This is a genomic window from Treponema sp. OMZ 790, assembly GCF_024181285.1.
Taxonomy (GTDB): Bacteria; Spirochaetota; Spirochaetia; order Treponematales; family Treponemataceae; genus Treponema_B.
Genome location: NZ_CP051201.1, coordinates 2,995,916 through 3,053,586 on the forward strand (window position 1 = coordinate 2,995,916; position 57,671 = coordinate 3,053,586).

Sequence of the window (57,671 nt, forward strand, 5' to 3'; positions counted from 1 at the left end):
ATCGAAATTTTTTGTTGCGGCTTTATAAGCACTCAAAATATTTTTTAATTCTTCCAAATCTTCCGTTTCTACATTCAGGTCAATATCTTCATCCTTATACTTTATTGCACCTTCGAACCAGTTATATTCTTTATTCAGAACAAAATAAAAATCCTCATCTTCATAGATAACTTCGGTATTATATTCTTTTAGAATTTTGTCAAATCTTTTATCTTTCACGTCCTCTTCTAAGACTTCCACGAGCATAAAAAGATGTTTATGTTTCGAAGAAGAGTTCGGTTTTTGCGGACGCACCTTCACTCGGAAGGCCGTTTGCGGCTTAAAATAATATTTCCAATCCCTATCTTTTACAAGCCACTCTAAGCGAATGGACTCGGAATAAAGTGAATTATCCGCAAGGTCGATAAAAGCGAGCGGGCGATTAGACGGTACCCACATATCGCCAAATTTAAATGCCCCGCCGGTTTTAGTTTCGATAAGCACTAAGATTTCTTTTTCTTCTTCAAGAAATTTTGATTCAAACTGTTCTTTTGTACTTATATTTTCTATCATGGTTCCTCCATAGATAAAATTTTTCACACTCTTGTTTTTAAGTATACAAGCTTTTATGCTTTTTGTAAACTCAGGTTTGTGGGCAGGTTTTTATATAATATAACTTGACAAGAGTATATACATTGAATAGTTCCGGTTAATAAACCGATTTGTACAATCTTTTCAATATGTTTTCAAGTTTTTTGCCGTAGTTTGGGTCTGCCGCCCAAGTTCCGGCAAGCCCGTAAATTGTAGGAGCCTTTCCCTTAGGATTAACATATTTATACCGCGGATCGGCTAGAGGGCGGACAAGAGGCTTGGATGCAGCATAGGCCTTTAGGTGCTGAACATGGGCTAAAACTCCCGTCTTCTCGGTTGGAAAACTTTCTCCTTTTTTCCCTTCTCCGATTGAACCAAGGCCGCAAAAATTATTCATCTCCACGCTTACCAAACCTCCGAAGCGTAAAAAACCTGTTTCCAAGCACATTTGCGAAAAAGCAATATCCGAATTTATTCCTTCAGCCTCAGACTCTTCTATATAAAATTGAGCAAGCCGCATTACCTTAGCCCTATCGGCCTTGGGATTTTGACTCATAAAAAAGGCGGTTAAATCTTCAGCCGAACATCTGCCTCGGCTTTCGATTAAATGAGGAGGACTTATAAACAAACTCAAACATGAAAAAAACAAAAAAGATAAACCAAAAATTAAAATATAAAAAATCCGCTTTTTCATAACTAGAGTTTCGGAAAAAATAAATCAGACTTGAATTTTCTATTGAACAAGTTTTTTCAAAATGATATAATACCGCCCCAATAAAAATTTTTATGGAAAAAAGAATGATTAGGGTCAAAAATATTTGCAAAACATACAAGGTCTCAAAAAGAAATAAGGGCTTAAAAGAAGCAGCAAAGGCTCTTTTTAAGAGAGACTATGATTATATAAAAGCCTTAAACGATATTTCTTTTACGATTAATGAAGGAGAAACCGTAGGTTACATCGGCCCGAACGGAGCCGGAAAGAGCTCTACCATAAAAGTTCTTTGCGGTATTCTTACACCGGACTCCGGTACTTGCGAAATTGCAGGTCTTGTTCCATGGAAAAAACGAGTGGAATATGTAAAAAATATCGGCGTAGTTTTCGGACAAAGAACTCAACTGTGGTGGGATATTCCCGTTATAGATTCCTTTGAGCTTTTAAAGGATATTTATTCCGTGCCTCAAAATCTTTTTCAAAATAATTTGGAAGAATTGATAAGTCTTTTAGATTTAAAAGAAATTATAAAAACTCCTGCCCGCCAACTTTCCCTAGGCCAAAGGATGAAGTGCGAAATTGCGGCCTCTCTTTTGCACAGCCCAAAAATTCTTTTTTTGGATGAGCCGACGATCGGGCTTGATGCTCTTTCAAAATTGACGGTAAGAAAATTTATTTCGGAACTGAATAAAAAAAATAAAACAACAATTATTTTAACCACCCACGATATGCAGGATATTGAAGCAATTACCGAGCGCATAATCTTAATAGACAAGGGAAAAATTCTTTTGGACGGAACTTTAAAAGACATCAAAAAAGAAAACCTCTCTTTGGATGAAAGCCTCGCCGAGTTTTATAAAAAAAATTGCTAAGGACTCTGCAGCTTATGAAAAAATATCTTTCTTTTTTTAAAATAAGATTTATCGCAAACTTACAGTATAGGGCTGCCGCCCTTGCAGGTATTTCGACTCAATTTGCATGGGGAACCTTAACTATTATCTTATTCAAAGCCTTTTATGAATCCTCTCCGCAAAACTTTCCTATGGGCTTTTACGCCTTTGTTTCTTATATTTGGATGCAGCAAGCCTTCTTAGCATTTTTTGCAATGTGGACCTTCGAGGGCGATATAACGGACTCTATTGTTTCAGGCTCCATTGTTTACCAAATGTCCAAACCGATCGAAATATACACTCTCTGGTTTACCCGCTCAGCAGCATTTAGACTTGCAAGAGGACTTTTAAGATGCTTCCCCGTTTTAATAATTGCCGCAATTTTACCTATGCCCTACCGTCTCGTAATGCCTGACCCTATTACTTTTTTAATATTTATAGGCTCCATGATTTTAGGCCTTTGTACGGCAGCTGCCTTTACCTGCCTGATATATGTGCTTTGTTTTTTTACGGTTTCTCCAAGAGGGCTTCAAATAGTATTTTTATCGGCTTCGGAAATGCTTATGGGGCAGGTAATTCCCATTCCTTTTTTCCCCGAAACAATAAGAAAGATTTTGGAATTGTCTCCCTTCACGGGGATTCAAAATATTCCTTTAAGAATTTTTTCTTACGATATTTCTACTGCCGATGCAGGTAAAAAAATACTCCTTCAAATATTTTGGCTCATTGTTTTATTTATATCGGGGAAACTTATTGCAAAGGCGGCAGAAAAAAAATTGGTGGTGCAAGGAGGTTAAATTAAAATTTTTAAGATAGGTATGAACGGTTTAAAACTTTATTTTAGATATATAGGTATTCTTTTAAAAAGCACAATGCAATATAAGCTTTCGTTTTTTTTGTCGTGCTTGGGGCAGTTTCTTTTAACCTGCAACAGCATCTTTGCTCTTTACTTTTTATTTGCGCGCTTTCAGTCCATAAAAGGATTTTCCTTTGCCGAAGTTATTTTTTGTTATTCAATAATGCAGTTGAGCTTTGCCCTTACCGAAAGCTATGCAAGAGGCTTTGATTCATTTTCTTCTCTGATTATAAACGGAGATTTTGACAGACTTCTTTTACGCCCTCGAAGACTCACCCTTCAAGTTCTGGGAAGCAAATTCGAATTTTCAAGGATAGGAAGACTTATTATAGCCGTCATTTTATTTTTTTACGGTTTAAAATTCGGAAATATAGATTGGTCGTTTTTAAAGGCTCTGACCATTTTCTTTATGCTCTTAGGAGGCATGGCAGTATTTTCAGGACTCTTTTTAATCTATGCAGCTATTTCTTTTTTTACAATACAGAGTCTTGAATTTATGAATATTTTTACACATGGAGCCGGAACCTTTGCCTCATATCCCGTTTCAATATACGGAAACAAAATTTTACGCTTTTGCACATTTATAATTCCTTATGCTCTTTTTCAATACTATCCTCTTTGGTTTTTATTCGATAAATATGAAAACCCGGCCCTCGCCTTTTTACCCCTTCTTTCATTTTTCTTTTTAATTCCTGCCTATCTTTTTTGGCGATTCGGCGTATCAAAATATAAGTCGACGGGGTCGTAAAAATATAAGACTTATTTATTTCTATTTTATAAATTTTCTCCATTATAATATTTTCCATGTATCTATTGCATAAATGCCTAGTAAAAATAAAAAAATTAGTTTATAATCAAGTAGTTCAACTCTTAATGTGCATTCAATAAAAATCAATTATAAATAGTTCTTAAAATAGCATTTTGAAGGAGCCGCATATGTTAGGTGGAAAAATTCATCAAAAAGAAAGAAGACGGTTTTCTATTTTAGGAAAGTTGATTTTCTTTTTTGGTTTGTTAATCCTGATTGGAGGATTTACAATGGGAGCCTCTGCTTTGTTTGTAGCGAAAAATGCCTTAACAGGAAAAATTGAAGGTGCGCTAATAATGAAGGCAAAGGATACGGCTGAAATTGTTGATGGCAGAGTTAATTCTTTTTTACAGCTTATGGAAGGGCTTGCACGTATTCCTGCACTTCGGGATTATAAACTCGATTTTTCAGAGAAAGCAGTAGCATTACAAAAAGATGCCAAGCGGAATAAAATGATAGAATACTTTGGAATTTCCGATAGAAATGGGATGAGATATTCTGCTGACGGTACTTCTTTTTTCGTTGGAGATAGAGAATGGTATAATGAAGCTATAGAAGGCCGGAACTTTATTTCCGAACCTATGGCAAACCGTAAAACAGGCAGATTACAGATTATACTTTCCGTACCTATTTATGATGATGAACAAAATATTTTGGGTGTGTTCAGCGCCGGTATTAACGGATTAGTTCTTAACGACCTAATCGATGACATTATAATAGGCGAAACAGGCGGCTGCTATATTATCGGTGCCACAGGAACAACAATTGCAGATAAAGACAGGCAATTAGTCGAAGACCAAGAGAACAGTATTAAAAAAGCTGAGTCCGAGCCGGACCTTAAAAGCATAGCCGATTTTGAACAAAAAGTATTAGCATCGTCTGAAGCCGGTTTAGATAGGTTTGTATACGAAGGTGAAGAAGAAATCGCCGCCTATTCTCCTATGAGAACCACAAACTGGAAAGTAATAGTCAGTGCTCCTGTTAATGAACTTATGCGTAGTCTTCAGCTCTTAAAAATTACAATGAGGCTTATCGGTATAACCATATTGATTGTATCTATCATTCTTACGGCTGTTATAGCCCTTACAATCGTAAGACCGATTACATCAGCAGTTAAAGCTCTTAAAAATATTGCAGATGGAGACGGCGATCTAACGGTACGCTTGCCCATCAAACGAAATGATGAAATAACCGATCTATCAAAATACTTTAACAGAACGATTGAAAAAATAGGAAACTCAATAAAGACAGTCGGTTCAGGAACTCAGGAAATGGAGCAGATAGGAAATGAACTTGCGAGTAACATGACTGAAACGGCAAGTGCAATACATCAAATAAGTACAAACATAGAAGGGGTGAAACAACAAGCCTTTACGCAGGCGGCAAGCGTCACCGAGACATCAGCAACTATAGAACAGATTATTAAAACCATCACACAATTAAATGGAATGATAGAATCTCAGGCTGTTAGTGTGGCTGAATCTTCATCAGCAATAGAACAAATGGTCGGCAACATAAGCTCAATAACTCAGACTCTTATAAAAACGGATGAAGCCATCAAAAATCTTGCAGAAGCTACAGCCGAAGGAAAAGAAACTCTTTCAGCATCAAATACGGTAACGCAAAAAATTTCGGAAGAATCGGGCGGCCTTTTAGAAGCTTCAAGCGTAATCCAGCATATTGCAAGTCAGACAAATCTGCTTGCGATGAATGCGGCAATTGAAGCAGCTCATGCCGGGGAAGCGGGAAAAGGTTTTGCAGTTGTTGCAGACGAAATTAGAAAACTTGCAGAAGAATCCAGCTCACAAGGAAAAACGATAACTTCAACCTTAAAAATTTTAAGTAAAGAGATTGAAAACCTTTCCACATCTTCAAAATTAGCTGAAGAAAAATTTGACAGTATCTTTGCCCTATCAGAACAAGTAAAACAGATGAGTGAAACTCTGATGCTTGCAATGAAAGAGCAAGAAAATGGCGGCCGTGAAGTTTTAACGGCAATTCATGATATCAATTTAATCACATCGCGTGTAAATGACGGTTCTGCCGAAATGTTGGAGGGAGGAAAAAATATCGCTGTTGAAATGCAAAAACTTGACGATCTTACCAGAGTCATTACCGCAAGTATGAATGAAATGGCAGCAGGAGCATTTCAAATAAATGAAGCGACCCAAGAAGTCAATAGCATCTCTCAAAAAAATAAAGAAAATATAAGCAGCCTTGTCACAGAGGTTGAAAAATTTAAAGTCTAAAAAGCGAGAGGAATAAAATTCTAATTTTATTCCTCTTTTTTTATTACCTCTTCTCCTTAAAATATTTTAAAAGTTTTAGATGTAAGTTATTTCTTCTTTGCCTGATGTTCGGGAAGGCCGATAAAATACGGCTCTTGTTTTTTTCGGCAATAAGTTTAAACTGCTCCTGTATTTTTTCATAAGCGGAATATCTATCCTGCTTTAATTTTTCTCGAAGAAGATTAAAACTTTCTGCAATATTGCTTTCGCTTATCCTTTCATGTATATCAAGAGTTTCAAGATGTGCATAAAAATTTTCCGTCAGACTCTTAATATGTAAGAGCGCATCATGAAGTCCGATAAGAGCTTTAAGCGTAAAAATAAAGTCGGCAGTAAAAATAAAAAGCAAGACTTTTGAAATAATCAGAATAAACAAATCGGGTATTTGATTTATATATTTTGAAATAAAAGGATTTATAATATACATTAAAGCAAGCCCCAATATTCCAAAAAGGGTTGAATTAATTGCGCAGACTCGTCCGTTAATATTAAGCTTATACTTTGAATAATCCCACCACAGGGTATCGAATAAATATTCCAAAATAAAACTTGCAGCGTATTCAAGAGAGCTTGTTAAAACCACGGCGGCAAAAAATAAAACTATGGGATGCGGGATTAAATTTTTCAACAAAAAAATTAAAATCAAAGCTCCAAAACCGTATATTGGACATACAGGTCCGTAAAGCATTCCGCGGTTTAACACAAGTTTCTTTTGTAAAAGAGAGCAATAAATTACTTCGCAAAACCACCCGATAAAACTGTAAATAGCAAAATATAAAATCAAACGATCCAATGACATAGTAGTATTTTATCATAGATAAAGGGAAATAACCATTGAAAGTTTAAAATATATTGACAAATAACCAACATCATAATCATAAGGTTTCGGTTGCATTTTGTAAATAGCTCAAAAATTGCCCATTATATTGCACAATATTAGGTATATTGATAGCATTTGCGAGAAGTTCCTAACTTTTTGCAAATGATTCCATAGTATACGAAAAGGCTACCTCTTGACAAATCTTGCCGGTTTTTGTTATATGGGGTATTAATCAATTTTACAGAAAGCGAGTAAAACTTTTTTCTAACTGGTCGAAGTTAAAGAAAAAACATCAAAAGTTTATCAAATTCGAGTATTTTTCTTTGGATAAATAATAAATTTGTACGGGGAGATTTTTATGAAAAAACTGGCTTTTATATTGGCATTGGCGGGAATGCTTGTTGGGTGCAGTAAAAACACTGAGGTAAGCACGAACCAAAGCATTACAAGGGAAACAGAAACTGAAATGCAAAACGAATCAAGCACTATTGCACAGGATGCCGCGAGTGTGGAAAGTGTTAGTGAAACTAAAACAGAAGAGCCATGGATCGCCCTTATTGAAAAGGATATAGGAGCAATTTTCTTTCAAAATGAAAAATATAAGATACTTCCAGCCGGTAAAAATGACTGCCTCGAATTTAACTTTGAAATAGAAAAAGGCATTAAGGTTGATGTAGCACTGAGATCCAAATATTTTGAAGATGATACAATGAGGTTCACGCTACCAGAATGGTTTCAAGAATATGCAAAAGTTGTTTTATCATCTTCAACGCTGCCCCATGATTTACAAAAAGAAAGGGGTGTTTTTGAAATAAACGGTCATAAATTTGCACGAACCATTAAGGTTACTGAATTTGCTCCTGATATTGTTTTCTTTCGATTGAGTTATTATACGACAACACCCTTGTATACGCTAGAGTGTATTTTTTCGAGAGGCGCAGAGGAATTCAAAGAAGAAGCACCACAGTACTTTGAAGAAAATGGAGACTGGAAAGGAGAAATGCCTTCAAGCGAAGCCGGATATATTGAATTTGTAAAAAAGATAATTGACGGTACAATTGAAAGTGAAACCGCACGGGAATTGTATAAAATAAGTGAAGACTTTATGAAGACTATTGAAATAATAACACTGGAGTAATTATTAGTTTCTTTCAGAATAATTAACGTCTTCATTTGACTGTAAGGCGTTATCTCCAAAGAAAAGCATTTTTTCAAATAGAAAGACAGGTGAGCTTATTTCAAGAATGTATGACAGTGCGGCAATTAGAGACCTCGTTTCATCTACGGCGTTGTCTGTGGCAATGGATGCTGTATTCAATAACCCAATATGTATCTATTAAACTATCTTAAAATTTAAAAGCCTCATTTTTTTTCTACCCTCAAAATTAGGTTGTCTTGCCTTAGCGCCTTCCGCGATGCAGGGCAGCCGCTTGCGGATACTGAAATTTTAAGAGGTTTTTCTATTTTTATGTTTTTAAAAATTTCCAATTCTTTTTTGTTTGCGGGAAAACAAAATTCTTTTCCGTTTATTTCCAAAACCTCATCTTGGGACATGGGCTTTTTTCTGATAAGGCTGATCGTCCACAAGTTTGTTTTGTTTAAGCCTTTTGAAATTTTTAAGCTTAGTTCAAGTTCCGTACAAATAAAATGCGAAGAATAATAATCCTTTCCCGTAAAGCGGTATAGTTTTTTTGTAAAAGGAATTTCGTTTATTTTTTCTTTTAATTCCGTAATAGAATCCTGAGGGATATCTAAATTTAATTCTTTACAAAGTCTTTGTGCGCACTTTTGAGAAGGCGCCTTTGATTTAAAAAAACTCCCGATTTTTTTTAAAACCTCGGCTTCAAAAGCAACTACCGAACCGTCTCCCTTAGGGCCGATGTTTAAAAGATAATTGCCGCCCATAGCTCTTACCCTTATAAGGCTTTCAATGAGCTCTTGGGCTTTTTTGTTTTTATCGCCCCGCCTTTGCCATGAACGGTAGCCCCATGTTTCATGATAAATCGAAGCCGGAGTTTGCCAAGGAACATTTAAACTTTTATCGGGAAGTCTATTATCCCCCATGGTACAAAAATCTCCGCAGTCATTCCATATTCTTCCGTTGATCATCATATCGGGTTGAAGTTTCTGGGCAAGGGCTCTAACCTCTTCGCTTTGCTTTTTTGTCGGGAACCCCATATCCATCCAAAGCTCACAAAGAGGGCCGTAATTTGTAAACAACTCGGTCAGCTGCTCCAAATTAAATCTTTGATGCTTAGGCGGAATTTTATCGCTGTTATGATCGCTTATCGGAAGAGCGAATTCACAATCCCAATCTATCCAAGAAAAATAAAGCCCGAACTTTAAACCGTTTTTTTTGCAAGCTTGCGAAAGCTCTGCAATAAGATCCTTTTTTGCAGGGGCTTTTACCGAATTATAATCGGTAGTCTTTGTGTCAAAAAGACAAAAGCCGTCATGGTGCTTTGCCGTGATAATAATGTATTTCATTCCTGCGGCTTTTGCAAGAGCGCATATTTTTTCTGCATCAAAATTCTTGCAGGTAAATTTATTTTGCAAGGCCTTATATTCTTCTTTGGGGATTTTACCGTGACTTAAAATCTGCTCACTGTAACCGCGCTTTACCGGTTCTCCCTTCCAAACGCCTCCGCATAAAGAATAAAGCCCGTAATGAATGAACATCCCAAATCCTAATTTTTGCCACTGTATGATTTTATCCGGTTTCATAAGATTGAGTATATAGGATAGAATAAGAGATTTCAAGTGAGCAAAAATAGACAAGCCCATAAAATTCATCAATACTTGAATCCATGTAAATTATAATATATAATAGATAAAGGGAATAAGCACTTAACGATTGATTGGGGAGGCAAAAATGATGGATTTTTCACGGAAGATACCTATAGGCGTACAAAGTTTTGAAGATTTACGCAAAAAGAATTTTTTATATGCAGATAAAACGGAATATGTTTTCCGGCTTGCCAATTTCGGTAAGGTTTATTTTTTAAGCCGCCCCCGCCGTTTCGGAAAAAGCCTTTTTCTTTCTACCCTCGAAGCCTACTTTTTAGGAAAAAAAGAATTGTTTAAGGGGCTGTACATTGAAGAGGCCGAAGAAAACAGGGCTAAAAACGAAGGGACTGAAGCATGGACTCAATATCCCGTTCTTTACTTGGATTTTAATACGGGGCGGTATGATTTGCCCGAGTCTTTAAATGAAAGCCTTGAATTCTTTTTAAGGGCAGAAGAGGCGCGTTTCGGTATACAGGGGAACGATTTATCTTTTGGTAAACGCTTTGCTTTTTTAATACAAACAGCTTATGAAAAAACCGGCAAACAGGTAGTTATCCTTGTAGACGAATATGATAAGCCCCTCTTACAAACAATGTATGTAAATGAAACCCTAAACGAAGAATTCCGCATCACACTCAAAGCTTTTTATTCCGTTATAAAAACTTGCGACAAATATATCCGCTTTGCATTTTTAACGGGAGTAACAAAATTCAGTAAGGTAAGTATTTTCAGTGACCTAAATAACTTACAAGACATAAGCCTTCACGAAGATTGCTCTGCTCTTTGCGGTATAACCCAAGAAGAATTAACGGTCGTATTTTCTCCCGAAATTCAGGTCTTGGCAGACAAAGAAAAGATAAGCTATGAAGAATGTTTAAGCCTTCTTAAAAGACGCTATGACGGATATCTTTTTGCAAAAGAAGGAAAAAGTGTTTATAATCCTTTCAGCCTTCTAAATGCTTTTTCGGCAAAAGATGTGGGAAGCTATTGGTTTGCTACTGGAACTCCGACCTTTTTGGTAAACTACCTCAAAGAAGCTGAGTATAATATTCCCGACTTAGACGGAAATGTTGAGCTTGATGAGGCAGGTCTTGCCGATTACCGAGCCGACACAAAAAATCCTCTGCCGATTTTATTTCAAGCAGGATATTTAACAATAAAAAGTTATGATTCAAAATACAAGCTTTATTCTTTGGGTTTTCCTAATGATGAGGTTCGTTACGGTTTTTTAAGCAATCTTTTGCCTGTCTATTCAGATATTAAAAATACTGAAACGGCTCATTCCGTCGCCCAATTTTCTAAAGATATTGAAAGAGGAAATGTAGATAATTTTATGGAAAGAATGCAGTCCATAATTGCCGGCATTCCTTACGATAATCTTCCCAAAGAAAAGTTAAAACTTAGAGAGCAAAATTATCAGACGGCTGTTTATTTGATTTTTAAACTTATGGGACAGTTTGTCGAAACAGAGATACACTGTGCTGCCGGAAGAGCAGACTGCATAGTTCACACGACAGATAAGGTTTATATCTTTGAGTTTAAACTTGACGGAAACGGAAGCTCGGAAGATGCGATAGCACAGATAAAAGAAAAAGGCTATGCAGCTCCCTTTAAATCAAGCGGTAAAAAAATTGTCTTAATCGGTTCCTCCTTTGATGAAAAAGAACGTACCATAAAAGACTGGAAAACCGAAAAAATTTAACATCCGCGTAACATCCGTTACCGACTTCTATTCATCAAATGCTTATAATTTACTCAAACCTTTGAAAAATAGGAGAATACTATGAACGCTATGTTTTGTTTTCAATGTCAAGAGACATTTAAAAATTCAGGCTGCATAAGGGTCGGCGTATGCGGAAAAAATCCCTTAGTTGCAGGATTACAGGATTTTCTCATCTGGGTAACAAAAAAACTTTCCAAGATAACGTCTTATATGAGGGAAAACGGGATTAAGGTTGAAAAAGAAATTAACCACATCGTAAGCACAAACCTTTTTGTTACAATAACCAATGCAAATTTTGATGAAAAAGCAATTAACAACAGAATAAATATTACTCTTAAAGCAATCCATGATTTGCATAGTTCTTTAAACCGCCCCTTTGATCCGGAGATTGAAGTGTATATTGACTCGGATATACCGAAAAGACTGGGCAAAGCCATTACAATAGGCGTTTTGCAGACAAAAGATCCCGATAAGCGTTCCTTAAAAGAACTTATTATCTATGGTCTAAAGGGGCTATGTGCCTATGTAAAACATGCTAACGCCTTAGGCTATGAAGATGAAGAAGTTGATGCCTTTATTCAAAAAACGCTTTCAATGCTCATAGATGAAAATTTGAGTGTTGATGAACTTATTTCTCTTACCTTAAAGACAGGAGAAGCCGGAGTTAAGGGAATGGCTCTGTTGGATAGCGCCAACACAGGCAGCTACGGTCACCCCGAAATAACCGAAGTTTCGATAGGTGTAAGAAATAATCCGGGCATCCTTGTATCTGGACATGATCTAAAAGATATTGAAATGCTTCTTGAGCAAACCGAAGGTACAGGTGTTGATGTTTATACTCATTCCGAAATGCTTCCCGCAAATTATTATCCAAAATTAAAAAAATATAAGCATCTTGCAGGTAATTACGGTAATTCGTGGGCCAAACAGGTTTCCGAATTTGAAAGTTTTAACGGCCCAATCCTTATGACAACCAACTGTATAATTCCTTCAAAGGCTTCTTACGTATCAAGAATGTATACGACAAATGCAGCAGGTCATCCCGGCTGTGTTCATATCGAAGCCGATGAAAACGGACATAAGGACTTTTCCGAAATTATAAAAAAAGCAAAGTCATGTCCTCCCCCCAAAGAAATTGAAAGCGGGAAGATTATAGGAGGCTTTGCTCACGCCCAAGTTTTTGCTCTTGCCGACAAAATTGTCGAAAGCGTAAAAAACGGAGATATTAGAAAATTCATAGTAATGGGCGGCTGCGACGGCAGACACACAACAAGATCTTATTATACGGGTTTTGCGGAAGCTCTTCCGAAAAATACCGTCATCCTGACGGCAGGCTGTGCAAAATACAGGTATAATAAACTAAATCTTGGAGATATAAACGGAATTCCAAGGGTATTGGATGCAGGACAATGCAATGATTCTTATTCCCTTGCCCTTATAGCTCTTAAGTTGAAGGAAATATTTAACCTAAGCGATATTAATGATTTACCTATAATTTTTAATATAGCATGGTACGAACAAAAAGCCGTTATAGTACTCTTGGCCCTATTGTTCTTAGGCGTAAAAAACATACACCTTGGGCCTACTATTCCCGGCTTCCTTTCCCCCAATGTAAAGGATGTTTTAATAAGCAAATTCGGATTATCGGGAATCTCTTCAATAGAAGATGATATAAAACATTTTTTCGGTTAGAAACATAATCGGGAGGACAGGCTAAGGGCTTTTATTGATAAGCCCTTAGCTAAAGTCTTCGAGTTTATCAAGATTGACAATGATGGTATCTTTTTCGATTTTTAAAAGCCCATCTTTTTGCATGCTCATAAGCTCGCGGGATAAAGAGGGCCGGGGAACGGCTAAATATTCGGCCATTGCTTCCCTGTTTAGGTTTAGCTCGACCTTTGAGCTTCCTTCCGCCTCTTGTAATAAATATAGGGCTATTTTTTGCCGAAGACTGAATGAAGAAAAGATAAGAAGCTTTTGGTTTAAAAAATAAGCCTTATGAGCTAAAATATTTAATAGGTTCTTTAGAACCTTAAAATGAGTTTCGGAGTACGCTCCGGCACCAAAGACCCCTTCTATGGGGAGACGGAGAATTTCGGCATCGCTAATTACACGGCATGAGTAATCGTAGATAGCCGAATCCAAAAGAGCATAGACTTCGGCAAAAACCGTACCGGGGTTTTCAAAGCGGTTTACAATAAGCCGCTTTCCATCGGCAGTGTTTTTTTCGATTTGAACAATGCCCGATTTTAAAACAAAAATAAAAGCGGGAGTATCGCCCTCAAAAAAGATAAAGGCATCTTTTTTATAGTTAAGGGTTTTGGCCTTGGTATTTTTTAAATATTTTTCTGCTTCTTGGGCGGATATATTTTTAAAAATAGGATTCATACTTTTAATTTCGGGTTATTTTGATTTTAACTTGATTATAGATCGGAGGATTATAATGAATAAATATTTTAATATGGATGAAAGTGTTTTTGATATTACCGAACGCTTTCCTGAAACGATAAGATACTTGACAGAAAAAGGCTTTACCCCTCTTACCAATCCCCTTATGCGCAAAATAATGGGGAAAAAGATTAGTCTTGAAAAAGCCCTTTTAACCAAGAATCTTGATATCGGCTTGTGCGAAAAAGAGCTTATTGAAGTTATCGAACAAAATAAAAATATCGGTTTTGCCGAAATAGATTCAAGCTTAGAAAAGAAAAACGCACAAAACACCGGTTATGATGACGGCAAAAAAAATATAAGAATTGAGGGAGTTCTTCCATGTCCTATAAGAATCCCCTTGCTTGAAGCCTTTAAAGAATTTCATTCCAAGTATATTGAAGAAAATAAAGATGAGCTTGAAAAACAAAACTATAAAATCAGCTATGATCTTCGTTCCGCAAACCTCGGAATCGACTGGATAATAAAAGAAGCTCAAACAGGAAAAAAGGAAAACCTCCCCGATATTCTCCTTTCTGCAGGGTTTGAGCTTTTTTTCGACAAAAAACTAATGGGCTCCTTTATCGAAAACAAAGATTTTCACTGTTCAATCGAAAAAATGAATAAGGACTTTTGCAACGATTATATAGACCTTAGAGACGGCAAAAAAAACTATGCAATTATCGGGGTAGTTCCCGCAGTAATGATTGTAAATACCGCAATGCTAAAGGGAAGAAAAATCCCTGAAACTTGGGAAGATCTCCTTGCGCCCGAATTTGAAAACTCGGCAGCAATACCTTTCAGCGATTTAGACCTCTTTAATTCGGTCATCCTAAATATCTACAGCCGTTTTGGAGATGAAGGCATAAAAAAATTAGGCAGGGCATGCAGCACTTCCCTTCATCCGGCACAAATGGTAAAGACACGCTCAGGGACAGGACGGACATCTCCTCTATTAAAAGAAACTAAACCTACAGCCAATGAACAGCCGGCCGTAAATATAAGCCCCTATTTTTTTTCTAAGATGATAAAAGAAGGCTCGGCATTAAAAACAGTCTGGCCTAAAGACGGAGCCATAGCTGCCCCTATTTTTATGCTTGTCAAAAAAGAAAACGAAGCTCTAACCAAGGCCTTTGCAGACTTCTTTCTTTCGGAAAAAACCGGAAAGGTGTTTTCGGAAAGCGGTTTTTTCCCGTCGACAAATCCCGATGTGGATAACCGCTTAAGTGAAGATAAAAAATTTTCTTGGGTAGACTGGGATTTTATTTACCAAAACGATATAGGTTCTCTTTTAGAAAAAATAAAAAAAGATTTTGAAATAGCTGCAGGAAAAATTTAATGAACTTAATAATATTTTCAGGCCCGCCCTCATCGGGCAAAACGAGCGTAATCTTAAAAACAATCGAAGCTCTAAAAAAACAAAATATAAAAACGGGGGCAGTAAAATTCGACTGTCTTTATACTGATGATGATCTTCTATATCAAAAAGCAGGCATCCCCGTGCAAAAAGGAATTTCAGGATCCCTCTGTCCCGACCACTTCTTTGTGTCAAACATTGAGGAGGTTGTGCAGTGGGGAATAAAGGAAAACCTCGACCTTTTGGTAAGCGAGTCAGCCGGTCTTTGCAACCGCTGTTCTCCCTATATAAAAAACATCTTAGGCATCTGCGTTATCGACAACTTATCGGGAATAAACACCCCTAAAAAAATAGGCCCGCTTTTAAAGTCAGCCGACATTGTGGTTATCACAAAGGGCGACATCGTTTCGCAGGCAGAGAGGGAAGTTTTTGCAGCCCGTGTAAATACCGTAAACCCTCGGGCAATCATCATGCATGTAAACGGTCTTACGGGACAAGGAGCCTTTGAGCTTAGCACCCTGCTAACCGATAAGGCAGAATCTATTTTCACAGTACAAGGAATGGAACTCCGCTTTCCAATGCCGGCTGCCCTCTGCTCCTATTGTTTGGGTGAAACAAGAATAGGAGAAAATTTTCAGATGGGAAATATCCGCAAGATGAAGATTGCAGAAGCACAAGAACTGGGAGAAAACAGCTAATATGGAAGAAACTATGAAAAATAATTTTAGTTTAAATGATGAAAATACAGAGGTTAAAAAACTTTCAGAAAAATCGATTCAAGAGCTTTTAAAAGAATATCCTTTTATCGAGGATTTTATTACCGAAAACCGTTTAATTGAAATCGGCATCTTAAATAACAAGGAGCTCACTTTAAAAGAATTTTTACAATCTCTTTCAGACGAGCTTTGTGAAGAAGAAGCCGTAAACAAAGAAGAACTGTATGATGCTTTTTTTGAATACATAATTCAAATGAAGGCTTTTTTAAATTTGGAAAATGCAAATGAGGTTAAAAGTCTTACAATCCTCCCTGGAACAAATAAGTCGGGAGAGGCGGAAACCTTTGATGAGCTTACCCTCTATACTTCTCAAATTATTTCGATTGTAGGACCGACGGGTTCAGGGAAGTCAAGACTCCTAGCCGATATCGAATGGACAGCTCAAGGGGACACACCCACAAGCCGCAGCATCTTGATTAACGGAAAAACTCCCGATAAGACAATCCGCTTTTCGGTAAACAATAAACTTGTAGCCCAGCTTTCGCAAAACATGAACTTTGTAATGGATTTGTCTGTAAAAGAATTTATAGAACTTCATGCCGAAAGCCGTTTAATAAAAAACAAGGAAGAGGCGGTAAAAAACATTATAGAGGCGGCAAACAATCTTGCAGGCGAAAAATTTAATTTGGATACCCCCATAACAGCTTTGAGCGGAGGACAGTCCCGTGCTCTTATGATTGCGGATACGGCTATTTTAAGCTCCTCTCCCATCGTCCTCATAGACGAAATAGAAAATGCAGGTATCGACCGCAAAAAAGCCTTGGAACTCTTGGTTTCAAAGGAAAAAATTGTTTTAATGGCCACACACGATCCGGCTCTGGCCCTCTATGCGGATAAGCGGATAGTTATCAAAAACGGAGGAATAGCATCCGTTATAGAAACTTCAAAAAAAGAAAAAGAAATCCTTGCCGAGCTTGAAATTATGGATGCAAAAATTCAAAATATGAGAACAAGGCTAAGGGCAGGAGAAGAACTTGGACTTACAAGCTAGAGGAGAATGATAAAAATCTTTTTATAATTTACTATTTTTTTCAAATATTTTCTATAAATATAATGGGGAGGTATGATAAACACTTCGGCAGGAATTCAGCCTCACTGTTTATCCGCCGAGTTTGCCTTTCGGCAAACATCGCATTATTATATGTGCTTTTTCACTTCGTTGCAAAAGCACGGAAAAAACTTTTTCGTAAATTGATATTTGCTGCAAAAAGTTTTTATAGGGAAAATGTGAAAAAATTAGGAGAAAAAAATGGTAAAAAGGTTTGAAGATTTAACATTGCAAGATGACTTTATGTTTTGTAAGGTCATGCAAAATACGGATTTGTGTAAAAGGCTTATTGAAATGCAGGTAAGCAACGAGAAAAACATACCTAAAAGAATGAGGTTCTACCAAGCAGCTATTGATATTTCGTTCTTGGATAAAGGGAATTTCTATAACGAGTTAAATGACAGCTTTATAATTTTTATTTGCACTTTTGATGCTATTGGTAAAAATAGACCTGTTTATACTTTTGAAAACATCTGTCTTGAAGATAAAAACATATCTTTACACGATGGAACAAAAAAGGTTATAATAAATGCAGAGGCCTTTAAAAACACTAAAGACAAAGAATTAAAAGAATTTTTAGAATACCTTAAAACAGGTAAGGCGAAGAGCGAATTTACAAGGAGGATAGAAGAAATGATACAAACAGTAAAACAAAATGAACAGGCAAGGCAAGAATATAGATTAATGTCTACTTTTGAGATGGACGCTAGATATAAGGGTTTTTCTGAAGGCCTAAAGCAAAAATCAATAGAAACGGCTAAACTTATGAAAAACAGAGGTTATCCGATTTCTGAAATTTTATTAATGACCGGTCTTCCCGAAGCTGAGATTGAGGAACTGTAGATTAGGGGCTCCGCCCCTAAGAACCCCTCGTCTTTACAAAGGCGAGGATAATTTAACCGCAAGGGGCAAATGTAAAATCGGCAGTTTCGAGCCTGTAAATAATCATTTCTTATTATCATCACATCTTCATTATGAGTATTATTACATTCTTTACAAAGTGGAACTATGTATATGGTTTTACTTTTCAATTTACCATCTTTATCACATTTGTACACATGTGATCCGCATTTATTATCATCATCAAGCTTATTATCGCAATTAGCATTTGAACAATATGTAGGACAGTTTTTTCCTGTATATTGTTCCCATTTTTCAATCATAGATTCTTTCTGTGCTTTACGATTCCAATTTTTAACATAAGTCGTTTTAATTTTTCTCCTTTAATCATTTTCTTCTAAACCGCCCTATGGACGGTTTAAAAAGTTAAATAGTTAATGCAGCACCGCCACGGACGGCGGTGGTTCTATTCTTGCGAGTTTTTTGCGAAGCAAAAATACTCGAAGCTTAAAAATGTACACGGATGTACATTTTTAAGCGGCTCAAGGGCCGGCAAGCCAAGCGGATGCCAAGATTGTTGTTCCTGTTGTCAGGACTGTTGTTGTTCCGGTAGCCTACAGTGCAGTTGTTCGCGTTGTTGTTCCAGCTGCCGCCGCGTTTAACACGGTTAGAGCCTGATGCGGCACCTTATAAGGTCCATACCGTTTTTTAGCCAAAAAAATTTAGAACCGCTAAAGCGGCTTACACAGTGCAGGTCAATCTTATTTTCAAAAATTTACTGCAACCACACCACACATTTTGCCTGTTCGGTTTCACCGCTTCGGGCGGCTTACGCTGCGCCCTCAGCTGCTCAACCTCTCCGGCAAAATGTGTGAACTTAGGGCCGGCAAGCCAAGCGGATGCCAAGAAAGTTGCGCCCGATGCCAGGACTGTTGCCGCCCCGGGAGCCCACAGTGCAGTAGTTCGCGCCGTTGGATCAGCTGCCGCCGCGAAAAACACGGGAAGAGCCTGAAGCAGGACCTGCATAGTCCGCTCCAAGCGAAGCCGGTATAGTGCCATACCAATCCCAGCACCATTCCCACACATTTCCCGACATGTCATATAAACCGTAACCGTTAGGAGACTTCTTCTTTACCTCATGGGTTTTATTTCCGCTGTTTGGATCGTACCAAGCATAGTTTTTAAGTTCAGTCTCGGTATTTGTTCCGGCCCATTTATAATCCTTTCCTCCCTTAGCAGCCCATTCCCATTCCGCCTCCGTTGGAAGCCTGAAACCGTTCCTACTCATATCGAGTTCGGCCTTATCCCAATCAGCATTATCGGTTGTGGGAATTTCATCAAAGGTAAGAATACCAAAATCAACAGGACTTCCTCCAACTTTTACCGTATAGCAGGGGGCACGATTAAGCTTTAGGCTGAGTTTATTACAAAAGGCTATTGCTTGATACCAGTTTACATTTTCTACAGGACGCTTTCCCTGTGTTTCGCCTACATCAGGGTCTTTGCCGAAACTTCCATTAAAATAGCTCGGGTTATTGCCCATCACCTCCTGCCATAGCTCCTGCGTTACCTCAGTATCTCCTATAAGATAGGCACTTAAACTTACGGTATGAGGCTTGTTATTATAGTAATCATTATGTCCCAACCAGGCATCCACAGCAGCTATTCCTTTCATGGTAAATCCGACTGCACCTACAGTATATGTCTTATCAATAGGAGCAGTATCTTTTTTCTTAAATGTAACCTTTACTGTCGTATTTGCTGTAATCTTTACCTTTACGCTTGCACTTCCTTCTTCGCCGCCTGAAACTACTTGTCCGCCCGTAACTTCCCACTTGTCAACTTCATGGGTCGAAGCATTTGCAGGGCTTGCTGTAAAGGTAATCACACTGTCCTTTAAGGCCTTGCCGTCTTGGATTGTAGGATTTGCAGTAAGGCTTCCGCCTTCATGTACAAGCGTTACAGTGTAGTATACAGGATTCGGCTCTTCCTTTACTTTTTGCGGGCAGCCTGTAAATAAGAGGCCCGCAACCAACAACAATGCAGTAATAGATACTGCCCGATTTAAGACATTAGTCTTAAGTTTAAAGTTAGTTTTTTTCATAGCTAATTTTCTCCTTTCAAGTAAGTTAATTTATATAATTGAGAAAAAATTTTATTTATAAGCTTTGCGCAGCTCAAGCAAGAGCTTGAGCGTCTTTGCGTCCTTTGCGGTTTATTTTCAAAAAAGAGCTGCCGTTTTATAATATTCAAGGTCGTGATCTTCGTTGTTAATTTTCTTTTTCCGAGCCATAGTTGTTATTTCATGCAGACGTGGATTTAGACACCAATCGCGTACGGTATCTCGAGAAAGCCCGTATGTTCTGGCGAGTCTTTTGTAGCCGCATGTTCCTCGTTCATATTTTCCTACAACTTCTAGTTTGAAGTCAATACTGTACTTCTCTATTTTTCCCATCTGTACACCCCCAAAAGGTGTCCTAATTTATGGGGTCAGTTCACGGCACATCACCGGCACACAAAAAACTAAAATGAGAAAAACCGAATTTTAAGCCTAAGTAAGATTTTACTCTCATACCTATTATTATACTCCAAAATATATAAAAAATCAACTAATTTTCCTAAAATTACTTTTTATGCGTTTTTTAATTTTTCCCAAAGCTCTGAAATTTTTTCGATTATTATTTCTTTTTCTACCTTGCCCGAAATATAGGCATCGGAAAGTTTTTTTAACTCAGGTAAGTCTTCTCTAAAAATTTCAAACTTCGATAGGGGCAGGGCCTTTGCATCGTACTCAATACAAAGGCTTCCTGTCCTCTCATTCCTTTCAATTTTGCGCACAGCCTTATGAGAAGATACAGCCCTTTCAAAAGCTTCAAAAATATCCTTATCTTTTATCATCTCGCCCCTGAGCCTTATATGCCCGGGAAAAAAACTTGAAACAGTCATTATAATATTTTTCCTCTGTTAAACACTTTTATCAAGCGGTTCTTCATAGCTTCTCATTGCCGATATCCCTATGGCCACGGTCGATCCGTTATGGACTAAGGCCGCCGCAGCCGGAGGAATTGAGCCCGCAAGTTCCCCTGCGATGAGAGTAGAGTTAATACCGATAATCGCCCTATTGTTTCCATTGATTCTTTTGATCAAGCCCCTTGCTATACGCCTTAAAATAGGTAAGGCCCTTAGCCCGTCATCCGGAAGGAGAATATCTGCAGTTTCTCCGGCTATGGAAGAAGCCTGCCCCATTGCAATTCCTACATCGGCTTCCGAAAGGGCAGGCGAATCGTTTATACCGTCGCCGACCATGACAACGGTTTTACCTTCTCTTTTTAGCTTCTTTATAAAATCGGCCTTTGTGTCGGGCAGAGCCTGCGCATGGTAGCGGTCAATACCGGTTTTTTTGGCTATGCTGCGGGCAGTCTGAGGCCCGTCCCCCGTAAGCATAATTATATTTTTTATACCCAGCCTATGAAGTTCCGAAACAACCTCCTTGGCTTCAGGGCGTAAGGGATCTTCTATTGCAATAATCCCTGCAAGCTCCTTTCCTACCGATAAATAAAGCTGGGAGCAGCCTGTCTTTGCCAAATCCTCAATAGCCATTTCGGCCTCTTCGGTTTTAGGAATACCCTCATCATCGAATATAAAATGAGCGCTTCCTATGCGCAGCTCCTCTCCGTTTAAGGTTGAGGCAAGACCGTGAGCCAAAATATAAGAAACCTTTGTATGTTCTTCCCTGTGTTCGATTCCTCTATTTTCGGCTTCACGTACAACCGCCCTTGCAAGAGAGTGAGGAAAATGCTCTTCAAGACAGGCGGCTATTTTAAGTACAGATTTCTCCGTTCTGCCGCCGAAAGTAACTATCTTTTTAACTGAAGGTTGGGATTCCGTAAGAGTGCCGGTCTTATCAAAGACAATCGTATCGGCACGGGCGAAGTCCTCTAAAAACTTCCCGCCCTTTACGGTAATGCCGTGTTCGGCACAGTTTTTCATGGCTGAAAGCACACAAACAGGGGCCGATAGCTTCATCGCACAAGAATAATCGACAAGAAGGGTCGAGGCAGCCTTTGCAAAGTTACGGGTAAAGGCATAGGTCAAACCTGCAAGCAGGAAGTTATAAAAAACGAGCCTGTCAGCTGTTCTTTCAGCCCTTATTTGTGAAGCAGCCTTTAAAGATTGAGAGCGGTCAATCATATCGGCAATCTTGCTGACTCTGGTTTCCCTGCCGCAAGCTTTTACACAAACATGAATCTCCCCCTCCTCAACTACGGTAGAAGCAAAAACCGTATCTCCCGGAATCTTGTGCACAGGCAAGCCCTCACCCGTCATCGAAGCCTGATTAACCGAAGCTTCCCCGGCTACGACCGTTCCGTCGGCAGGAATAACGGAGCCTATCCTAAGAACAACCGTGTCCCCGGCTTGAAGAAGATTGGCCGATATTTCCGTTTCATTTCCGTCCCGTAAGACATGTACTATTTCCTTTGTGTTCAAAAAACTTTGAGCTAAATTCTCATAGGACTTGCGCCTTGTATAATCTTCCAAGATTTCGCCCATCTCCAGCATCATGGCAATGGTGCTCGCAGTATTTAAACTGCCGCCTGCATAGGAAAGAGAAAGAGCCGCCGCATCTAAGGTATCGGCACAAAAAGGTTTCCCTTTCTTCAATGCTTTTAGTCCCGTCTTTACGCGGGGCATAATCGACTTAAGGGCTAAGATTTTCCTGATAGGAAAGGGTAAAAGTCTGCGGATAAAAAATTCTGCAAGCAGTCCCACCAAAGAGACGGCTAAACTTTCCGTTACAACAGGCTCTTCAACACTTGCCAAGAGTTCTTCATTTTCAAGGTACGAAGCATTTAGAGCTTTTATGTATGAAAGGGCTTCATCTTCACTTATACCGGAATATTCAATTAAAATACTTGCCGATACGGGATTTACACTTATAGACCTTATGCCTTTTTGCAAAGATACAAGAACCTCAATAAGAGCAGTCTGCTTTCGGCTTAAACCTTTTCGTTTATACCTCAAACGCAGACGCCCGGGAAGGCGGTGAGCAATATAAAAATTCATAATTTATCTTTAAGAAAATCAGGCTACTTTGCCGTAGAAGCGGATTCGTTATTATAAGCGGCTTCTGCCATTATATCTTGAGCGTCTTCTTTTACGGTTTCTACAAAGGCAGCTGCCTCATCTTTTAATTTTAAGCCTGCTCCGATTACCTTGGCACAAGCCTTTTTAAAGCCCGCATTTCGAGCCAAAAGAACAGCAGCTCCGCCTGCAGCAACACCGAGTGCAAAAGCTCCCCATCTAGTCATATAAACCTCCCATATAAAATAAGCATCCGTATGGAATTAACATATCATTTTTCTATTATATTTACAAGCCGACAGAAGCGGTTTCTACATTTTCCGTTTCTTCTTTATCAAAAAGCTGAGGCGTCTTTTCTTCTGCGATTATCGCATCAAACTCTTCGTTTTCTATGGTTTCTTTTTCTAAAAGAGTTGTTGCTATCTTCTCTAAAAGATGCTTTTTGTCGTTCAGCATTTTTAGAACAACCTCATAGCGGGTATTGATTATCTTTGCGATTTCTTCGTCAATGTACTGCTGGGTTGTTTCGGCATATTCCCGGACTAACTGCGGTTCATTGTCTCCGAGATAGCCGGCGCCCCTCTTGCTTAAAGCGACATTTTTAAACTTGGAGCTCATACCGTAGTCGGTAATAATACTTCGGGCAATGTCGGTTGCACGGGTTAAATCGTTTGCCGCTCCGGTAGAAACCATATTGAATTTTACCTGCTCGGCAGCCCGTCCTCCTAAAAGAACATCTATTTCGGCCAAAAGCTGCTTTTCGGTGACAATGTGCTTATCGTCTTCAGGAATATGGAAGGTATAGCCCAAGGTTGAAGTTCCCCGCGGAACAATCGTAACCTTATGAACCTTGTCTGCACCCTCGGTAAAGCTGCCCACAATGGCATGGCCTGTTTCGTGATAGGCGATTACCTTTCTTTCTTCTTCGCGGATTACTCGGGATTTTTTCTGTAAGCCTATCATAGCCTTTTCTACAGCCTCATCCAAGTCGGTCATTATGACTGTTTTTCTTTTGCCTCTAACAGCCAAAAGAGCGGCTTCGTTTATGATATTTGCAAGGTCTGCACCAGAACAGCCTGCCGTAATGCGGGCTATCGAAGCAAGGTCAGCCGAAGCATCCAGCTTTACATTTTCTGCATGGAGTTTAAGAATCTGCTCCCTTCCCTTAACATCGGGGCGGTCAACTACAACCTGCCTGTCAAAGCGGCCGGGACGCAAAAGAGCCGGATCCAAAACATCGGGGCGGTTGGTGGCGGCTAAAAGAATCAAGCCGGTCTTATTGTCAAAGCCGTCCATCTCAACCAAGAGTTGATTGAGGGTCTGCTCTCTCTCGTCGTTTGAACTGTAAGAATTATGGCGCGACTTTCCGATTGCATCCAATTCGTCTATAAAGATAATACAGGGAGCCTTTTCGCGGGCCTGCCTAAAAAGATCGCGCACACGGGAAGCTCCTACGCCGACAAACATTTCAACAAAGTCGGAACCGCTTATTCTAAAAAAGGGAACTCCGGCTTCCCCTGCGACTGCCCGTGCAAGAAGGGTCTTTCCCGTTCCGGGAGGGCCTACCAAAAGAACGCCCCGCGGAATCTTTCCGCCTATTTCGGTATATTTTTGCGGATATTTTAAGAAGTCTACAACTTCCATTAATTCTTCTTTGGCCTCATCTACACCTGCAACATCCTTAAAGCGGGTTTCGACCTTTCCCTCGTCTATAGCGGCACTTCGAGCCTGCCCGGGAGAAAAAATACTTCCGCCCAAACCTCCCATGCCCTTGGTCATCCGCCTCATAATGGCGCGCCAAACAAGGAATATTAAAAGGAAAGGAATTACCCATTGCAAAAGGAGCTCGATAAGATAGCTTCTTTCCTTTGGTTTTACATGGTAAACTACATGGTGATCATCTAAAAGTTGTAGAAATTCCGAGGTGTAAATACCGACCGTCGTGTACTCATCGGTATTTTTTTGAATCGATAAAAATGAAAAAAGGGAAGTATTTGAGGGCTCTTCATCCTGAATGCTGGTATAGCCTGTAAAGTAAATGGGGCCTAAAACGACTTTTTTTATCTGTCCTGAAGTGATTCTATCTTTAAATTCCGAAAAGGGAATCAGAGCCGAACTATTTAGGATCATCAACTGATTAATTAAGATAAAAATGACAACTATAAGGGGCGCTAAAAGCCATAAAGAAAAAAAAGGCTTTTTGGGAGACTTTTTATCATCTCCGTCGGAATCCGGCCCGAAGTTAAAAAAATTAAAGGGATCGTTTTGGTTTTTATCGTCGTTATTTTTACTCATACATTCTCCAATAAAAAGTTTTTGCAGGAAATATCAATTTCCGAAAAAAGTTTTTTCAAGCGGTTTATTTATAAACCGCATAAAATAATTACGATGTTTTGTGCTTTGCACAAAACTCGAAGATAAACAGTGAGGCTGTATTCCTGCCGAACTGTTTATCGATTCTCCATTTATATCTTACTATAATACACAAAAAATAAGAAAAAGTCGATAGGAAAGCAAATTTATATTCTCTACAATTAAGATAAACTTTTGAATATTATCTGATATGTTGATTCACCCGTAAAAACGTTTGTTTCTTCTTCATCATTTTCGATTTCGGTAAAGCCCAATGATTTAAAAACTTTTTTTGATGCAAAATTGTCATTATATATGCCGGCGTAGAGCGAGGATTTATTGGTTTTTCGAAATAAGTTTATTGCTTTTTTTAAAGCTTTTTTTGCATAGCCTCTGTTTCTAAATTCTTTAAATATCCAAATTGCGATATCCGGTTTATCTTTGTTTGAAATAGTTATGTGCCCGGCATATTTTTTTGAATCGTTATCGAGAATCAGGCAATTTAACAAATAGTCTTTGACTTTAAATATTTCGATATATTCATCTATCGAATTCCATGCCGGAATAAAGTTAAAGCCTTTTTGTGTTTCAATATCTTGCCAATTTATATAACAGGGCTCCCACCCCTCAGTGTTAAATTCAACTAGTTCAATATTTATCATATTCGTTCGGTAACATATCTATTTGTCATTTCTTTTTTCATTAGTTTTATCATTAACCTTTGTATAATAATAACATTTGATTAAAAATTTTTCAATATTTAATAATGCTTACAGAAGTTCCAAGCCTGCGATGGTCTCAGGCGGAATGTCTAAAACACATTCCAGAAAATCTTTAAAAGGATGAAGGACATTTGAACTTGTCTAGCTTTTTTCACTGTTCAGTTTTGCTCCTCAAACTTGGTCCGGAAAGGAAATTCACTCTTGCTTGACAAAAAGAGGATGCAATTATATAATTAAATGAGCGATAATCGGGAGTGCCTTTATGAAAAAAGAAACAAAGCATATATTTTCAACAAAAAACTTTTATAAACATCCCATAACAATGCTTATAACGATTCTTGCAATCACTTTATTTTTCGGACTTCAGATAATAAGGCTTAATTTTGATAATAATAACTTCCGCTTTATCCCTAAAAATGATCCATCCCGCATAAGTGCAAAAAAGATTGCGGATATTTTTGGGGAAGATGTTCCAATTTTAATAGGAATTGAACGTCATTTTTCTACCATTGTCGATAAAGAATTTTTAGATGAGATCAGAAAGCTCGATAAAAGTTTAAAAGAAATTGATTTGGTAAAAAACACGGTCTTGATAACCGACACAACTCACATAGATATAGGCGAGGAAGGGATTGTAAGTGAACCGATTATACCTGCCGATTTTTCGGGTACGGAAGAAGAAATAAAAGCGGTCGAACGCAAACTGCGAAGTTGGGATATGTATGACAGGAGCCTTGTTTCTGAAGACTTACATGCAACCCAAATCCTTGTTTTTCTTAATATAACAAATGAAGAAAGCGGTTCTCCCGAAACTATTGCGGCCTGCCGCAAAATTATGAAACTAACTCAGAACTGGAATTTTCCCGATTCCAAAATTTATCTAACCGGCGCTCCTATTTTTAACGAAATAGTAAATGAGGCAACCGCTCATGATTTGAGCTTTTTGGTTCCTCTGGTTATCATTGTGGTTGTTGGAGTCCTCTTCCTGTCTTTTAAAAGATTTACGGGAGTATTTTTACCTCTTTTGACGGTTATAACTTCGGTAATATGGGCTCTCGGAGCCATGGCTCTTTTTAATGTTCCATTATCGATTCTTTCTACAATTTTACCGATTATTTTAATCGCTGTCGGTTCAGCCTACGGTATACATGTTATCAATCACTATTATGATGAGGTAGTGCAAGATAATTCCATCTCAAAGGAAGAACATAAAGGTCAGGTTATCAAGGCCTTAAGCGAGGTTATAAGACCGGTCTTTTTAGCTTCTCTTACAACCTTTGCAGGCTTTGTTTCTTTTTGTTTTACCTCCGTTATACCTATTTTCGAATTCGGTATCTTTGCCAGCTTCGGTGTGGCGGCCGCCTTTTTGATATCCATAACGCTGATTCCAAGCATATTGATACTAAGAGGGCCCAAAAAGCCGTCAATGCGTTGGGCCGACAAAAAAGACAATACCAACAGACTGGATCGAGGTATAGCAACCACCTTTATACTCATCGCGGAACATTACCGCTCGGTAATTCTTTTTACCTGCCTTATAGTTGTTCTTTCGATTCTTGGCGTAAAACAGCTTGTTATAGACAACGTTTTAATGGAATACTTTGATGAAGATGTGGCAGTAATTCAATCCGATGTTTTTATGCGTAAACAATTCGGCGGATCAAAGCTGCTGGAAATGGTGATTAAGACCGAGGACGGCTCAAGCGTTTTACGTCCCGATATTTTAAAATCGATTGATAATCTGTCTCTTTTTTTGGAGGAAGAGGTTGATGATGTCGGAAAAGTAACTTCCATTGTTCCTTTAATTAAGCGCTTAAATCAGGTTTATAATGCTGATGAATCTCCTGAAGGAATAAGACCTTCTGAAGCTGGAGCGGAAGAAGATGCCGTAGACGATTTTGGGAGTTTTGACGACTTTGGAAATTTTGAAATGGAATTAGGCGAAGGCGGGAGTCTTCCTGCGGCAACGGATTTTGCAAAGAAAAAGCAATATACTCAAGAAGAAATTATGGAAATGCTGAATGAAGCGGCCGGAGAAAGAACAAAAAAACATATTTCTGCCGAAAGCCTTGTTTACGAATTCGGAAAGAGGGTAAATTACAAAGGCCTGGCTTACTATGAGATTCCTTCCGATCCAAAAAAATACGGAAAAAATACTCAAGAAGACTTATCTGCCTTAATGGGAAACTACCTAATACTTTTAGGGAAAAACACTGAAGGCTTTTTGGATAATAATACCGATCCCAAGACACTAAAAGTGAACATTCAGCTCCGCACTGTCGGACAGCAAGACACAGACAGAGTATTGGAAGAAATTAACGAATTTGTGAGCCTTAAATTCCCCAAGGATGTAATCGCCGAAACCGGAGGCTTTGTTTTGGTCGAAAAAACCTTAAACAAACTGGTAGTTGAATCTCAACTTATTTCTGTAGGAGTTTCCCTTCTCATAGTATTTTTAATTCTTTCAATCTATTATAGATCAGCCTTTGCAGGACTTTTCGGAATTATTCCTCTAGCCCTTTCCATTTTGATTAACTTCGGAATAATGGGCCGGCTGGGAATAAAACTCAACATAGGAACAGCAATGGTTGCAAGTTTCGCAATCGGAATAGGTGTAGATTATACAATCCATCTTTTAGCCGCCTATCATAAGTGCTTTCTTAAAACAAAGGGCAGCGGACAGTTTTTATATTTAACCTTTTTGGGTTCGGGAAAAGCCATCTTGTTTAATGCCGTTTCGGTCGGTGCCGGATTTGCAGTCTTAATGTTGTCAAAATTTAATATGCTTGCAGAACTGGGTTTTTTAATTGCCCTTATAATGATAACCAGCTCCCTCGGCAGCTTGACTATTCTGCCCGTTTTATTAAATTTAGTGAAACCAAAGTTTATAAGAAAACTTTTACCTGTAGATGTAAAGGAATTAAAAAGCGAATATCCTTTTAATGACGAAAAAGAAAATACGGAGGTATAAGGTATGAAAAAATTTACATTGAGTTTGATTTTTATTTTTGGAGTTTGCGGATTAATTTTTTCGCAAAGTGCCGAAGAAATCGCAGCTAAAACAAAAACAAAAAATACGGCATCATCGCTTGGCTCGGAATCAAGTTTGGATATGCAGTCGGGCGGAAAAACCCTTTCAACATTGGAAATTCGGCAATATTCTTCTTTGGACAAAAAAGGTTTACAAAGGATGCTTGTCGAGATAAAAAATCCGCCTTCATATAAGGGCTCCAGATTTTTAATGTTGGAAAGAGCTGACGGTTCAACTGACCAGAGGATGTATTTGGCCCAAACAAAGAAGGTACAAAAGATATCGGCCCAAGGAAGTGCCGATGAACCTTTTATGGGATCAGACTTTTCAAATAACGATATTTCTTTTATGGAAAGGGATACAAAGCTTGATAACTTTAAAATTTTGAGTGAAGAAGAATATGACGGCAAACCCGTTTATCTTATCGAATCTACACCGAAAGATAAAAACTATTCTTATTCTAAAACTATAATGCGGATTACGAAGGATAAAAATCTTCTACTCAAGGCCGAATTTTACCAAGGTTCTCAGCTTGTAAAGGTTCTTGAATTTTATGATTATAAAGAAATAAACGGAATAATGACAGCCCATAAGACAAAACTTTCCACCGTAAAAGCAAATACTTCTACCATTATTAGCATAAAAAGAATAGAATACGGTATGAAAATACCCGATTATATTTTTACGCAAAAGTACTTGGAGACAGGTAAAAAATAAGTAAAATGAAAAAATTTTTTTTTACGTTAATTTTTATCCTTTCCGCAAGTGTATTTATTTTTGGTGAAGACAGTGATTTAGGAGATTTCGGCTTTGACGATGAAGAAGACGGAGCCGAATCAGGCGTATTCAGCATAGATTTCGGAGGGGCCTTTTATGCCGGAACGGAAGTTTTTTTTGAGACTCTCAAAAAACCTGAAAGCTATAAGTTTCCCTTTCCGCTTTGGGGCCGTCTTCATTTAGAAGCAAGGTCTCCCCTTGCAGAAGCCTATGCCTCTGTAAACCTAAACGGTAAAACCCTCTCTGTGGGGATGGGTGAACCGGCCGAATTCTTTCCCAAACCTCTTTTTCCCCGGTGGATTGATGAGGCCTATGTGCAGGCTCTTACAGGGCCTGTAGTTTTCGGCGGCGGAATCAAAAAAATAAATTGGGGAAAAGCTCATTTTTTTAGTGTGTTGGATACAGTGAATCCCAAAGACTTCAGTCTCCCTTATGAGTTTTATCCCGAAAAGATAAAAAAATCGGCGCCTGTGTTTTTTCTTTCGGCCTATCTTCCTAAAGATATGAAGCTTGAGTTTGTATATCTTCCGGTTTTTGAAGCCGATGAATTTGCTCTTAACGGAAGATGGCAAAAAAATACTTTCGCAAATCTTATACAAGACCTTCCGGCTTCAGTGCAGAATGCGGCAATGCATAAAGCAAAAAAAACTGATACAATTGATTATGCTCAAGGAGGCTTGCGCTATACGTTCAACATCGGCGGTAAACATGACCTAGGTTTTCAGTATTTTACCGGTTTTTTACATAAGCCTAATTTTAAATCGGATCATACGCCTTCAGATTTCACCGAAGCCGAGTTTAAACAAGTCTTTGAAAGCGCAGAGCTTATATACAACCGATATCATCAAATAGGTCTCGATTATGAAGCAATGTTCGGGCAGTTTACGGTACAAGCAGAATTTGCCGCAAATATAAGCAACGATTTAAAAGGAAACAATCCCGATATATATAATCCGTATATTGCATGGAATTTGGGGCTTTTATATGCTCTTCCTAAAAATATAAACTTGAGACTTCAAGCAGCCGAAACTATAAGGCTTTTAAATTCGGGAATAAATCAGAACAAGCTCAGCCTTGACACGGAAAACGGAAGGTCTGTCACAGATACCCGGCTGCTTTTCTCTCTTTCCCAAACCTTGGTACGAGGCTCCCTCGAATGGAAACTCAATGCTCTTGTCGGAATAGAAGATGCCGATTTTTTTATAAATCCCGAACTTTCATGGCTGATAGGCACAATCGACTTTGACCTTGGTTTAGGCTTTTTCGGCGGCAAAAAAACCGGTAAATTAGGCCGATACCAAAATAATCATTTTATTAAGATAAGCATCGGGTACGAGTTTTAACTATGCTTGCTTTCTCTCTATATTTTTTGTATATTTTGTAAAGTATTTATAAAATAGCGGAGGTCATTATGTTGGTCAAAGAAGAAATTGAAAAAGGCATAGACTTGGTCAGACCTTATTTACAGGCTGACGGCGGAGATATAGAGCTTGATTCTGTTGATGAAAACGGAAAGGTTTATGTTAAGTTAAAGGGAGCCTGCGGCTCATGTCCTATGGCTATTTACACGCTCAAGATGGGCGTTGAAGAACAGCTTAAGGACATGTTCCCCGAAGTTACCGAGGTAGTCGCAGTTTAAAGTTTTAGAGCGGTTAAGCTATTATTGCCTCCAGGGCAATTTCCATCATGGTTTTAAAGGTAGTTTGCCGCTCCTCGGCACTTGTCTGCTCGTGCGTTACAACATTATCCGAAATAGTAAGAACTGCAAGAGCTTGTCTTTTGTACTTAGCCGCAAGGGTATAAAGCTCAGCAGCTTCCATCTCCACAGCTAAAGCTCCGTAAGCAGCCCACATTTTCCATGTTTCAAGATCATCATAAAAAACATCTGAGCTTGCAATCGAACCTATCAGCGGATTTATGCCCATCTTTTGGGCATGGTCATAGGCGTTTTTCAGCAAAGACCAATCGGCAGTGGGGGCATAGTAGCAGCCTCTAAAGCGGTGCGTATTGATTCCGGAATCGGTAGAGGCCGACATAGCCAAAACTACGTCCCTCAAGCCTATGTCCTTTTGTAAGGCTCCGGCTGTCCCGATGCGGATAGCTCTTTGTACCCCGTACTCGCTGAACAGCTCATTTACATATATTGAAAGCGAGGGCTGTCCCATTCCCGTACCTTGAACTGATACCTTTACGCCCTTGTAGGTTCCCGTAAAGCCCAACATTCCCCTTACCTTGTTATAGCATTGAGGATTTTCCAAAAAATTGTTTGCAACAAATTCGGCTCGAAGAGGATCGCCCGGTAAAAGAATCTTATCGGCAATTTCTCCCTTTTTTGCAGCTATATGAATACTCATGTTTCCCTCCGTAATGATACAAGTATATCTTATATAGGCACAATATTCAAGATAAATGAGTTTTTTCAGATTTAATACGGTGTTTTTGGTATAATATGTTAATAAACCGCATAATATGCAAAAAAATATCAAAAAAAACATATATTTTTTCTTAATAAGTATTGACATTTATTTTAAATTCGAGTATATTACTTTCACACACAGAAGATACACACTATTATTCTATTCACAGGCAGCCCTTTCTCCTCCTTTTCGGGCTGCTTTCTTTTTATCAGGTAAGGAGATCGATTATGCAAAAAATAAGAGCTTTTTTTCATCAGCAAAACCTAAGACGCAGAGCCGCAAGATTGGCGGGACGAGTTGAAATTGTTCTGTCCTTTGCAATGCTTATCGGAATTTTAATTCTTTCTATTGAAATCTTTTTTGATTTAAAAGAAATGGTTTATGCATTTATTTACAGTAAGAAAATTCCTTCATTTTCGGAATTCTTGTCTTTAATATTTTCTCTTGTAATCGGTCTTGAATTTGTAAACATGCTTATAAAGCATACACCGGGCAGTGCTCTTGAAGTTGTTCTTTATACCATTGCACGAAAAATTATTGCCGACCACGGCAGTATGTTCGATGCCTTATTGGGGGTTGTTGCTATCGCAGTCTTGTTTGCCGTAAAAAAATACCTAAATGAAGGCGGAGAATACGGTGCAGGAAACGAGTGCGACTATATAGTAAACGGCGGCACTAGTATTCACGAAATAAATCACAGGCTGGACTCGGACTTTGATGAAGCATACGGAAACACCGTTGCCGGTTATTTGTTTAACTATCTTAAACAGCAGGGGCGCTCGCCTCATCTGGGGCTTGAAGCCGACATAGGGGAGTATAAATTCGTTATCCATGAAATGGATAATGACTTGATAAGATATATTAAAATACTTCCTCTTAAAGAAGCAAAAAATTGAGTTTTTAGCGGTAATTGACACAAATCATAAAAAGTAGTAGATTTAGGTGAGTATGAAAAACAAAATACAGCCTTCGCAAAAAACAATCTTTAATAAGGTCGCTTTTAAAATATTTGCCCCCTTACTATGTATAGCTCTTTTTATGCTTATCACCATAATTGTCATTTTAAATCTGTCCAAAAAGTCTTACAATAGTTTTTTTGAAACAGTTGAAACAAGACTATTATATGACAAGTTTAAAAAGGAGATGAAGTCCGCTACGGAAGTAGCTGTCTCGCTTATAGAAAATATTTATGCCAGAACGGATATTGGGGAAGAAGAAAAACTTGCCTTGTCTGCAAAGATAGTTCGAAATCTGCGCTTTGGAGAAGACGGCTATTATTATGCCTATCAAAATGGAACAGGACTCTGCAGAATTCACGGTTCCAACAAGAATCTGGAAGGTACCAGCCTATGGGATTTACAAAACCCGCAAAAGACACAGTACATCGTTAGAGAATTGGATGCCATTGCCGAGAATAATACGGTGTTTTTAGAATTTTATTGGTCAAAACCGGATGCTCCGGCCGGTCAGGTTTTTCCGAAACTCGGTACTGCTATGAGAATAAAAAATACCGATATGTGGATAGGTACGGGATGTTACATAGATACAATAGACAAAGATAAGCAGCTTTTTGCGGTACAATTTGAAAATGAAACTCAAAAAGTATTTGTTATATCTTTATGGGTATTTAGCCTTTGTCTTCTGATACTGCTTATAACCACACTGATTCTTGTAAGCCGAATAAGTAAACCTTTGGAAAGAACATCAAAAGCTTTAAGGAATATAGCTGACGGTGACGGAGATTTACGGGCGTCTTTACCTGTTAGCGGAAAAGATGAAATAAGCGATATAGCGATGTATTTTAATCAGACAATCGAAAAACTGGCCTTGTCTTTGAAATCGGTTTCATCCAACACTCAGGAAATGCAATCCATAGGTGAAGAACTTGCGACAAGTATGGCTCAAACCGCCAGCTCAATAAATGAAATAAGCGCCAATATCGAAAGTGTAAAACAACAAGCCCTGACTCAAGCCTCAAGTGTAAAGAAAACGTCAGGAACGGTAAACAACATAATAATGTCTATTCAACGCTTAAACGAAAACATCGAAAATCAGGCAACGAATATTGCTCAATCATCTTCTGCTATTGAAGAAATGACGGCGAACATTACTTCGGTTGCATCGACCTTAGGAAAAAATAACGATCTTATAAAAACCGTATACGAACAAACAAAAAAAGGAAAGGAAGGTGCTGCAGAAGCAAATTCCGTAGTAGCACAGATTTCGGAACAGTCGGCTTCTCTTCTTGAAGCAAGCCAAATTATTCAAAACATAGCAAGCCAGACAAACCTTTTAGCCATGAATGCGGCTATTGAAGCAGCACATGCCGGGGAAAGCGGAAAAGGCTTTGCTGTTGTTGCCGATGAAATACGCAAACTTGCAGAAGAATCAAATATGCAGGGTAAACAAATAGGCGAGGTTATAAAAGAATCAACCCGAATAATTGAAAACTTAACCGTAGCAGGTGCCGGAGCCGAAAAAATGTTTGTGGAGGTATATGATCTTGTAAAAGAAATTGCACAGCAAGAAGAGTTAATTGTAGCGGCAATGCAGGAGCAAGAAGCCGGAAGCAATGAAGTATTGGCCGCGATAAAGAACATAAACGACATAACTGAAGCCGTAAAAGGAAGTTCTGAAGATATGTTCACAGGCGGCGAACAAGTTGCAGAAGAGATGAATAGATTGGATAGTTTAACCCGAATAATAACGGACAGTATGAATGAAATGGTTATGGGTTCAATTCAAATAAACAATGCGGTTCAGGAAGTAAACGAGATAACCAAACAAAATAAATACAGAATTGATGCCTTGTCTGAAGAAGTCAAGAAATTTAAGATATAAGATTAATTATTCGGACTTAAATAAATTGCTTCAGATTCGTTAAGGTGAGGGAAGGAAACCAGCTTGCGGTCATTTGTGTGACCGTTAAATAAGATGGTAATACTGTCATTGGATGTTACAAAAACGACATGGGATTCTTTTATAAGACAGATAAAGCCTCCCTCGCTTATGGATGAGTAGTTTGTTGAATAAAACAAATTCTTTTTTTGCATATAAGTAGTTATGCCGCTGCTGGCGTAACGGGGGCTTCCTGTTCTAATCCAGATGAGGCTGTCAGGATACCAAGAGCCCGATAACCGAATACCGCCGGCATAAATACACTGAGAAACATAATTTGCGCAATCGTTTTCATAGGTGTTGTAGTCATCATTCCATACGGATATATCACTAGACATATTCAAAGGGTTTGATGAGTATTTATTTGCATAGTTTACAGCAGCTGAATTATTGTAATCGATTTTTTTTGAATTTGTTTTAATGTGTCTTTTTATAAAATCAAAACCGTATTGCATCATTACATCGGGTTCGGGCGGCTTTAGCGAAAAAGCATCTATTTTTGTGTGATAGGTCGCTATCTCAATTTTTATATTTTCAAAATTATCATTTTCGGTAAATGTTATTTTGAAAATATTGTTTTCAATTTGTTTCTTTCCTATGTATTTTTTTAACTCGGTTGTTCTTTTATTGTATTGATTTAAAGCCTTTTTGTTGTTTTTAAAATTCTCAACAGCTTTTTTCATTCCGGCAACGAATGGAAGCTGATAAACCGAATTAAACTTTAATCTTTTTTCGATCGCCACAAAATAGAATTTTTCATTTGAACCGCAATCTTCATCTTCAGGAATATAATCATAGACGGAAACGTTTAGAATGTCATAATATTCCGAATATAAACTTTCGGCATATTTTTTAAAAAAAATCTCTTCTTTTGTGTTTTCTTTTTTTGGTTTTGCCTTTACGCTTACATCATGTTTGTTTGTACTGCCGTGCACTCCTTTAAGGTCTTTGATTATCGGATATAATTTTAATATTGCAATTATCCAAAGACTTATTATAAAGAGAACAAAAACAAGTTTAGCCTTATTTATTTTTTTTCCCATGATGTAAAACTAAATTATTCTTCTTCCTTTTTATTGAAAATTTGAAATGTTTTCATAGAAGCATCAAGCATTTCGACAATTTCTGCATTCGTATCATCGGGGAGGGTTGCGGCGCATATGTAAAGTATATTATTGTGTCTAAATAGATAAAAGTATTGTTTTAGAATATTTTTTTCATCAGAAACTTCCATAATCAATTTTCGGGATTCTATATTATAATTATTTTCAAATTTACCGTGTGATATTATTTTAGAGCCGGATATAAGGCCGGCAGTATCTTCTTTACCGGTTATGTACTCTTCAACAACCTCATCTATTGAAGCCGAAATCTCTTCTGAAATAAAAATCATATTTTGGTTATAGCCTTTTACCGAGTCGCCGCATATTATCTTATATTTCAGCCCGGGATAATTTGTTGTCTCCCAGCCGTCAGGCATCTCAAAGGTAAAATCCTTAAAATCGTCCGTATAATAATCTTGAGCGGATAGATAAGTCATGAATATAAATGCAAAAAAAAGTATCGATAAAAATCTTTTCATAAAAAGCTCCTAAAATAAAAGCATCCAAAAAACTATACAAAAGATGTAAAAAAATGTCAACCTAAGAAGATGGGGTGAATTTGAGGTTATAAAATGTAAGAGGTATTGCCCCCTTTAAATTATCACCGGTTTGCGATATAATTGAGCCTGTCCTAAAAGATTTATGGAGGTTTTTGTGGATATTTTAGATAAACTGAGGGGCGGCGTCATTATGGACGTAACCAACCCCGAACAAGCAAAGATTGCAGAAAATGCGGGGGCTGTTGCAGTCATGGCCCTCGAAAGAATTCCGGCCGATATAAGGGCGGCAGGCGGAGTCTCAAGAATGAGCGATCCTAAGATGATTAAAGAAATCATAAAGGCTGTAAAAATTCCCGTTATGGCAAAGGTGAGAATCGGTCACTTTGTAGAAGCTTCAATTTTGGAAGCGATCGGTATAGATTTTATTGATGAGTCCGAAGTACTGTCCCCGGCAGACGAGGTTTATCATGTCGATAAAAATAAATTTAAGGTACCTTTTGTCTGCGGTGCCCGCAATTTGGGAGAAGCCTTGCGAAGAATTCAAGAAGGTGCAAAGATGATCCGCACAAAGGGTGAGGCCGGAACAGGCGATGTTATTCAGGCCGTAAAACACATGCGCCAAATTCAAAGCGAGATGAGACAGCTGACAACTTTAAGAGAAGATGAACTCTATGTTGCGGCTAAGAATTTCCAAGTTCCTTATGCTCTTGTAGAATACGTGCATAAGCACGGTAAGCTTCCTGTTCCTAACTTTTCGGCAGGCGGAGTTGCAACTCCTGCAGATGCGGCCTTGATGGTTCACCTCGGTGCTGACGGCGTTTTTGTCGGAAGCGGAATTTTTAAATCGGGCGATCCTGCAAAAAGAGCTGCTGCCATTGTAAAGGCCGTAAAGAATTACGACAATCCTGCTGTTTTGGCAGAAGTATCCGAAAACTTAGGCTCAGCCATGGTCGGAATCAACGAAGAAGAAATAAAAGTTATAATGAGCGAAAGAGGCGTTTAAGCCGCTTTAGTCAATGATGCAAAAAAGAGGTGTTTAATGAGCTTTTAGACTCACTAAAACACCTCTTTTTATTTTATAGAATGCGGGCTCCGCCGGAACTCTTACATTCAAAAAACTTAGGACTGTTTCCTGTTTTTTCAAAATACCTTTTGTGAACCTCAAGATAAAATTCATCCAAAACTTCATTTTTTACTAAGGCAAAAACATAACAGCCTTCAGTGTTTCCGATAAGTTTTGCTCCGCGGCAGCCGCTTTGTATAATTGCGGTTTCAAAAAGAATATTTTGTTCGGTACTCATAAGTTCAAAATCATCCCTCATCGAAATATGAGATTCGCAAAGAAGTTTGCCTAAAAGATCCATGTCTCCCTTTTCTAAAGCTTTTACGGTCTTAGCCGTTCTTGCGTTTTCGGTAATGCAGTGTTTTACCCGTCTAAGAATTGTTTTATCCAAAAAACTCGGCTGATAGTAGGTATAATCGGCTTCCGTTATTTCGCACAAGTGATCCAAATCTAATTTTTTTTGTAGAATATGCAAGCCTTCTTCGCACTCCATATAGCGGATATTGGATTGGGCTCTATAAGACTCCTTATTCGGAGGCGTACCGATTACTATGATTCTATATTCTCCCAAATTTAAAGGCAGGGTTGAAACCGATAAATCGTTCGAGTTAAAAAAGCAAAACTCATTCCGCTTACAGGAAAACAAGGCTGCCTGATTTGAAAGCCCCCTCTTTGTGTTTAAAACCTCATGCTCTGCCTCCAAACATAATTTTATGAGATCCATAAAATTTTCTTTTAATTTAAATGCGGATAAAAGATCCAGGCAAAGCCCGGTTTCAAAACTTGGAAGAGCTGACTGACTTGTTTCGAGGCGTATTTTATCGAAAACCATTATATCAAATCCGCCTAAAACGCCTCCAAAGGCTTCATTGATTTTTTTTACGCTTAAAAGAACAATATCGAATACGGAGCTTTCAGAAAAAACTTCATCGGCAATATTCTTTTCTTGATTAAGACTGCCGTCAAACCGTTTTTGCAGAACCAAATCAATCAATGAGATTTTATCGGAATTATTTTTGCGGAGCGCCGTGTAAAGATATTTATCGGAGCATACTGTTAAAACGATCCCGCCGTTATAGTCCAGTTCTTCTCCCATGAGAGTGAGGCTTAAAGGAGAAGCCGTTAAAACAATTTCGTCTTCAGTTTGTCCGTAGACCTCGTTAAAAAGTTTTTTAAGTTTTTCTTTTAATTCATTTTCGCTTAAGTTTTCGAAGTCTTTAATATCCGCATCAAAATTCATACAACACCTCTCTTTCATTATCGGCAGGCAGCACAGTAAAACAAAAGCCATTGTCTTTTTTTTAAAAAAATATTATTCTCAATCTCATGGCAAATCCCAAACTTTTTAGAACAATCGACAGGGCTGTTTTTGATTATAAGATGATAGAAGAAGGAGACCGTATTTTGCTTGCTGCTTCAGGCGGAAAGGACTCTACGGCCTTGGCTGAATATTTTTCGATGCGCTTAAAGCGTCCGTTTCCGCATTTTGAAGTTCACGCTATGCACATTGCAACCGATGTAACGCCTCCGTTTTCTCCTGAACTTATAAAGATGTTTGAAAGTTGGAATATTCCCCTCACCGTAAAAACCGTTTCGGTTTTGGGAAGATTAAAACCCAACGAAAAGATGAATTGCTGGTGGTGTTCGACCCAAAGACGAACAGAGTTGAATAAATTTGCCATGGAGTCCGGCTTTAATAAGATAGCCTTGGGCCATCACTTGGATGACATTTTGGAAACCCTTTTGATGAATTCCTTGGAAAAGGGAATTTTGTCTACAATGCCCCCTGTCCTAAAATTCGAAAAATATCCGGTTACCATGATAAGGCCTCTCTGCCTTGCAGACCTTTCCATGATTATCCGCCATGCGGAGCAGGCCGGCTATATCTGCTCAACCTGTACCTGCAGCTTTCAAGAAAACTCCGCCCGCAAAACAGCCCGCTCAAGACTTGACAGGCTGACAGGCGGCTCTTACAAATTAAAAATAAACCTCTTTAATTCTCTAAAAAATATCTTACCCGAATATTTGCCGTAAAATAGTTTATACTTGTAAAAATATCCGGCCTATGATAAACTTATAGTTATGGAATATGTCATTAAAATAAACTGGGATAACGAAGCCGGAGTATGGATAGCAACAAGTGATGATGTGAGAGGGCTTGTGCTTGAAAGCGGTTCGATCGATGCCCTCATGGAGAGGGTACGATATGCCGTGCCTGAGCTCCTCCAAGAAAATAATCAGCTTCCCCATGATCAAACCACATTGCACTTTTGTGCCGAAAAATCCGAACGGATGTACGCGTAATGGCTCAGTATGAAAAAATTGTGAGAGAAATCTTGCGTAAAAACGGATGCAGTTTTGTAAGACACGGCAAGGGTGACCATGACATTTGGTATAGTCCAATAAGCGATTGCCGTTTTACCGTTGACTCAAAAATAAAATCACGGCATACCGCTAATGCCATTATGAAGCAAAGCGGTATAGACTATAAGTTTTAATCTTTATGTAAAGCTAGCGTATATCCTCTCTCAATAAGGGCATACTCATGCAGCGGGGGCCGCCGCGGCCTCGGGAAAGTTCGCCGCAGGGCATTTCGAGGACTTTTAAGCCCTTCTTGTTTAAGATTTCGTTTGTAACATCGTTTCTTTCGTAAACGACTATTGTACCGGGGTTTATGCAGAGGGTGTTTGAGCCGTCGTTCCACTGTTCGCGTTCGGCTGCAATCTTATCTCCTCCGGCGCATTGGATGAGCTCAATCTTTCCGGCGCCGGTGTATTTTTCAAGAATTTTTTCTAAAGTAGAATCAATCTGCTTTACGTTAAGTTCTCCCTTCTTGGCTCCTTTTGTAATTTCAAAGACTCTTAGGGGGCCTAAAATTCCGGGGTGAATGGTAAACTTATCGAAGTCGATTTGAGTAAATACCGTATCCAAGTGCATAAAGGCCCTGATTGCAGGAATCTGAAAGGCGAGAATGGTTTTTATTGGAGAATCAGAATTGTAAAAAATATTATTTGCGATAGAATCTATGGCGTTGGCCGATGTCCTCTGTGAAAGCCCTATAGCCAAAACTTCTTTACCGATATTCAATATGTCTCCGCCTTCAATGCTGGGGGCGTCATAGCGGTTGTAAAATTTATCTACTTTGCCTGCATATTCGGGGTGATGATTAAATATGTATTCCCCGTAAATGGTTTCGCGGCATCGGGTTACGGAGTACATCTTGTTTAAGCTGACTCCGTTTCCTATACATGCAAAGGGGTCGCGTGTAAAGTACAGGTTAGGCATGGGGTTTATTATCATAGAACCCGAATCCAACACATAGTGCGAAAGCGAGTGCGTGTTTTTTAAAGGTATTTCCTTTACGTTTACTCCTTCCATTGTTTTTAAGATAAGCTCTTTCGGATTCTTGATTGCATCAAAAAAATCATACAACATTTCTTGATGATATTCTGAATATACATCAGCTTCTCGGATATACTGTTTTATAAATTTTTCACGTATTTCGGTACTTTGAGAAAGAGCATCAGCTGCCAAGTCTTCAAGATAAACAACTTCAACTCCGTTTTCGGCAAGAATATCGGCAAAGGCATCGTGCTCTTTTTGGGCAACCTTTAAAAAGGGGATATCGTCAAATAAAAGTTCATCAAGTGTATCCGGTGTAAGGTTTAAAAGTTCTTTCCCGGGGCGGTGCAAAAGCACCTTCTTTAGTTTTCCTATTTCGCTTGTAACATTTATGACAGCCATGCAATTCTCCTTGCTTTAATAATAGTCTGATAATAAGGGATTGTACAGGATAAAGGGAAAGAATTCAATAGGGAAACGGCAAATGTCTATCCTTGGGGGCTTTTGCGATTTATTTCGTCCAAGTATTCAAAGAGTTTTTTTACGGCTTCTTTTGTTGTAGCCCAAGAGGTACAAAAGCGCACCGCTGTTTGGTTTTCAGAAATTTTTGTCCAAAATTCGCATTTGAATTCTTTTTCTATTTTATCTAAAAGACTGTTTTCGATTATGGGGAAGCTCTGATTTGTTTCGCTTTCCATAAAAAAAGAAAAGCCTCGGTCTGAAAATCCTTTACGGATCATCTTTGCCGTTTCGTTCATCATTTTTCCGATTTCGAAATAAAGATTATCCGTAAAAAGCGCTTTAAACTGGAGGCCTAAAAGCCTGCCCTTTGCAAAAAGGCCGCCCTTTTGTTTTTGTATATATCTAAAGTCTTTTTGAAGGGCCGGATTATTTATTATAAGAGCTTCACCGAAAAGAGCGCCCATCTTTGTTCCGCCTATATAAAAGGCATCCGTATACCTTGCCATGTCCGCAAGACTTAAATCGTTATTGTCCGCAGTAAGGGCTGTTCCGAGGCGGGCTCCGTCAACATAGAGAGATACGGAATATTTTTGTGAGACAAATTTTAGATCGTGCAATTCTTTTTTCGAATAAATGGTACCCAGTTCGGTAGGATTTGAAATATAAATCATCCCGGGCTGAACCATATGCTCGGCTGTGGGGTCATCATAGTGAGCTCTTATGAGGGCTTCAGCCTGCTCCGCCGTTATTTTTCCGTTTGCCGATTCAATGGTGAGAACCTTATGTCCGCAGGCTTCTATGGCTCCCGATTCATGCACATTTATATGGCCTGTATCGGCTGCTATTACCCCTTGATGAGGACGGAGAGAAGCAGCTATCATTGTTAAATTAGTTTGAGTTCCTCCCGAAAAAAAGTAAACCTTGCTTTGAGGTGCATCGAGTTCTTTTAAGATAAGGTCTGCCGCTTCTGCGCAATATTCGTCACAGCCGTAGCCGATAGTTTGTTCTTCATTTGTTTCAGTTAGTGTTTTAAGAATTTTTGGGTGACAGCCTTCGCTGTAATCATTTATAAAAAAATACATGCTAACCCCCTCAAAGATGATTATAACATAAGACAGGGTATTATTCAATGTTGCGGAATTTGCAGCCGGCTATTTCTTAAAAAGGCCTGCAAGTTCTTCATTGCTTAATTTTGAAATCCAAGTTTCGCCTGAAGAAATACTCATGCCGCTTATTTCCCGTTTTTTTTGAATCATCTCATCAACTTTTTCTTCAAAGGTGCCGGAGCAGATAAAGCGGTGCACGAATACGTTTTTAGTCTGCCCGATTCTAAAGGCCCGGTCTGTGGCCTGATCTTCAACTGCAGGATTGTACCAAAGGTCAAAGTGAATTACCCTGTTAGCTGCAGTCAGGTTAAGGCCTGTTCCTCCCGCCTTAAGCGAAATTAAAAAGATACGGTATGCAGGATCCGTTTGAAAAACCTCAACAGCTTTTTTGCGTTTTGAGGCGGGCATTTGGCCGTGAAGCAAAAGGGCCTCGGTTCCCAATTCTTTTTGAATAACGGTTTTTAAAATGTCGAGAGTGCCTACATATTGGCTGAAAATAATTGCCTTTTCGCCTGAAGAAATTATCTCGCTTAAAAGCTCGATGAGGGCGGTAACCTTCCCGGAATGTTTCATCTCGCTCGGAGTTTCCTTGTCATAGGCCCTCGGATGATTGCATACCTGTTTTAGGGCCGTTAAAAGTTTTAGGACATAGGCCTGCCTTTCAATCTTAGTTTCGGCTCCCATCACCTTGTGCAATTCCGTTTCTACAAGGTTCTCGTAAATTGCCAGCTGCTCAGGCGTCAGATTGCAATATTGATTTGTAATTATCTTGTCGGGTAAGTCGGAGATAACCTTGGGATCGGTTTTTAGGCGGCGGAGCAAAAAGGGTGAAGTGATTTTCTTTAAATCGTCTGCTTCGATTTCGGAATTGTGAAGCTCAATCGGAATGCGCCATTTTTTTCGAAACTCGTCAGCCGAGCCCAGATAGCCGGGGAGAAAAAAGTCGAATATGGAGCGCATATCTTCAAGGTTGTTTTCGACAGGGGTGCCGGTAAGAGCGATTCTGCCCTTCGCCTGAATTGCCTTTACTGCATGGGCCTTCTTTGTTCCCGAATTTTTTATAGCCTGAGCCTCATCCAAAATAATACAAAAAACTTTTTTATCCTTTAATTTTTCTATATCTTTTTGCATCGTCTGGTAGGTGCTTATTATTACGTCGGCTTCGGTATTGAACTTGCGCCTTGCTCCGTGATAAACGGCGACTTTAAGGGAGGGAGCAAATTTGGCTATTTCGTGTTCCCAGTTTGAAAGAAGGCTTGCAGGAGCTATAACCAAAAAAGGCTCCTCTGCTTCTTTTGAATTTTTAAAGGCCAGTATCAGGCTTATAATTTGTACGGTTTTGCCCAAGCCCATGTCATCGGCCAAAAGACAGCCGAAGCCGCTTTTGATATTTGCATAAAGCCAGCGGAACCCCTTTTCCTGATAGGGCCGCAATTCCGCATTTAAGTTTTGAGGAACGGGAATGTCATCTTGCCTGAAAATGCCGTCGATAATTTCTGCGGCCGGTTTGGAGCAGACTGCATTCCCCGAAAGAACCGCTTGAAGGGCTTCCCTCATGTCTGCCGGTTTTTCAAATGCCTTTAACATTTTGGCAACTTCTTCGGGGTCGAGCAAAAGGAACTGATCATTAAATTTTACCAAGCCCGATTTATTTAAAAAGAGCTTTTTAAATTCGTCTATGTCTATTACGGTGTCTCCAAGCATTACGGCCCGGTCATAGGAAAGAACGTCATCAAGGTTTAAAAACGAAACTACGTTTCCCGCTCCCTTTACGGATTTTACGCTTATGACGGGCTTGGGGGTCAAAACGTTTTTTAGGCTTTTAGGTAAAACTATGTCGATTCCGAACCGCTGCAAAAGTTTGGCCGCCCTTTGCAAAAAGAGGCCTGCTTCTTCGCGTGAGAGCATAATATTTTTTTTGACCGCAAGAATCGAAAGAGCCGGTAAGTAGGCCGAAAGGCTTGCCGGAAAGCGCAAAATATCGTCGGGGTTTTTGCTCCTCTTTGCTGCGATATTTAACTCGGTAAATGGAGCTTCCGCTTCGAGAGAAAAGGAAGATGCATCGCTTTCAAAGGATGTGCTTTCACCGGAGTTTTCTTTAGCCTTGCGCACAAGGGCGGAAAGCAAAAAGAACTCGTCTTCTTTTAGTGAGTCCAAAGTCAGGCGGTATTCATAGCCGCAATTGCTGTAATTTAAAACCGAAAGCCAAGAGTAAATTACCGTATCCAAATTCCGCTTGCCGGGAACGCTTATATCGATTCCTTCATTTGAAAAAAAGAGAGAGTCTATTTCTTTATCCTTGGTATAGGACTTACTCGGGAAAAATTTTAAAGATGCCGCATACTCGGTTAAAAGGGCTGTAAGTAAAAGTTCGGCACAGTAGAGCCTTCCCCATTTTTCGACCGGAAGAAAAAAGTCCTTTGTGAGGGAAGCTGCAAATTTAAGAATGTCGGCCTTTATTTCGGAAGAGGCAGAAAGGCTTTTCCAAAAGATAAAAAGTTTTTTGTTTTCGGTAAATACGGCAGGTATAAGTGCCGAGCTTTGGATGAGTTTTCCCGCAATGGCAAAGAGAGAAAAAAGAATTTTGACCGAGGGGCTCATCTCGTTTAAACTGCTTCTTGTTTTATAAAAATTTTGAGCCTGCAAAAGGGTTTGATTTATCTCTTGGTTTTCGCCTAATTTTATGCTTACCGTTAGAGGGCTTTTAGGCTCAAGCGGAAAGATTCTTTTTTGTTTTCGGATATTGTCGATGTTTATTTTTACCCTTGCAAACAAAAAAGGGTTTACCGATTTTTCTTTTTCGCCTTGCTTTTCTTGACTATAAAAGTTAAGCCCGTAATTTAAAACCGCCTTGTGATAAAATTCCGTAAGTTTTATTATAAAATCGCTCGATGTAAAATTGGGTTCAGGCGGAAGGATGCCGCTTATAAGCGGAAGATAGGATTCTCCAAGGCTGAATTTTAAAGGTGCTGTTAATTCGGGAGGAGACGCAGCTTCCCTGTTGCCAGATGAGTCTGAAGTGAGGCTTGCCTCAGTTAAAGTTTCATTTTTGCGGAGACTTAAAGGAACGGGATGCTCTTGGAGGAGGGTAAAGTTTCTCTCCTTTTCAGGACCAGCATTTTTGGAAGCGGCACCTTCGGGTATGTTTACCGAATCGAGATCGAAACCCGCAAGTTTAAACAAGAGGCGGGGGTCATGGTCTATTTCTTTGGCAAGCAAAAAAAGAACGGCTGCCATGTGCTTACAAGGATCTCCCGAATCGGGGCAGGTGCAGTCCCTTTCGATTAAATTCCAACGGGCAGGAATGAGCCTAACCTTCTTTTTCTTTAAGGCTTCGATTAGGGCAGGGCTCATAATTCCGGCTCGGAGGCCTGCGAGCTCAATAGGATGCTTTTCTAAGATTGAGCGGATTGCATTTTCATTTGTTTTTGAAAGAGGCGGAAATTTAAAATATACATGGTACCAAGGAACATAGTTCCCCTTAACCTTTGCTCCCGCCGTTTGTCCGTTTACTACAAGAGAATTTACCTTTCCGGTATTTGCATAAGTCTTCCCGCGAGACAATCTCCCCGAATCGTCGTAGGCCTTGAGCATCTCCAAAAACCATGCACCCCAGGGCGTTGTCCCATAACTTTGTCTTGCCATTGTCAAGGAGTATAGCAGAAGAAGGCCGGCTTTTCAATTGCGTATTAAAAACCTCTTCATAAAAGCCGACAGTTTATCAATGTGTGTTATTTGCAGAATAATTGATAAATTATTTTTTAAAATTTTACTATTTACTGCAAACTCTTCATACAATAATTATGAAAGGGGAAATTTTTCTTCTTTCAAATAATTTATGAGAGGTAAAAATGAAAAAACTTTTTAACATTACCCTCCGCAACGACTATGCTTTTAAGCGTGTCTTCGGAGTGGACGAAAACAAGGATGTCTTACAAGACTTGCTGGAATGTATTTTAGACATACCGCCTGAGACCATCGCCGGCTTGGAACTTCTGGATAAGGAGTTTCATAAGGATTCGATAAGCGATAAAACAGGTGTTTTAGATGTAAAATTACGCCTAAAGAACAACACAATTATCGATATAGAAATTCAAAACAGGTGGAACAGTGAGTTTGCTCAAAGAACTATCTTTTATTGGGCTAAAATGTATACTGAAAACTTAAAAACAGGTGAAGTGTATACAAAACTGCCTAAATGTATTACAATAAACATAGTGGGTGAAGGCTTTGATTTAAACAATCTCATTCACAGTGAGTATAATGTAGTCGAAAAGCACTTAAACAATAAACTTTCCGATGAGCTTGAAATCCACTTTTTAAACTTAGCCAAGATTAAGGAACAAGAAAATATTGAACAGGATGAGAAGAAAAAGAAACTTTATAACTGGCTGAGATTTATCGAAACTGATGATGAGGAGGTACGTAATATGCTGGCACAAGAATCACCCATGATGCGAAAAGCAAATACAACGATAGAAGTAATGGAAATGAGTCCAAAAGAAAAATGGCTATATGAAAACCGCATGAAATACGAACACGACAAGGCTTCTTGGAAACATGTGGGGTATCAAGAAGGTATTGAACAAAAAGCTATTGAAACTGCAAAAAACTTACTTGAAATGAACTTTCCTATTGAAAATATCGCAAAAGCCGTAGGATTAAGCATTACCGAGATAGAGAAACTATAATTATTAATTTTCCTAGACCTTTTCGTTTAAAAGTTGTATATTAGTAACATGAGTAAAAAAATAAAGTTCAATATTACGGGTATGACTTGCTCGGCTTGCTCTTCCCATGTTCAAAGAGCGGTCGAAAAGCTTGAAGGAATTGCCGAAGTACAGGTAAACCTTTTAACCAACAGCATGACTGTCAATTATGATGAAAATCTTTTGACTCCCGATAAGATTATAGAAGCGGTCGAAAGGGGCGGTTACGGAGCCACGCTCGCCGATAATTTACACAATTCTTCTTCAAACAAAAATCAGGCAGTGTCTGGCGGAAAGGTCTCCCGTTCATCTCAAAACGAGATAGCAAAACTTGAAAGCGAAAAAATAAAAAAAAGGCTCATTTGGTCTTTATGCTTTATGATTCCGCTTTTTTATGTGTCGATGGGGCACATGGCTTCTCTTCCTCTTCCTCATTTTTTGAACGGAATAGAAAACGCAATTCTTTTTAGTTTTACGCAGTTTTTGCTTGCCCTGCCTGTGCTGATTGTAAATAAAAAATTCTTTGTGGGAGGCTTTAAGGCCTTTTTAAACAAGGCTCCCAATATGGACTCCCTTGTCGCTGTCGGCTCCGGTGCTGCCGTCATTTACGGAATCTTTGCCATTTATAAGATGGCCTACGGAATGGGGCACGGCGATATGGAAACGGTAAGGCTTTTTTCCCATGATCTTTATTTTGAATCGGCTGCGATGATTTTAACCCTCGTAACCTTGGGCAAATTCCTTGAAGCTAATGCAAAGGGAAAAACTTCGCAGGCAATTACAAAGCTGATGAACCTTAGGCCTAAAACCGCCCTTGTTATCAGGAACGGTAAGGAAGAAGAAATTCCTGTCGAGGAAATTGTAAAGGGCGATTTTGTTTTAATCAAGCCCGGTTTTTCCATTCCCGTTGACGGAGTTGTGGTTGAGGGCAGTTCTTCGGTAGATGAGGCTGCAATTACAGGTGAAAGCCTCCCTGTCGAAAAGGCTGCAGGAGACAAGGTTGTAAGCGCTTCCATTAACCTTTCCGGAACCTTTACCTTTAAGGCTGAAAGGGTAGGCGATGACACAACCCTCTCCCAAATAATTGCCCTTGTAGAAGAAGCCTCGGCCTCAAAGGCTCCTGTTTCAAAATTAGCAGATAAGATAAGCAATTACTTTGTGCCTGCTGTTATCCTTATTGCGGTGATTACCCTTTTTGTCTGGCTCGCCGCAGGAGAGGGTTTTGAATTTGCTCTTTCGAGGGCTATTTCGGTGCTTGTAATTTCCTGCCCATGTGCCCTAGGTCTTGCAACCCCCACCGCCATTATGGCAGGAACAGGGAAGGGTGCCCGTCTCGGTATTTTAATCCGCTCGGCTGAGGCCCTTGAAACTGCCCATAAAACAAACACCGTAGTCTTGGACAAAACAGGAACTATAACCCAAGGCCGCCCCGATGTAATCGAGATTAAAAAAACCGCAAGTTTTAGCGAGGACGAAGTGCTCAAGTTTGCTTACAGCTTGGAAATTCTTTCAGAGCATCCTTTGGCAAATGCCGTTATAAAACAGGCAAAGGAAAAAGGCTTGGATGTTTTAAAAATTAAGGACTTTAAGGCTGAACACGGCTTGGGTATTTCGGGTATCGAAGAGGCTTCGGGGCTAAAAATATTTGCAGGTAATGAAAAGCTTTTCCAAAAAAATAATATCGAAATTTCCCATGCTGCATCAGAAATTGATGCTCTTGCAGAAAAAGGAGCAACTCCTCTTTTAATAGGTCTAAGCGGTGCTAAAGACGGAAGTTCTTCAGGAACCGATTCAGGTGCAAAGCTCATCGGAATTATAGCCGTGGCCGACAAAATTAAGGAAGGCAGCATCGAGGCTATTGCAGAGTTTAAGGCTATGGGCATAAAAACTATAATGCTGACAGGTGACAATAAAAAAACTGCAAATGCCATAAAGGCCCAAACAGGAGTCGACGGTTTTGCCGCCGAGCTTTTGCCTCAAAACAAAAAAAACGAAATCGAAAAATTACACCAAGCCGGTCTTAAAACGGCTATGATAGGCGACGGCATAAACGATGCTCCGGCCCTTATGACGGCCGATGTTGGGATCGCCATAGGCAACGGAACCGATATAGCGATTGAAAGTGCGGATATTATTTTGATGAATGACAGCCTGCAATCTGCGGTCGATTCGATTCAATTAAGCCGTGTTGTAATGCGCAATATAAAGGAAAATCTTTTTTGGGCACTCTTTTATAATTCTCTATGTATACCATTAGCGGCAGGAGTTTTTTATCCTGTCTTCGGCATAGTTTTAAGCCCGATGATTGCGGCTGCTGCAATGAGCTTGAGCTCGGTGTCGGTTGTAAGTAATGCCCTGCGCTTAAATTATTTTAAGCCCAAACGGAAACATAAAATAAACCGTAATGCAGAATCTTGCATAACGGAAGAAAATAAAATTAAGGAGAAAGAACTTATGAATACTGTATTAAAGGTAAACGGAATGCAGTGCCAACACTGTGTTTCCCATGTTAAGGAAGCCTTAACAAAGATTTCGGGGGTTTCTGCCGAAATAGATTTGGGCGCAAAAACTGCAACTATTTCACATCCTGAAAGCGTTGCAGTTGCAGATCTAAAAAAAGCTATTGAAGAAGCCGGATACACGGTAGAATAGCTTTAAAACTGTAACTTTTTTAAGGCTGTAATTTATTAAAAGAAAAAATCGGCCATGCCTAACTTCGGCCGATTTTTTTTAAGTTGCTTGAAACGCTTAAGACCGGCTAAGATACTGTCAGCTTTTACGGAAAAGGCTTATATTCGTTTACCATGCTTATCGCTGAAGAAACTTTTCGGCCTTCCGACATTTCTTGAGCTATATCCGTTGCTTTTTGAATTAAACCTGCATTGTCTGCAACGCCGTGTAAAATAACCTCATTTTCCGAAATATCTGCTTCTAGGAAGTATATTTGCAGTTTAAGATCAAAAGAGATATGATTTACTATTTTTTGAGCCAACAAAAGTTCTTTTACTCTCTTATCACCTAAAGCAGCTTCTTCTTTGCTTACGGTTTTTTCAAACCCGAATTTGATTATCTCGGCAGCTTGAGCAGGAGTTATGTGTCCTGTATTTATAACCAAATTGTATTCCGAGGAATCTTCATTTGCAGTATTAAAAAAGCTTTTATGAAATCCGTCGCGGTTATTGTCGCTTTCTTCCATTCTGGCTCTGGCATCTTTTTCGGGATAATTAAATTCCTTCATCAATCTCGAAATTCTTATATCATCGGCTGCAACTAACCGTACCGAATAAAGTCCGGGTACGTTCCTCAAAATTGCAAATCCTCCCCGCCCTATAAAAATACTGTTTCCTGAAGAAGCATGTTCATATACTGCTTCGCGCAGATAATCAAAGTAAGAGTCTCTTTCTCTCGATAGAGATGCCCAAAATCCGGGTTTGCGTTCATCATATTTTTTTAGCTGGGCATCCGAAATTCCTCTTGCAAGCAAATCCTTTTCCAATGACTTACGGTCAATAAAATTGTAATTTAAAAGCTTGGCCAGCTCAACCGCTGTTTCGTCGCCAAAGGAAGCGATCTTGCGTGAAATCGTTATAATTGCCATAAAAACCTCCTATTGCAATTAAATTCTCTTTATAATAGAATAACTCGAAATCCTTGATATGTCAAATGGAGAATTGCGATTTTTATGGAAAAGAATAATGAGATTATATGGAAGCCCGATTCCTCCAGAGAAATATTAAAAACAAGGGTCTTTACCGTATGCGAAAAAGACAGTATTTCTCCTGAAGGAGAAAAAAAGACCTTTATTTCTTTAAAAGCCCCGAGTTGGGTTATTGTTGTGCCTGTTTACCGGGATTCCTCCGGAGAAGATATGTTTGTGATGGTACAGCAGTGGCGGCATGGTTCGGAAAGCGTCTGCATAGAATTTCCCGGAGGTGTTGTCGATGAGGGAGAAAAGCCGGAAGAAGCGGCTTTAAGGGAACTGTTGGAAGAAACCGGCAGAACTCCTAAAAAAATAAAGTGTTTATCGGTTATGTCGCCTAATCCTGCAATAATGGAAAATACCTGCTCAATCTTTTTGGCTGAATTGGATGAAGCAGAAGGAAAACAAAACCTCGACGAAGACGAATTTTTAAATATTCTTAAAATCCCTGTTAAAAAAGTTATTCAAAATATGGGCAATCCTCCTTATACCCATGCAATCATGAATGCCGCCCTTTTTCTATACTTAAAAGAAAAACATTTTCACTGATATATCGGTGCACTGGTATATCAGTGAATAATTACCGATATATCGGTGTAAATTCAGCCTAAAATAGTTTTTTTTATTAAAATTCTAAAATTTTCGATAAAAACTCTCTTATTTTCGACTAAAAAAGCCTTTTTCTTTTGATTTTTATGCTTAGCATAAATTTTGCTTGTATATACATGTACACATATGGAGGTGTTTATGAACAATATAACTAAAAGATTATCAGTGCATACAGCCGACTTTGCAGTCCTTTATGTAAAATTACATAATTATCACTGGCATGTTGAGGGTATAGATTTTAAACCTGTACACGAAATGATAGAGTCATATTACGATAGTATGAGTGACTTTTACGATGCCGTTGCTGAAAGAATGCTGCAGTTAAACGAAAAAGCTCCTTCTTCTATGGCTGAATATTTGGCTGTAACAGGCATAAAGGAAGAAACCAAGAAATCCTTTAAAAGCGTAGAAGCTCTTAAAAATATCTTGGGCGATTTTGAGTATCTTTCAAAAGAAATAAAGGTAACTCAAGTTGAAGCTGCAGCCGGCAATGATGTTGCTACCGACGGAATCCTCAGCGGGATTATCGAATACTTTGATAAAGAAATCTGGATGTTAAAATCCGCTTTAAAATAATTTTAAGGAGAGAATTATGGAACAAATGGCAATGAATATGCCCCTTTTGGGGGATGATTTCCCTCAATTAACGGTTTCGACAACACATGGAGCTATGAAGCTTCCTTGTGATCTTAAAGGCAGCTGGTTTGTACTTTTTAGTCATCCGGCTGATTTTACTCCCGTATGTACTACGGAATTTGTGGCTTTTCAAAAGCTTATGCCCGAATTTGAAAAAATGGGTGTAAAATTAATTGGTCTTTCAGTCGACCAAATGCAGAGTCACTTAAAATGGATTGAGTGGATTAAGGAGAAACTCGGAGTTGAAATTACCTTCCCCGTAATTGCTGCAAACGACAGTATTGCAAACCAAATCGGGCTCTTACACCCCGGAAAAGGCACAAACACGGTTCGCGCCGTATTTGTAGTTGACCCTAACGGAAAAGTCAGACTTGTTCTTTACTATCCGCAGGAAATCGGCCGGAACATGGAAGAAATCGTCAGAGCCGTTAAAGCTCTTCAAGTTTCAGACAAGAATAAGGTTGCCTTACCTGCCGACTGGCCCAACAACGGCCTTATTAAAGATAAGGTAATCATTCCTCCGCCTCCAACAGAAGCGGAAGCTAAAAAGCGCTTAAAGGAATATGAGGGGTACGACTTCTGGTTCTGCCACAAATCTTTATAATCTTTAAATAAGCAAAACAAAAGCCCTGAATTGAAATGTTTCAACTCAGGGCTTTTTCTATTCTAAAGTCCTACTTAGATTTTATAGAAGGTTTATTCCAAACCATTTTGACGCTTTGCTGCAATAAGAGTGTTCGCTACGAGCATGGCAATGGTCATAGGACCGACTCCCTTAGGTACGGGTGTTATTGCAGAAGCAACTTCGCAAGCGGGCTCAAAATCGACATCGCCTACAAGCCTAAAGCCGCTCTTCTTTGTGCTGTCATCAATTCGGTTTACACCGACATCTATAACGACTGCTCCTTTTTTAATCATATCGGCTTTGATAAATTGAGGTTTTCCCATCGCTGCAACCAAAATGTCGGCCTCTCTTGTAACCTCAGGTAGATTCTTCGTTCCGCTGTGGCAAACGGTTACCGTGGCATTTACATCCTTATTCATCATTAATACAGAAAGAGGTTTTCCGACTATATTGGAGCGGCCTACGATAACAACCTTTGCTCCCTTAGTTTCAACTCCGGTTCTTTTTAAAAGATGGATTACACCATGGGGTGTACAGGGAATAAAGGTGTCGTGTCCTAAAAGAAGCTTGCCTACATTTACGGGATGGAAACCGTCTACATCTTTTTCGGGGCTTATAGTTTCAATTACCGTATCGGGATCTATTTGCTTAGGTAAGGGTAATTGAACTAAAATGCCGTTTACCAATTTATCGGCATTTAATTCTTTTATAAGTTTTAGTAATTCATCCTGCGTTGTCGTTTCGGGAAGCCTGAATGTTCTGTCGTTCATTCCTACCTCGTGAAGAGCGTTTGTTTTTCCCTTTACATAGGATTGAGATGCAGGATCGTTTCCTACCAAAATAACGGCTAGGGTCGGTTGAACTCCTTTTGCCTTTATTTTCTCGACATCTTTTGCAATCTCTGCCCTTAAGTCTGCTGCTATCTGCGCACCGTCAATAATTTTTGCACTCATCTTTTTTCCTCCATCAAAATAATTGTACAAGTAACTATTATTCTCCTTGTTTGTTCTAACCTCGTGGCGGTCTAAAACAAGAAACTTTATGTTATCTTATAGATACTATGTTATAACATAATCTGCTTTTGTGCAAGACTTACATATAGACATTCTTGTAAAAAATACGATATACTATTTTTATCAAGTTAGAGGTGAATTAAAAGTGAAGAAATTTGTTTTCTGCGTTCTTATTATCAGCATCTTTTTTATCCCGATTTTTGCGCAAGAAGAAGGAGAAGAACCTTCAACTAACAGGATCGACGGTACTGCGGTATTCCGCCCTGTGAGACAAGGCGATAAATTTATAAAAGCGGGGTTAACCTTGGGGATACCTCTTTTTAATACTTCCCCGTCAAAATTTGCAATTAAGCCCAATATTTGGCCCGGGGGAACCTTAAATGTTGCTTTCGGGTATTATGTTCTTGACGGATTTTCATTAGGAGCAACTCTCAGTTTTCAGTTTTATCCGACACTGGCAAAAAATCTTTATTTTGCTGTTCCGATTACATTTGATATGGCCTATACTTTTGCTGCGGGAAAATGGCGATTTCCCCTCGGAGGCGGTATAGGAGGAGCTGTTCAATCTTATACGGGAAACGGCGGGCGATATTTTGGAATGATTTTTAGATTTGATGCCGGAACTTATTATCAATATTCTCCTGAATGGTCTTTCGGGGGAGATGTATCGTGGAATGTTGTGCCTCAATGGTATGAAAACAAAAAAGATAACCGAACCGGAAACTTTTTGGGTATCAATTTTGCCGTCAGATATCATTTTTAGTTAATTTTATGGAGAATTTATAATGAAAGTTAAAAGATATATTTTTATTTTAATATCCCTTGTTTTTGCACTTATTGTTTCTTGTAATCAATGGCCTATATTTGCGGCTATCGAACAGGAAATACGTTTAAAAAATTTTTCGGTTGAAGGGGATGTTTCAAGCTTGATTGAAGATGGTTCAAACGTATATGCTGCAAATCTGGCCGGTGTTTATTCAAAATCAAAAAGTTCCAACGGCCCTTGGTCAAAGATTTTAAGTTATGCAGGCACTCAAAATCTTGCATATGACGGCACTAATGTTTTTGTCTCTTCTGCCGAGGGGCCGGTAAAATATAGCGGAAATTGGGGAGCTGTTCCTAATTCAGATAATATCCATCTTATTGCCGGTAATAAGATCGTGTTTGGATATAATGCGAGCGAAAAAAAAGTGTATAAGATAGGAACCGGAGGTGTTTCTAATCCTATAGATGTTGGTGTGGTTGAATCCTTATCTGCCGCAGGAAACTATTTTTTGGTAAAGTCTAAAGATTCCGCAAAGTTATATAAAGATGGAACTCCTGCCGCTGAGGTAGCCGGTTTACCCTCCGGAGCAATAGCTGTTTGTCCGGCAGACTCTACAGATCATGATAAAATTTTTGTGCTTGCAGGATCGACAATCCATTATTATAATGGTAGTGCTTGGGCTTCTTCAAAATCAATAAAAGAAAAAAGCCCTATAAGTATTTCTTATTTTAAAGAAAGAGAAACCATATTGTTAGGATGTACTCAAGGATATACCGAGGTAAAGGTAAATACTACACCATCAATAGATCTTTCAAATGAAAATACAAAACAGCTTGACCCCGGTGATGAAGGTTCTACAACGCCCCCCGGCTCCTATTCTCAATATCAAACTACTCTTGGAAGCTATAATACAAATCCTATGTTGGGTGTTTCCAGAGGCGGTAGCGGTTATGCCGTTTTCATGGGAATCCATTCCGGTGTAATTACCAGAAATAAAGGGCTTTGGGGTTTTTACAGCGATAAACCCGAATGGAACCGTGAGTAAGGACCTTTTTGAAGCTGAGTCTTCAAGTTCTAAACAAAATGAACCTCTTGCCTCCCGTATGAGGCCTGTCAATTTGGATGAATACATCGGGCAAGAGCATATTATCGGGGAAGGCTGTCTTTTACGAAGAGCAATCCAAGCCGACAGACTCTCATCAATCATCTTTTTCGGCCCTCCCGGAACGGGAAAAACGACTCTTGCAAAGGTTATCGCAAATACCACAAAAAGCAATTTCTTAAGTTTAAATGCAGTTTTAGCCGGGGTGCAGCAGATAAGGGATGCAGTCTCTAATGCCGAAGAAAACAAAAAGCTCTACAACCGTAAGACCATCCTTTTTGTGGATGAAGTTCACCGCTGGAATAAATCCCAACAGGATGCCCTCCTGCCTTGGGTAGAAAATGGTACGATAATCTTGATAGGAGCTACAACCGAAAATCCTTATTTTGAAGTGAACAAGGCCCTTGTAAGCCGCAGCAGGATTTTTGAATTGAAGGCTTTAACTGAGGATGATTTAAAAAAAGCCGTCCATTTTGCTCTTACAAATAAAGAGAGAGGTTACGGCAAGTGGAAGGTAGAATTTGAAGACGGAGCCTTGGAGCATCTCATTGATACGGCTTCGGGAGATGCGAGGAGCCTTTTAAATGCCCTTGAGCTTGCTGTAGAAACGGGTGTAGAACAATGGCCTCCAAATGATGGGGAGCGAATTATAATAAGTCTAAAAGCTGCCGAAGAAAGTATCCAGAAGAAGGTCGTTTTATATGATAGGGATGGAGACTATCATTATGATGTTATAAGTGCATTTATAAAGTCTATCAGGGGGAGTGATCCCGATGCCTCCGTTTACTGGCTTGCCCGTATGATAGCGGCAGGAGAAGATCCTCGTTTTATTTTTAGACGGATGTTGATTTCCGCCTGCGAGGATGTAGGGCTCGCTTCTCCCGGAGCTGTCAGTGTGGTTGCAGGTGCTGCGGAAGCCTTTGACAGGGTCGGCTTGCCTGAAGGAAGGTATCATCTTGTCCATGCGGCCCTCTATTTGGCAACCTGTCCCAAATCGAATAGTGCCGAAGCTTTATTTAAAGCCCTTGATTTTGTTCAAAAAGAGAATAAAGAGGTTCCCAATCACTTAAAAGATGCAAGCCGTGACGGAGCTGCTTTAGGCCATGGCGAGGGTTATTTATATCCGCACAATTTTGAAGGGCACTGGGTCAAACAGCAATATCTTCCTGACGGACTTGAAGGTACTCACTTTTATGAACCAAGCGATCAGGGCTATGAAGGAAAGATAAGATCCGAAATTTTAAAAAAGCGGCAAAGCTAAAGACTTGCCGCCTTACAGATTTACCGTAAAATCCTACTCGCTCATTAAGTAAGCATACAGGAGATTTATTGTCTCTTTGTAAGAGTCTATATGAGTTCGTTCATAGTGGTGTGTGGCGCTTACTCCGGGGCCGACACAGGCAAAGTTAATATCAAATCCCTGTAAAACATACATACTGGCATCCGAGCCGTATCTAAACATAACATCTGTTCTGTAGTTTATTTTATTTTGAATAGCAAGATTTTCAAGCCTGTGCCTAAAGCCGAAATCGTAGGGAGTGCGGGAATCCTTGGCGATGATAGTTACTGCATGTTCATCCGAGTTTTGGCAGCCTCCGACGGTTCCGATGTCCAAGGCCAAGACTTCAAAACATTCTTTAGGAATGCCGTAAAAGCCGTGACCTATTTCTTCATAATTGCTTATAAAAAAGTGGGTAGTGTAAGCCGGTTTTTCGCCCTTGTCCTTTAGAGCCTTACAGGCGGCAAAAAGCATA

General features: G+C 39.1%; 49 protein-coding genes and 2 pseudogenes (2 of these 51 running past the window's edge). 29 read left to right on the plus strand and 22 right to left on the minus strand.

Features of this window, described 5'->3' with window-relative positions; genetic code table 11:
- Positions 1-552, minus strand: partial view of a DUF2262 domain-containing protein gene (locus E4O01_RS14200; RefSeq protein WP_253692953.1) — the 5' portion only. It extends 252 nt beyond the left edge of the window; the window shows 552 of its 804 coding nt (coding positions 1-552); the start codon lies at positions 550-552; its stop codon lies beyond the left edge, outside the window.
- Positions 553-688: 136 nt separating this feature from the next.
- A complete protein-coding gene (locus tag E4O01_RS14205; protein WP_253692954.1) occupies positions 689-1,264 on the minus strand; it encodes a glucosaminidase domain-containing protein in 576 nt (191 codons plus the stop codon).
- A 104-nt stretch (positions 1,265-1,368) separates the two neighbouring features.
- Here E4O01_RS14205 and E4O01_RS14210 point away from each other — a divergent pair, with 104 nt between their 5' ends.
- From E4O01_RS14210 to E4O01_RS14225, 4 genes are all read left to right on the plus strand, one after another.
- On the plus strand, positions 1,369-2,154 hold the full coding sequence (locus E4O01_RS14210) for an ABC transporter ATP-binding protein (protein ID WP_253692955.1): 786 nt from the start codon (positions 1,369-1,371) through the stop codon (positions 2,152-2,154).
- 14 nt (positions 2,155-2,168) lie between these two features.
- Positions 2,169-2,969: an ABC transporter permease gene (locus tag E4O01_RS14215; RefSeq protein WP_253692956.1), complete on the plus strand. Its 801-nt coding sequence runs from the start codon at positions 2,169-2,171 to the stop codon at positions 2,967-2,969.
- 21 nt (positions 2,970-2,990) lie between these two features.
- Positions 2,991-3,776 (plus strand): ABC transporter permease, encoded by a 786-nt coding sequence (locus tag E4O01_RS14220; RefSeq protein WP_253692957.1) that lies wholly within the window; start codon positions 2,991-2,993, stop codon positions 3,774-3,776.
- Between the two features lie 188 nt (positions 3,777-3,964).
- Complete coding sequence (locus tag E4O01_RS14225) at positions 3,965-6,085, plus strand: methyl-accepting chemotaxis protein (RefSeq protein WP_253692958.1); 2,121 nt, start codon at positions 3,965-3,967, stop codon at positions 6,083-6,085.
- Between the two features lie 43 nt (positions 6,086-6,128).
- On the opposite strand, the gene E4O01_RS14230 is transcribed toward E4O01_RS14225, so the two are convergent.
- A complete protein-coding gene (locus E4O01_RS14230; protein WP_253692959.1) occupies positions 6,129-6,923 on the minus strand; it encodes a putative ABC transporter permease in 795 nt (264 codons plus the stop codon).
- Positions 6,924-7,302: 379 nt separating this feature from the next.
- Between E4O01_RS14230 and E4O01_RS14235 the strand changes: the two genes are divergently transcribed.
- Entirely contained in the window at positions 7,303-8,082 is a 780-nt protein-coding gene (locus tag E4O01_RS14235; protein ID WP_253692960.1) for a hypothetical protein, read from the plus strand.
- Positions 8,083-8,306: 224 nt separating this feature from the next.
- On the opposite strand, the gene E4O01_RS14240 is transcribed toward E4O01_RS14235, so the two are convergent.
- On the minus strand, positions 8,307-9,737 hold the full coding sequence (locus E4O01_RS14240) for an alpha-L-fucosidase (RefSeq protein ID WP_253695225.1): 1,431 nt from the start codon (positions 9,735-9,737) through the stop codon (positions 8,307-8,309).
- A gap of 82 nt (positions 9,738-9,819) precedes the next feature.
- Here E4O01_RS14240 and E4O01_RS14245 point away from each other — a divergent pair, with 82 nt between their 5' ends.
- Positions 9,820-11,433, plus strand: coding sequence for an ATP-binding protein (locus tag E4O01_RS14245; protein ID WP_253695226.1), 1,614 nt, complete (start codon positions 9,820-9,822; stop codon positions 11,431-11,433).
- Between the two features lie 81 nt (positions 11,434-11,514).
- On the plus strand, positions 11,515-13,146 hold the full coding sequence (hcp, locus tag E4O01_RS14250) for a hydroxylamine reductase (protein ID WP_253692961.1): 1,632 nt from the start codon (positions 11,515-11,517) through the stop codon (positions 13,144-13,146).
- A 45-nt stretch (positions 13,147-13,191) separates the two neighbouring features.
- Here hcp and E4O01_RS14255 read toward each other — a convergent pair whose 3' ends face one another.
- Positions 13,192-13,842 carry a Crp/Fnr family transcriptional regulator gene (locus E4O01_RS14255; RefSeq protein ID WP_253692962.1) on the minus strand — a complete coding sequence of 217 codons (651 nt, stop codon included), beginning with the start codon at positions 13,840-13,842 and terminating at the stop codon, positions 13,192-13,194.
- Between the two features lie 55 nt (positions 13,843-13,897).
- Between E4O01_RS14255 and E4O01_RS14260 the strand changes: the two genes are divergently transcribed.
- From E4O01_RS14260 to E4O01_RS14275, 4 genes are all read left to right on the plus strand, one after another.
- Entirely contained in the window at positions 13,898-15,220 is a 1,323-nt protein-coding gene (locus tag E4O01_RS14260) for an ABC transporter substrate-binding protein (protein ID WP_253692963.1), read from the plus strand.
- Positions 15,220-15,936, plus strand: a complete 717-nt coding sequence (locus tag E4O01_RS14265) for a GTP-binding protein (protein WP_253692964.1) — start codon at positions 15,220-15,222, stop codon at positions 15,934-15,936. The genes E4O01_RS14260 and E4O01_RS14265 overlap by 1 nt, the downstream gene beginning before the upstream one ends.
- A 13-nt stretch (positions 15,937-15,949) precedes the next feature.
- On the plus strand, positions 15,950-17,005 hold the full coding sequence (locus E4O01_RS14270; RefSeq protein WP_253692965.1) for an ATP-binding cassette domain-containing protein: 1,056 nt from the start codon (positions 15,950-15,952) through the stop codon (positions 17,003-17,005).
- Positions 17,006-17,263: 258 nt separating this feature from the next.
- A complete protein-coding gene (locus E4O01_RS14275; protein ID WP_253692966.1) occupies positions 17,264-17,905 on the plus strand; it encodes an Rpn family recombination-promoting nuclease/putative transposase in 642 nt (213 codons plus the stop codon).
- 874 nt (positions 17,906-18,779) lie between these two features.
- Here E4O01_RS14275 and E4O01_RS14285 read toward each other — a convergent pair.
- The 7 genes and pseudogenes from E4O01_RS14285 to E4O01_RS14315 all read right to left on the minus strand — a co-directional run bounded on the left by E4O01_RS14285 (position 18,780) and on the right by E4O01_RS14315 (position 25,998).
- Positions 18,780-20,006 (minus strand): annotated as a pseudogene (locus E4O01_RS14285) (formylglycine-generating enzyme family protein).
- Positions 20,007-20,123: 117 nt separating this feature from the next.
- On the minus strand, positions 20,124-20,357 hold the full coding sequence (locus E4O01_RS14290) for a transposase (protein ID WP_253692968.1): 234 nt from the start codon (positions 20,355-20,357) through the stop codon (positions 20,124-20,126).
- 176 nt (positions 20,358-20,533) lie between these two features.
- Positions 20,534-20,848 carry a hypothetical protein gene (locus E4O01_RS14295; protein ID WP_253692969.1) on the minus strand — a complete coding sequence of 105 codons (315 nt, stop codon included), beginning with the start codon at positions 20,846-20,848 and terminating at the stop codon, positions 20,534-20,536.
- An 18-nt stretch (positions 20,849-20,866) separates the two neighbouring features.
- Complete coding sequence (locus E4O01_RS14300; protein ID WP_253692970.1) at positions 20,867-22,966, minus strand: heavy metal translocating P-type ATPase; 2,100 nt, start codon at positions 22,964-22,966, stop codon at positions 20,867-20,869.
- 23 nt (positions 22,967-22,989) lie between these two features.
- The gene (locus E4O01_RS14305) at positions 22,990-23,211 is read right to left on the minus strand and encodes a DUF6110 family protein (protein ID WP_253692971.1); all 222 of its coding nucleotides are present in this window, start codon (positions 23,209-23,211) and stop codon (positions 22,990-22,992) included.
- A 61-nt stretch (positions 23,212-23,272) separates the two neighbouring features.
- Positions 23,273-25,279, minus strand: a complete 2,007-nt coding sequence (ftsH, locus tag E4O01_RS14310) for an ATP-dependent zinc metalloprotease FtsH (RefSeq protein WP_253692972.1) — start codon at positions 25,277-25,279, stop codon at positions 23,273-23,275.
- 239 nt (positions 25,280-25,518) lie between these two features.
- A complete protein-coding gene (locus E4O01_RS14315; protein ID WP_253692973.1) occupies positions 25,519-25,998 on the minus strand; it encodes a GNAT family N-acetyltransferase in 480 nt (159 codons plus the stop codon).
- A 322-nt stretch (positions 25,999-26,320) separates the two neighbouring features.
- Here E4O01_RS14315 and E4O01_RS14320 point away from each other — a divergent pair, with 322 nt between their 5' ends.
- The 4 genes from E4O01_RS14320 to E4O01_RS14335 all read left to right on the plus strand — a co-directional run bounded on the left by E4O01_RS14320 (position 26,321) and on the right by E4O01_RS14335 (position 31,505).
- Positions 26,321-29,029 (plus strand): efflux RND transporter permease subunit, encoded by a 2,709-nt coding sequence (locus tag E4O01_RS14320; RefSeq protein WP_253692974.1) that lies wholly within the window; start codon positions 26,321-26,323, stop codon positions 29,027-29,029.
- A gap of 3 nt (positions 29,030-29,032) precedes the next feature.
- Positions 29,033-29,806 carry an outer membrane lipoprotein-sorting protein gene (locus E4O01_RS14325; protein WP_253692975.1) on the plus strand — a complete coding sequence of 258 codons (774 nt, stop codon included), beginning with the start codon at positions 29,033-29,035 and terminating at the stop codon, positions 29,804-29,806.
- Positions 29,807-29,811: 5 nt separating this feature from the next.
- Positions 29,812-31,209, plus strand: a complete 1,398-nt coding sequence (locus E4O01_RS14330) for a hypothetical protein (RefSeq protein WP_253692976.1) — start codon at positions 29,812-29,814, stop codon at positions 31,207-31,209.
- A 68-nt stretch (positions 31,210-31,277) separates the two neighbouring features.
- The gene (locus E4O01_RS14335) at positions 31,278-31,505 is read left to right on the plus strand and encodes a NifU family protein (RefSeq protein WP_253692977.1); all 228 of its coding nucleotides are present in this window, start codon (positions 31,278-31,280) and stop codon (positions 31,503-31,505) included.
- Positions 31,506-31,518: 13 nt separating this feature from the next.
- Here the strand turns inward: E4O01_RS14335 and deoD are convergent, their stop codons facing one another.
- On the minus strand, positions 31,519-32,220 hold the full coding sequence (gene deoD, locus E4O01_RS14340; RefSeq protein ID WP_253692978.1) for a purine-nucleoside phosphorylase: 702 nt from the start codon (positions 32,218-32,220) through the stop codon (positions 31,519-31,521).
- A 290-nt stretch (positions 32,221-32,510) separates the two neighbouring features.
- Between deoD and E4O01_RS14345 the strand changes: the two genes are divergently transcribed.
- Positions 32,511-33,179, plus strand: coding sequence for an HlyC/CorC family transporter associated domain-containing protein (locus E4O01_RS14345; protein WP_253692979.1), 669 nt, complete (start codon positions 32,511-32,513; stop codon positions 33,177-33,179).
- 52 nt (positions 33,180-33,231) lie between these two features.
- Entirely contained in the window at positions 33,232-35,124 is a 1,893-nt protein-coding gene (locus tag E4O01_RS14350) for a methyl-accepting chemotaxis protein (RefSeq protein ID WP_253692980.1), read from the plus strand.
- A gap of 2 nt (positions 35,125-35,126) precedes the next feature.
- Here the strand turns inward: E4O01_RS14350 and E4O01_RS14355 are convergent, their stop codons facing one another.
- Both E4O01_RS14355 and E4O01_RS14360 read right to left on the minus strand, forming a co-directional pair.
- Positions 35,127-36,224: an amidase domain-containing protein gene (locus tag E4O01_RS14355; protein ID WP_253692981.1), complete on the minus strand. Its 1,098-nt coding sequence runs from the start codon at positions 36,222-36,224 to the stop codon at positions 35,127-35,129.
- Positions 36,225-36,238: 14 nt separating this feature from the next.
- Positions 36,239-36,763 (minus strand): hypothetical protein, encoded by a 525-nt coding sequence (locus E4O01_RS14360; RefSeq protein WP_253692982.1) that lies wholly within the window; start codon positions 36,761-36,763, stop codon positions 36,239-36,241.
- A gap of 163 nt (positions 36,764-36,926) precedes the next feature.
- Here E4O01_RS14360 and pdxS point away from each other — a divergent pair, with 163 nt between their 5' ends.
- Entirely contained in the window at positions 36,927-37,787 is an 861-nt protein-coding gene (pdxS, locus tag E4O01_RS14365) for a pyridoxal 5'-phosphate synthase lyase subunit PdxS (protein ID WP_253692983.1), read from the plus strand.
- A 73-nt stretch (positions 37,788-37,860) separates the two neighbouring features.
- Here pdxS and E4O01_RS14370 read toward each other — a convergent pair whose 3' ends face one another.
- On the minus strand, positions 37,861-39,087 hold the full coding sequence (locus tag E4O01_RS14370) for a galactokinase (protein WP_253692984.1): 1,227 nt from the start codon (positions 39,085-39,087) through the stop codon (positions 37,861-37,863).
- 86 nt (positions 39,088-39,173) lie between these two features.
- Between E4O01_RS14370 and E4O01_RS14375 the strand changes: the two genes are divergently transcribed.
- Genes E4O01_RS14375 through E4O01_RS14385 form a run of 3 tightly spaced genes read left to right on the plus strand, consistent with a single transcriptional unit; the run spans position 39,174 to position 40,345 of the window.
- Positions 39,174-39,881 carry a tRNA 2-thiocytidine biosynthesis TtcA family protein gene (locus E4O01_RS14375; RefSeq protein ID WP_253692985.1) on the plus strand — a complete coding sequence of 236 codons (708 nt, stop codon included), beginning with the start codon at positions 39,174-39,176 and terminating at the stop codon, positions 39,879-39,881.
- A 48-nt stretch (positions 39,882-39,929) separates the two neighbouring features.
- Entirely contained in the window at positions 39,930-40,151 is a 222-nt protein-coding gene (locus tag E4O01_RS14380; RefSeq protein WP_253677538.1) for a DUF1902 domain-containing protein, read from the plus strand.
- Positions 40,151-40,345 carry a type II toxin-antitoxin system HicA family toxin gene (locus E4O01_RS14385; protein ID WP_253692986.1) on the plus strand — a complete coding sequence of 65 codons (195 nt, stop codon included), beginning with the start codon at positions 40,151-40,153 and terminating at the stop codon, positions 40,343-40,345. Before E4O01_RS14380 ends, E4O01_RS14385 begins: the two co-directional genes overlap by 1 nt.
- A gap of 13 nt (positions 40,346-40,358) precedes the next feature.
- Here the strand turns inward: E4O01_RS14385 and arcA are convergent, their stop codons facing one another.
- The 3 genes from arcA to E4O01_RS14400 form a co-directional block, all read right to left on the minus strand.
- Entirely contained in the window at positions 40,359-41,591 is a 1,233-nt protein-coding gene (gene arcA / locus E4O01_RS14390) for an arginine deiminase (RefSeq protein WP_253692987.1), read from the minus strand.
- Positions 41,592-41,677: 86 nt separating this feature from the next.
- The gene (locus E4O01_RS14395; protein ID WP_253692988.1) at positions 41,678-42,733 is read right to left on the minus strand and encodes a threonine aldolase family protein; all 1,056 of its coding nucleotides are present in this window, start codon (positions 42,731-42,733) and stop codon (positions 41,678-41,680) included.
- A gap of 69 nt (positions 42,734-42,802) precedes the next feature.
- Entirely contained in the window at positions 42,803-46,402 is a 3,600-nt protein-coding gene (locus tag E4O01_RS14400; RefSeq protein ID WP_253692989.1) for a DEAD/DEAH box helicase, read from the minus strand.
- A gap of 206 nt (positions 46,403-46,608) precedes the next feature.
- Between E4O01_RS14400 and E4O01_RS14405 the strand changes: the two genes are divergently transcribed.
- Positions 46,609-47,448, plus strand: a complete 840-nt coding sequence (locus E4O01_RS14405; protein WP_253692990.1) for an Rpn family recombination-promoting nuclease/putative transposase — start codon at positions 46,609-46,611, stop codon at positions 47,446-47,448.
- Between the two features lie 48 nt (positions 47,449-47,496).
- Positions 47,497-50,118, plus strand: coding sequence for a heavy metal translocating P-type ATPase (locus E4O01_RS14410; RefSeq protein ID WP_253692991.1), 2,622 nt, complete (start codon positions 47,497-47,499; stop codon positions 50,116-50,118).
- Positions 50,119-50,242: 124 nt separating this feature from the next.
- Here E4O01_RS14410 and E4O01_RS14415 read toward each other — a convergent pair whose 3' ends face one another.
- The gene (locus E4O01_RS14415) at positions 50,243-51,064 is read right to left on the minus strand and encodes a cytidylate kinase family protein (protein WP_253692992.1); all 822 of its coding nucleotides are present in this window, start codon (positions 51,062-51,064) and stop codon (positions 50,243-50,245) included.
- 84 nt (positions 51,065-51,148) lie between these two features.
- Between E4O01_RS14415 and E4O01_RS14420 the strand changes: the two genes are divergently transcribed.
- From E4O01_RS14420 to E4O01_RS14430, 3 genes are all read left to right on the plus strand, one after another.
- A complete protein-coding gene (locus E4O01_RS14420) occupies positions 51,149-51,715 on the plus strand; it encodes an NUDIX hydrolase (protein ID WP_253692993.1) in 567 nt (188 codons plus the stop codon).
- 198 nt (positions 51,716-51,913) lie between these two features.
- Positions 51,914-52,351 (plus strand): Dps family protein, encoded by a 438-nt coding sequence (locus E4O01_RS14425; protein ID WP_253692994.1) that lies wholly within the window; start codon positions 51,914-51,916, stop codon positions 52,349-52,351.
- 16 nt (positions 52,352-52,367) lie between these two features.
- Positions 52,368-53,015 carry a peroxiredoxin gene (locus E4O01_RS14430; RefSeq protein ID WP_253692995.1) on the plus strand — a complete coding sequence of 216 codons (648 nt, stop codon included), beginning with the start codon at positions 52,368-52,370 and terminating at the stop codon, positions 53,013-53,015.
- Positions 53,016-53,107: 92 nt separating this feature from the next.
- On the opposite strand, the gene folD is transcribed toward E4O01_RS14430, so the two are convergent.
- The gene (gene folD, locus E4O01_RS14435) at positions 53,108-53,989 is read right to left on the minus strand and encodes a bifunctional methylenetetrahydrofolate dehydrogenase/methenyltetrahydrofolate cyclohydrolase FolD (RefSeq protein WP_253692996.1); all 882 of its coding nucleotides are present in this window, start codon (positions 53,987-53,989) and stop codon (positions 53,108-53,110) included.
- 205 nt (positions 53,990-54,194) lie between these two features.
- On the opposite strand from folD, the gene E4O01_RS14440 reads away from it, so the two are divergent.
- The 3 genes and pseudogenes from E4O01_RS14440 to E4O01_RS14450 form a co-directional block, all read left to right on the plus strand.
- Positions 54,195-54,812, plus strand: coding sequence for a TP0733 family outer membrane beta-barrel protein (locus E4O01_RS14440; RefSeq protein WP_253692997.1), 618 nt, complete (start codon positions 54,195-54,197; stop codon positions 54,810-54,812).
- Between the two features lie 22 nt (positions 54,813-54,834).
- The gene (locus tag E4O01_RS14445) at positions 54,835-55,860 is read left to right on the plus strand and encodes a hypothetical protein (protein WP_253692998.1); all 1,026 of its coding nucleotides are present in this window, start codon (positions 54,835-54,837) and stop codon (positions 55,858-55,860) included.
- Positions 55,853-57,175, plus strand: a pseudogene (locus tag E4O01_RS14450) (AAA family ATPase); the annotation flags it as partial. The gene E4O01_RS14445 and the pseudogene E4O01_RS14450, both read left to right, overlap by 8 nt.
- Positions 57,176-57,211: 36 nt before the next feature.
- Here the strand turns inward: E4O01_RS14450 and E4O01_RS14455 are convergent.
- Positions 57,212-57,671: the end of a M42 family metallopeptidase gene (locus tag E4O01_RS14455; protein ID WP_253692999.1), read on the minus strand. 569 nt of this gene lie beyond the right edge of the window; the window shows 460 of its 1,029 coding nt (coding positions 570-1,029); its start codon lies beyond the right edge, outside the window; the stop codon is at positions 57,212-57,214.

What these genes read in the sequence shown, in the direction of transcription:
- E4O01_RS14395 (WP_253692988.1), bottom strand. Translation starts at nt 42,733, where the DNA reads ATGTATTTTTTTATAAATGATTACAGCGAAGGCTGTCACCCAAAAATT.
- E4O01_RS14295 (WP_253692969.1), bottom strand. Translation starts at nt 20,848, where the DNA reads ATGACTGTTTCAAGTTTTTTTCCCGGGCATATAAGGCTCAGGGGCGAG.
- E4O01_RS14260 (WP_253692963.1), top strand. Translation starts at nt 13,898, where the DNA reads ATGAATAAATATTTTAATATGGATGAAAGTGTTTTTGATATTACCGAA.
- E4O01_RS14330 (WP_253692976.1), top strand. Translation starts at nt 29,812, where the DNA reads ATGAAAAAATTTTTTTTTACGTTAATTTTTATCCTTTCCGCAAGTGTA.
- folD (WP_253692996.1), bottom strand. Translation starts at nt 53,989, where the DNA reads ATGAGTGCAAAAATTATTGACGGTGCGCAGATAGCAGCAGACTTAAGG.
- deoD (WP_253692978.1), bottom strand. Translation starts at nt 32,220, where the DNA reads ATGAGTATTCATATAGCTGCAAAAAAGGGAGAAATTGCCGATAAGATT.
- E4O01_RS14325 (WP_253692975.1), top strand. Translation starts at nt 29,033, where the DNA reads ATGAAAAAATTTACATTGAGTTTGATTTTTATTTTTGGAGTTTGCGGA.
- E4O01_RS14430 (WP_253692995.1), top strand. Translation starts at nt 52,368, where the DNA reads ATGGAACAAATGGCAATGAATATGCCCCTTTTGGGGGATGATTTCCCT.
- E4O01_RS14300 (WP_253692970.1), bottom strand. Translation starts at nt 22,966, where the DNA reads ATGAATTTTTATATTGCTCACCGCCTTCCCGGGCGTCTGCGTTTGAGG.
- E4O01_RS14385 (WP_253692986.1), top strand. Translation starts at nt 40,151, where the DNA reads ATGGCTCAGTATGAAAAAATTGTGAGAGAAATCTTGCGTAAAAACGGA.
- E4O01_RS14380 (WP_253677538.1), top strand. Translation starts at nt 39,930, where the DNA reads ATGGAATATGTCATTAAAATAAACTGGGATAACGAAGCCGGAGTATGG.
- E4O01_RS14320 (WP_253692974.1), top strand. Translation starts at nt 26,321, where the DNA reads ATGAAAAAAGAAACAAAGCATATATTTTCAACAAAAAACTTTTATAAA.
- E4O01_RS14410 (WP_253692991.1), top strand. Translation starts at nt 47,497, where the DNA reads ATGAGTAAAAAAATAAAGTTCAATATTACGGGTATGACTTGCTCGGCT.
- E4O01_RS14205 (WP_253692954.1), bottom strand. Translation starts at nt 1,264, where the DNA reads ATGAAAAAGCGGATTTTTTATATTTTAATTTTTGGTTTATCTTTTTTG.
- E4O01_RS14405 (WP_253692990.1), top strand. Translation starts at nt 46,609, where the DNA reads ATGAAAAAACTTTTTAACATTACCCTCCGCAACGACTATGCTTTTAAG.
- arcA (WP_253692987.1), bottom strand. Translation starts at nt 41,591, where the DNA reads ATGGCTGTCATAAATGTTACAAGCGAAATAGGAAAACTAAAGAAGGTG.
- E4O01_RS14375 (WP_253692985.1), top strand. Translation starts at nt 39,174, where the DNA reads ATGGCAAATCCCAAACTTTTTAGAACAATCGACAGGGCTGTTTTTGAT.
- E4O01_RS14290 (WP_253692968.1), bottom strand. Translation starts at nt 20,357, where the DNA reads ATGGGAAAAATAGAGAAGTACAGTATTGACTTCAAACTAGAAGTTGTA.
- E4O01_RS14225 (WP_253692958.1), top strand. Translation starts at nt 3,965, where the DNA reads ATGTTAGGTGGAAAAATTCATCAAAAAGAAAGAAGACGGTTTTCTATT.
- E4O01_RS14220 (WP_253692957.1), top strand. Translation starts at nt 2,991, where the DNA reads ATGAACGGTTTAAAACTTTATTTTAGATATATAGGTATTCTTTTAAAA.
- E4O01_RS14370 (WP_253692984.1), bottom strand. Translation starts at nt 39,087, where the DNA reads ATGAATTTTGATGCGGATATTAAAGACTTCGAAAACTTAAGCGAAAAT.
- E4O01_RS14315 (WP_253692973.1), bottom strand. Translation starts at nt 25,998, where the DNA reads ATGATAAATATTGAACTAGTTGAATTTAACACTGAGGGGTGGGAGCCC.
- E4O01_RS14400 (WP_253692989.1), bottom strand. Translation starts at nt 46,402, where the DNA reads ATGGCAAGACAAAGTTATGGGACAACGCCCTGGGGTGCATGGTTTTTG.
- E4O01_RS14265 (WP_253692964.1), top strand. Translation starts at nt 15,220, where the DNA reads ATGAACTTAATAATATTTTCAGGCCCGCCCTCATCGGGCAAAACGAGC.
- E4O01_RS14215 (WP_253692956.1), top strand. Translation starts at nt 2,169, where the DNA reads ATGAAAAAATATCTTTCTTTTTTTAAAATAAGATTTATCGCAAACTTA.
- E4O01_RS14345 (WP_253692979.1), top strand. Translation starts at nt 32,511, where the DNA reads ATGCAAAAAATAAGAGCTTTTTTTCATCAGCAAAACCTAAGACGCAGA.
- E4O01_RS14335 (WP_253692977.1), top strand. Translation starts at nt 31,278, where the DNA reads ATGTTGGTCAAAGAAGAAATTGAAAAAGGCATAGACTTGGTCAGACCT.
- E4O01_RS14270 (WP_253692965.1), top strand. Translation starts at nt 15,950, where the DNA reads ATGAAAAATAATTTTAGTTTAAATGATGAAAATACAGAGGTTAAAAAA.
- hcp (WP_253692961.1), top strand. Translation starts at nt 11,515, where the DNA reads ATGAACGCTATGTTTTGTTTTCAATGTCAAGAGACATTTAAAAATTCA.
- E4O01_RS14360 (WP_253692982.1), bottom strand. Translation starts at nt 36,763, where the DNA reads ATGAAAAGATTTTTATCGATACTTTTTTTTGCATTTATATTCATGACT.
- E4O01_RS14230 (WP_253692959.1), bottom strand. Translation starts at nt 6,923, where the DNA reads ATGTCATTGGATCGTTTGATTTTATATTTTGCTATTTACAGTTTTATC.
- E4O01_RS14235 (WP_253692960.1), top strand. Translation starts at nt 7,303, where the DNA reads ATGAAAAAACTGGCTTTTATATTGGCATTGGCGGGAATGCTTGTTGGG.
- E4O01_RS14425 (WP_253692994.1), top strand. Translation starts at nt 51,914, where the DNA reads ATGAACAATATAACTAAAAGATTATCAGTGCATACAGCCGACTTTGCA.
- pdxS (WP_253692983.1), top strand. Translation starts at nt 36,927, where the DNA reads ATGGAGGTTTTTGTGGATATTTTAGATAAACTGAGGGGCGGCGTCATT.
- E4O01_RS14240 (WP_253695225.1), bottom strand. Translation starts at nt 9,737, where the DNA reads ATGAATTTTATGGGCTTGTCTATTTTTGCTCACTTGAAATCTCTTATT.
- E4O01_RS14355 (WP_253692981.1), bottom strand. Translation starts at nt 36,224, where the DNA reads ATGGGAAAAAAAATAAATAAGGCTAAACTTGTTTTTGTTCTCTTTATA.
- E4O01_RS14350 (WP_253692980.1), top strand. Translation starts at nt 33,232, where the DNA reads ATGAAAAACAAAATACAGCCTTCGCAAAAAACAATCTTTAATAAGGTC.
- E4O01_RS14245 (WP_253695226.1), top strand. Translation starts at nt 9,820, where the DNA reads ATGGATTTTTCACGGAAGATACCTATAGGCGTACAAAGTTTTGAAGAT.
- ftsH (WP_253692972.1), bottom strand. Translation starts at nt 25,279, where the DNA reads ATGAGTAAAAATAACGACGATAAAAACCAAAACGATCCCTTTAATTTT.
- E4O01_RS14275 (WP_253692966.1), top strand. Translation starts at nt 17,264, where the DNA reads ATGGTAAAAAGGTTTGAAGATTTAACATTGCAAGATGACTTTATGTTT.
- E4O01_RS14420 (WP_253692993.1), top strand. Translation starts at nt 51,149, where the DNA reads ATGGAAAAGAATAATGAGATTATATGGAAGCCCGATTCCTCCAGAGAA.
- E4O01_RS14305 (WP_253692971.1), bottom strand. Translation starts at nt 23,211, where the DNA reads ATGACTAGATGGGGAGCTTTTGCACTCGGTGTTGCTGCAGGCGGAGCT.
- E4O01_RS14415 (WP_253692992.1), bottom strand. Translation starts at nt 51,064, where the DNA reads ATGGCAATTATAACGATTTCACGCAAGATCGCTTCCTTTGGCGACGAA.
- E4O01_RS14255 (WP_253692962.1), bottom strand. Translation starts at nt 13,842, where the DNA reads ATGAATCCTATTTTTAAAAATATATCCGCCCAAGAAGCAGAAAAATAT.
- E4O01_RS14210 (WP_253692955.1), top strand. Translation starts at nt 1,369, where the DNA reads ATGATTAGGGTCAAAAATATTTGCAAAACATACAAGGTCTCAAAAAGA.
- E4O01_RS14445 (WP_253692998.1), top strand. Translation starts at nt 54,835, where the DNA reads ATGAAAGTTAAAAGATATATTTTTATTTTAATATCCCTTGTTTTTGCA.